We start from the raw sequence: 46,944 nt of genomic DNA, 5'->3' as shown, positions 1-46,944 counted from the left end.
CTCGGTGGGTGGGGGCATGTGCCTTGCATTAGGATTCGTAATTTCCGTCAGTGGAATCGTTCATCCTCAGATGCTCAACTCAGGGCCATCAAGTGACCCGCCAATACTGCACGGGGCTTGGCCCCGTTCCCCCTGGTACTAACAGCTGCTGCAAGCAGCACGACAACGACTATGGCGCCAAGGGCGCGGTTTCCCGGGCCGATGCTGACTGGCATCTGCACCAGTGCCTGATTGCCCAGGGGATGCCAGTGCTTGCCTGGCTGTGTCGGACAGCCTGCCGTGCCGGCGGCTGGTATTTTTGGAAGGACAAGACACATGACAATGATCGATCTGTACCTCAAGGCAGGCAGCAAGTCAGCCATGACGCTGGCCCTCAAGACGGCAGGCTTTATCCAGGACGCCGACAGTGGCGCGCTCTATCATCCTGCTGCCGCGCTCGATGCGTTCGGCACCATTTATGCGCCGACCGGTGAGACCACCATAGTGGAGGGCGAGCAGGTGCCGGTGACGGCCCCCGTCCCAGGCTACCATGCCAACGTGCGTACGACATCGGAGGCACTGGCCAGTGCCCTCGATGCCCTGCGGCTCTACCCCGAGACGCCCGTGCGAGTGTGGGCATGAGTCCAGCGCTTGCCTCCTGGCGCGCCCGGCGTTAGGATTTACCCATCATGGCCCTGCTCTCCCGAGTGGGGCTTTTTCGTTTCTGCCTCTCCGAGATCCCCATGCCCGTACTCGATATCGTCACCATGCGAGGGACTATGCCGCGCGTGGAGCCACACATTTTGTCTGATGAAGTCGCGGTGATTGCCTGTGACTGCCATTTTGACCATGGCGTTATCTCCCCACTGGAGGACGACGCCAGCGCAGGCGTGGAGTTGCCTATCGTGCCCACCACGCTCTTTCACTATGGTCAGCACTGGTTCGCCTGGAACAAAGTGGTGGAGGCCATGCGCTCGCCAATTGCCCAGGACCCATACGGCCGGGTTTACTACACAGACGGTGAATACCCCAAGGTGACTCATGCCCAGATCGCCACTGGCGGAGGCAACAAGCCGACGGCGTGGTACCGGCTTGGTATTCCCGCCCCAGGCGTTCCTGTTGGAGTAGGTGCAATTACGCCGCCATCCGGTGGTGTCGATGACGATCTCATTGATGACGAAACCCGCTTCTATGTGGACACCTTCGTGACTGCGATGGGAGAAGAGGGGCCACCTGGGCCAGCCAGCGGAAAAGTTACCATCACGATCCCTGGATCGTCGGTTGCCTTGGTGCTGACTCAGCCTACATCCCAAAACAGCAATATCACCAAGCGCCGGATTTACCGGTCTGTGTCCGGTGGTGGAATCGCCGATTACCTGCTGGTGGCCGAAATCCCCATTGCTCAAGCATCGTTTGTCGATAACCGGGCGGATGGGGAGCTGGGCGCCGTGCTGGAGACCTACGGCTACACCATGCCGCCCGATGGCTTGCGTGGGCTTTGCCAAATGGCCAACGGCATGTGTGCCGGGTTTGCTGGCAATTCCCTCTATCTGTGCGAGCCGTATCTGCCCTATGCCTGGCCGGAGAAGTACCGGCTGACCACAGAGCACGACATCGTTGCGATCGCCGCTATCGACACCACTTTGGTGATTGGGACCAAGGGATACCCTTATCTGGCGCAGGGGGTGAGTCCTGCCTCGGTGACCACCCAGAAGCTGAGCCAGCTGCCACAGGCCTGCATCAGCGGGCGCTCTATGGTCGCCATGGATGGGGTGGTGCTCTATGCCTCTCCTGATGGGCTGGTAGGCGTTGGCGCCAACGGCGGGCAAGTGGTTACCGAGCAGGTGATCACCCGGAAACAGTGGCGCGCCATGAAACCGGAAACCATGCGGGCATGGCACCACGAAGGCAAGTATGTGGCCCTAACTGATACCCACGCATTCATCTTTGACCCCAAAAGTGGCGATATCCGTGAGCTGACGAACAGGTGGGATGCCGCGGTATCCGATATGGAGAGCGATTCCCTCTTCGTGGCCAAGGGCCGCAGTTTGCAGATTTGGCGCGGCGGCAGTGCCAGCAACGGCCAGTTCGTGTGGCGATCCAAACTCTTCATGACGCCCGAGGGAACATCGTTCAGCTGCTGCAGGGTGTTGGCTCAAGACATTGGCTTGGTCGGGATCAGGCTGTTTGTTGACGGGGAGCTGGTGATGGAGTTGTCCCCTGGCAACCTGGTACCCGGGGCATTCAGGTTGCCCCCTGTGCGCGGCCGGCTCTGGCAGATAGAGGTTTTCGGTACCTCGGTGGTGAGTCGCATCACCCTCGCGAGCAGCATGGCGGAGATGGTGAACTGATGGCCAAGAAACCCGCATACCGCGCTGGCCGGGACCAAGCCGCAACCTCTGAAAACGTAGAGCTGCTGACAGGGCAGCGTGGTGACCGGCTCGACAAGGCTGTTACCTTCCGGGAGTTGACCGCCTTGGGGCTGTCCACTCTGCGCCCAGGGCCAGGCGGCATTTACGTCCCCGGTAAGAACCCTGACCTTTTCCCTCCTGGTCAGATGGAGTTTCCTCATGCCCCGGTCAATGTTATCGCCAATGGCGCATTTCACACTGTCCTGGTGGAGTGGGATTCGCCACTGTACCGGGGGCATGCCCATGCCGAGATTTGGCGGGCGGAGAAAGACAACCAGCCTGATGCCGTGCTGGTAGGCACCACATCAGCAAACCTGTTCTCTGATGCGATTGGGAAGGGGGCGAAGTTCTACTACTGGGTGCGTTTCGTCAACGGCAAGGATGACCATGGCCCATTTCAGGGCGTGAGTGGCGTTGTGGCCGAAACCAGCCGGGATGTGCAGGACATACTGGACGAGCTTCAGGGAAAGATTGAAAAGAGTCATCTCGTGCAGGAGCTGATCAAGCCCATTGAGGCTGTCCCACAGCTACAGCTTGATATCACTCTCCTGAAACCCAAAGTTGATGAAATTGAGGTGATCCGCCCCAAAGTTGATGCCATCGAGAACAAGATCCCCAGTATCGAGCAGGAGCTGGCTGGACTGGATGAGCGGCAGAAGGTTGCTCAGGACTTGCTGGATGATGCACAGCAGCAACTAGGAAACTCGAGCATCGAAATTGGTCTGGTGCAAGATCGCCTCAATGCCAAGCTGGATAAGTACAAAGGCGATTTTGACTCGTTCCGTGACGCGGTGTTTGTTGTCGATCCCGAAAATGGCAGCATCACGATGGATGCAGTCAATGCCGTGCGAGATGAGCTGCACACCTCCATCACCGAAGTTCATCAAGGACTGGATGCCGTAGCCGGCCAGATCACCAGCAAGGCTGACAATGTCACAGTGGATGGCCAGGGCAAGCGCATCACTGAGGCAGAGCAGCGCATCAATGGCCTTGATGCTAGCCTGAGCCAGACCGTTACCAAGGGCGAGTTCACCGAAGAGCAGAAGAAGGTCACCGAGATCGGGCAGGAACTCAACGCCACCAAAGGGGAGTTGAGCCAGAAGGCCACACAGCAAGAGGTGGATGCCCAGGGTGAACGGCTGGCTAACGCCCAAAGCAAGCTGACAGTGCATACCGATGAGCTGAGTTCACAGGCGCAGCGTCTTGATGGATTGACTGCTCAGGTTAAGCAGGGGGATGAAACGCTGCAGGCGAGCATCACCGATCTCGCCCGGGTTACTGCGGAGAGTGATCGGGTTACCGCTCAGCGAGTCAGTGGCCTCGAGGTGAGGGCGGGTGATTCAGAGGCCAAGATCCAGGCGCTCGAGGAGATCATTGAGGATGACGGCGGCATCACTGCCGGTCGCTTTGATTCCATTACAGCAGAGCTTGATCTGCAGCGCGGGCAGGATGATGACAATGCATCTGCCACTATAGAGGGCGCCCTGTCGGGGGATGAACGGGATCGGGAGAGCAGGAAAGCATTTGGCTCCATCCGCACAGAGCAGAAGGTGATCCTGACTGAGCAGCAGGCTCAGGCCCAGCGCATCACGGACATGAATGTGAAGTTTGAAGCGAAGGATGCCACCACCCAAGCTAGGATCTCTACCGTCGAGAAAGTGACCTCAGATGCAGACTCCGCGCTTTCTCAGCGCATCGACAACATTACTGCCGACTACAAGGATGGCGATGCCAAGGCGAACGCCAGTATCAAGGCGCTGGAGCAATCTAGTGCGTCAGCAGATGAGGCATTGTCTTTACGGCAGGATCAGCTGGCCGCCGAGCTATCGACTACCACAGCAGAACTGGCCGCCAGCATCTCTCAGGAGGAGTCGGCCAGGGTCACCGCTGATGAGGCGATATCGAAAAGGGTAACTGAGGTGGTTGCCCAGTTCAGCGGCGAGCTTGAGGAGTCTAATGCGAGGATCGCGGCCGAGGAGCTGGCCAGGACCACCAAGGACGAAGCGCTTGCCCAGCAGATACATACTGTCGATACCGAGTTCAAGGCCGCTGATACTGCGCTGTCTGCATCACTCTCCGAGTCGAGCAAGGCCCTGGCTGATGCCGACAAAGCGCTTGGTGAGCGGATCAGCACCATTGATGTGAAGGTTGGAGAGAACTCGGCCAGCATTACCGAACTGCAGCGTGTGGTGGTCAGCAATGAAGAGTCGCTCAGCCAGCGCCAGGACAAGATGGAATCCGAAGTCGATGTCGGGGCTATCAGTCAGGTTGAGGGCGCACTTGCTGGCGATGAGCGCGATCGGGAAAATAGGAAGGCTCGCGGTGTCATCCTTCAGCAACAGAGCACGCTGGCCAACCAGCAGGAAGCACAGGCCAGAACGGTCGAGCAGCTGACGGCCGAGTTCGGCGCTGCCAATGCAGACATCAAGGCGCAGATCACCAATGAACAGTTGGTTCGGTCCACTGCAGACGAAGCCTTGTCTCAGCGGATCAGTGTTGTTGATGCTGAGTTCAAAGCGGCTGACAAGGTCACCAATTCCGCCATATCTGATGAGGTTAGAGCAAGAAGCGATGCAGACTCTGCGCTATCAGAGCGGGTAACCCGACAGGAAGCGGCCTACAAGGATGCCGATAGTGCTATTTCCGGGCGGATAGATCGAGAGGCACAAGCCAGATCTGATGCAGATGGAGCACTATCGCGGGTGATTGAACAGGTTACCTCTGATTTCAAATCGGCAGATATGCAGCTGACCGGCCAAATAACCAGCGAGTCGGAGGCTCGGGCAACCGCTGATGGGGCTCTCGGCAAGCGCATTGATACGGTCACCGCTAAGGCTGGCGATCTAGATGCAGCCGTGCAGCAGCAGAGCAAGGCTATTTCCACCCTTGAAGGCGGGGCCCAGGCAATGTGGACTGCCAAGGCGCAAGCCGGTGATATTAAGGCTGGCATTGGCATCGTTGCTAAGAATGACGGCACCAGCCAAATCGCTATGTCGGCCAGCCAGGTGTTTGTGTTCAACCCCAATAGCGCAACCCCGATGGCGCCGCTCTTTGCGATCGACAATGGGCAGGTGGTCATCGCTGAAGCCATTATCCGCAAGGCCACCATTCAGATCCTGAAATCAGAGAAGATCACCGCCGATTATGTGAAGGCAGGCGTGAGCTTGTCTGCACCATTTATTAGTGGTGCGGTGATCGACATGGGTAATGGCTACATGTCAGGGGGGGCGGCCGGCTTTGGTAAAGGGGGGCCATACGGCGGCTGGTCGTGGACATGGCACACCATCATCTATGCAGACGGTTCGATTTATACCGATCGCCTCTATGCCGCGAATGGGACATTTACCGGTACCGTCAATGCGAATAGTGGTGTGCTGAACAATGTAACGATCAACGAAAACTGCATTATCAGGGGAACACTGGATGCAGATCGCATAGTTGGGGATGTCACCACGCTGATAAAACCGTCGGGGAATTTCAGCATTGCGGCCTACAAGCGCGCCCGCAACATTGTATGCATCAAGCCAATTGCCGGTAATGCGGTTGTCTCTGGCTCCGGGACCATCGGGATCATCTTGATCTGCAAGATGAACGGGGTGGAGCAGGGCCGATCTATGTACCAAGGGAGCTACCCTGCTGGCATAAACCGGATACCAATGCGGGTATCACTGCAGGAGGCGTTTGTTATCCCGGGGAATATCAATGCAAGCATCACCTTCGAGATTGTCCCATACGGTAGCGTGAGCAACATTTCCGAGCAGTACGTAGAGAGTGGCAGTGTTTGGCTGATGGGCCTGTTCTGATGCTGAGTCCACTCCTACGCATATCAAGGGACACCAGCAACCCCGACCTACCCGTCGAACTGCAAGACGCCATCCGTAACGGGGTGGCGTTTTTGTTTGTGCGCGGCGCAGATGGTTTTGTTCTGAAACCGGTTGTGGAGCAGGGCATTACCGGGGTTCTAGTGTGGATCGGATGGGGTGATGGTGGAGCACCGGAGCGGCACTTGCCTGAGGTGAAGCGGCTGGCTCGCCTGATAGGCGCTCGCTGGCTGCGCTTCCACTCGGCGCGCAAAGGGTGGCTCAAAGTGGCGCCCAAGATGGGGTGGGATCGTCAGCCTGACGATGCTGATGGCCTGTATGTATTTCAGATCAACCTGTGAGGTGGGGTGATGGGTAAGGGTGGTTCAAACGAGATCAAGGAAACCGAGGCCCAGAAGGCTGCGGCAGATGTGGCCACAGAGCAGTGGGACATCTACAAGAATGACCTGCAGCAATATGAGGACATCTTCATGGACAAAGTGGATGACCTCAATGATGAAGAGCAATACGACAAACTTGCCGGGACTGCGGCGCTGGGTACTGCGCAGGCCTTTGGTGAGGCTCGCATTGGTTTGTCGGACAGCCTTGCTGCGGGCGGAGTGGATCCAACCAGCGGAAAGTACCAGGAGGCAATGAGTGCACTGGAAACCGATCAAGCCCTGAGCCAGACCGACACGACCAACCGGGCCCAGTCGAGCCAGCAAGACAAGTTCGTGGCCGGGCTCAAAGATGTGGTGAGCATTGGCGCGGGCCAAAAGGCTGAATCCCTTGCTGGTATGGGGGATGTGGCTAACACCAGCCTGCGCAAGGCCACCAATGATGCCCAGACCTCCTTTCAAAACAAGCAGGCGACCGCCGGCCTGGTCGGTACTTTGGCTGGCGGTGCTACTGCGTATGGCCTTGGGCAGATGAATGCCCCAGTTGCAGCTGGTAACAAGAAGATCGGTCCCACGGCATCTGTGCTGCAGAACAAAGGTTATTAAGGGGTAAGTCATGGGATATGCCGCAGACAAATTTGCCACGATCACCAGGGATAGATACCAGGACTGGAAAAACAGGTTCTACCCAAAGCAACAGGAACTGATGGAACTGGCGACAAATGGCCAGTTGCTACGGGATCAGCTTGGCCGGGTAGACCAGAACAACCAGAACTCTCTGGCCGCTGCCAAGCAAGCCACCGATAACCGGATGGCTCGTATGGGGGTATCCACGAACCAAAGTGCCGACGACAACGGCCAGGGGTTGCGCATGGCCCTGATGACCGCCGGTACTGAAAATGGCCTGCGCGAGCAGGAACAGGCACGCCAGATGGGGATCTTGACCGGCGCCGATGCCGGGCTGCGTGAGGCAATCAAAACCGGTGGGGGTATGTAATGGGGTACGGGATATTGGACATTGGCGCCCAAACGCGCCAACAGGGAATGTCTGGACTGCGTGATGCGGCTAACCGAGAGGAAGAGGTAGAGATGGCCAACAAAAACCTCAAGTCAGCTCGTAAGCAGCAGACGATGAGTGCAGTAGGCACGGGGGCGGCAGTAGGCACGTTGGTTATGCCGGGAATCGGCACTGCCATTGGTGCAGGTGTTGGTTTTCTGGCAGACAGCCTGTTTTAAGGGGGAGTAGGGGATGGGTGTTTCAGGATTGGCAGAGGGCTTTCTGGCTGGGTTCAACACAATGGACCGGTATCAGCGAGGGCAGAAAGAAGACGAACGCAGGGGCCAGGAGATGGGGTTGCGGGATGCCATGTGGCAGAACGAGCAGGACCGCCAGAAGGTTGCGGATCAGCGGTATAAAGAAAGTGTTGATTACGCCAAAGAGCGGGATGGCCTTGGGGATGCCCGTTACGAGAAAGAGTTCGCGCTTAATGAGCGGCAAGCAAAGTCGGCTGAAGCTCGGGCAAATGCGGCTGAACGCCGGGCTTCTGCCGGCGAGGCCCGCCAACAGCAGGAGTATCAGTGGCAGACTGAGCAGCGGGACAAGCAGCTATTCCAACAGGAAAACATGCCAATCATCCAATCTGGTTGGCAAGCGGTTTCAGAAGGAAAGGATCCCGGGCAGCAGTTCTGGTCTGTCGTGCGGGACCAACGGGCCGGCTCATTCAATCCGGAGCGGTACCTCGAGCCGGAATATGCAGAGGCCGGCAAGACCTTTGTCACCTATGCTGGCAACCTGGTGCGCCAGGCTCAGGATGGCAAGCTGGATCCTTCAACCCCTGAAGGGCATACACTCATCAATGATCCGAAGTTCATCAAAGCTGCGGGTACTATCTATCGGGACGAAGTATCCAAAGGGGTTGGGGATATCGACCCGGAGAGCGGGAAGACAATCACTGGCAAGCAACTGAGCAACATCATGGTGAGCCCCGATGGGCGCGGTGTTGTGCTGGGGGTTACGGTTACTTATGACGACGGCAGCACCGATGTTCGCCCCGTTACCGGTAATCGCACCTCATCTCCTGACGATCACCCCAAGGTGATCCCCATCAACGACTTCTTGAAACCGGCCTACCAGCGCGCGGCGCTGGCCAAACACATGATCGGCAATGCTGACCAGTTGCGGACTTCTCTTGGTTTGACGGCTGGACCGGACCAGGCTGGCTACAAGAAGGCGGTTACCGATCTTGAGAATCAACACGGCCAAAACAGGGCGCGGATCTCGTCCAGTAATGCAGAGGACAAGGATATGCAGCTGGAAGCACTGGACGCCCAACTGGAGCAGAGCAAGGCGGCGCTGGCTGACACCTATGGCATGACCAGCCAGCGTGATGAACCGGTTGCCAGCGCACCCATTAAGGAGTGGGCTGGCGGTGATCCTGACCGACTGCAGTTCATCAAAGAGGCGAACCAGCATGGCAAGCTGGGCAGCCTACTGGATAACCCGACCAGGATGAACACCGCCTTTGAGCTGTGGCGCCAGCAGGCAACCAAGCAGAAGGCGGCAGAGCAGGCCACCGTCACTGCGAACCGACTACGTGACACAGAGACCAATGCCTATCAGGCAATGAGTCTGGCGCAGGCCCGCCAGTAGTTGCCATAACTCACTCCCAGCGTTAGCATCTCCCCATAGTCGGTCAGTCTGCATGCTGGCCGCCCCATCCTACAAAGCCCTGATCGGTTCGCCGTTCGGGGCTTTTCTTTTGCCCGAAAGCCGAGGACACCATGGACAAGCCTGGACTGCGTGACGCCCTGCCACAGCCGCAACAATCCGACACCCGTAACGATCAATTTTGGGGCGACCTTGATAGCAGCCTGTCTGCCACCTCTGCCGCCCAGCCCCTCTCCACCGCCGCCCCAGCTCGCAATCTTGATGTGGGGCTTGGCGACCTTGCCCGCGGCGTCGGTGCTGGCGCGCTGGATCTGGTAGGCGGGATCGGTGAGTTGGCCGGTCAAGCCAGCGAATTTGGCAAAGAGAATGCCGGCAAGCAGGGAGGTGACTACCTGGAGCAGTCGCGTGCCAACTTGGCCAGCAAACTCAGTCCCGTGCTGGACTTCGTTGCCGGGGCGGGTGACTTGGCAAAGTCTGGCGCCGAATCACTTGCCGAAGGCATGAGCCCAGATGCCAAAGAGGCCATGAGCCGCCGACTGGTTGATGAAACGCCGGAGGGGCGCCTGACCCTGGGGGATGGCTCGGGGGATATCGATGTCTGGGCTATGAAAATGGCGCAAGGGATTGGATCCCTGCTGCCGACCCTGGCGGCAGGTGGAGTCACTGGTTTGGCTGCTAAAGCCTCAATTGGCCGCGCTGTCACCGCTTCCATGGTCAAACGTGGAGCGACTCAGGAAGTTGCCGAGGCGGTAGCAGCCAAGGCCGTCTCCAAGCTTGCCACCGGCGCAGCCGTCACCACTGGTGCGACCGGGTCGGTTGGCAGTGCGGGGGTGAACGCCAAAGAGTCCGTGCTCACGATGGGCTATGACGAGTTGGCAGCGAGCGACACCTTCCGCCAATCCTTCACCCGCATCGACCAGGATCAGCAAACGGCACACCTCTCCGACGAGGAGAAGCTGGCAATGGCCCGGGAGGAGACGGCCAACGTTGCCAGTCGCGCGACCATGAGCGATGCCAAGACCTGGGGCGCGGCTGCCATGGGGTCCATGATGGGTGACGCCATGCTGTTCAAGATGCTGGCAGGTAAGGCTGCGGCTGGCGGCATGCTGAAAGGGGCTGCCAAAGGGGCGCTTGGCGAGGGGATCGGTGAGACCCTTGAAGAGGGTACTCAGCAATACGCAGTGAACGAGGCGCTGAACGAGGTAGCCGCTGCCGACATCGACCCGATGAAAGGCGTGGTGTCGAGTGCGCTCGAGGGTGGCATGATCGGGATGGGTACCGGCGGAGCGGTGGGGGCGGTTGGTGGATTGCGAAGCGGTAAGCATGCCGATGGCCAGGAGCAGGGCACCAAAGATCCGCTCGCTGACCCCGCATCGGTGATGATGGATGATGCGGCTTCTACTCCAGCTGCGGAGCCCATGCCTGCAGCTGATCTTACTCCGACCACTGAGCATGATCAGATGGTACAGCCTAATCTGGCCGCTGCCGTGGATGGTCTGACGGATCCACTGCAGGCAAGTAGCGAGCAAAACCCACTCGGCCCCAGCCCAAGCCAGTTCGACGAAATGAGGGATGTGCCAGCATACCTACGACAGGACGATACTGCTGACCGGTTCAAGGGGCTGGCCCAGGATAGCGAGGTGCAGCGTGCCCTGGCTGGTGAGTTTGGCCCCTCAGTGCAGGAGCTGGTGACTATCCAGGTCCAGGGGGGTGAGCAGGGTAAGAGCCTCTATGAGCGTGTGCAGGGTGGTGAGCTGGGGACTGACCCCTTTGCTGGCAACAAGAGCGCCCTGCAGGTGGCGGTGGAGGGGCAGCGCCCTACCTTGCCGCTCAAAGATGTGATCTTTGCCGGTGACGCCAATGCCAAGCACAAAGGGGACGGGGTGGCCGCGCCGGGTGACCACGATGATCGCCAGGCCGGACCCGGTCCTCAGTTTCGAGGCAGCGAGCGCACCCGGTGGCAGAGCGGGCAGGAGGGGGATCTGCTCCCGCCCGAAGCGGTTGCGGAGCAAGAAAATATCGCGCTGCCTGGGGCGACCATTGACGGGGATGGGCGCGAGGTTGGCACCGAGCTCCCGCACCGCGATGTGATCTATGGCAGCGATCAGCGACAGCCCGATGCTACGCAGATGAAGGGAGATGTGCCGGTCGGCGCTGAGACTGACAGCATCTTTGGCCCGCTCCAGACCTTGCGCATTACCCGCAAAGGCAAGCCCTTTGCCAGCGAGAAAGAGGCTGCCATGGCCAGCCGCAAGGGCAAGGAGACCCCGGTCCCCCTCAATGGCGGCGGCTTTGGTGTGGCCGAGATCGCCGAGGTGAAGCAGGTGAGGGCCGAACAGCCCACCCCCAGCCAGCCCCAACAACTCGCACCGGCCGTCGATACCGGCTACCGCGATCTTATTCCTTCCAGCGAACAATCCGAGGTGCTCCATGACCAGCCTGCCCCGACACCTGCAATCAGCCGTGAACGACAAGGTGATCAGCCTGGCGCAGGCGAACCAGCTGCAGCGGGCACTGGAACAGCCCCTGCCGGACTCACCGAGCGAACTGGAACCGGAGATCCGACAGATCGCCCTCCTGCTCTACCTGCACCAGATGGACAGCAGCAGAATGACCCAACACTGACAACCCCGGCCACTGATGCCGGGGTTGCTGTTTCTGGGCCCGCAACCTCGACGCCCTGGACAGAGATGGTCGATAACCCTGACAGTACCCTGACCTTGAGGGGGGAGGTGCCCGCCATCAAGCAGTGGGCCAAGGATCACGGGGTGAAGGCTATCCCACGTCGGGATGGCATGTTGGTGGCCAAGCCGTCTGTGGCCAAAGTGCGGGAGCTCGCCATGGCTGTCGCCAGCGAGCCGGTGCAGCAGCTCGAAGCTGCTCGTGCCGACGTAGCGCCGGAGCCCACCGAGGCGCAGAAGGAGGCGGGGAACTACAAGAAGGGCCACCTCAAGCTGCAGGGACTGGAAATCGCGCTTGAGAACCCCAGGGGATCCATCCGTTCCGGTACCGATCGGGATGGCAAGGCGTGGCAGTCAACCATGGTCCATGACTACGGCTACATCAAACGCACCCTAGGGGCGGACGGTGATCACGTTGATGTGTTCATTGGTGATCAGCCCGATAGCGAGATGGTCTATGTGGTGGATCAGGTGGACCCCAGCACCGGCAAGTTTGACGAGCACAAAGTGATGATGGGCTTTGCCGATGAGCAGGCTGCCCGTGCCGGCTATCTGGCGAACTACGAACAGGGTTGGGAAGGGTTGGGCTCCATCAAGGCTATGCCGGTGGAGGAATTCAAACGCTGGGTGAAGAGGGGAGACACTACATCGCCTATTGCCAACCAGCCCACGATTAAATCGGCAAAAACGGTCAGCTTCTCCAAGCAGGCCATGGCCCAAGGGGATAAGCCATCACAGCATCTATCCAAAAAGGAGTCTGAACTGATCACCAAGGATTGGTTCAAACGGTATCAGGGTGCGAATGGTATCGATGTGCAGATCCACACCACCCAAGGCGAGCTTGAGCTGGCTCTGGGGCTCAATGCCAAAGAGGGTCTGATCCGGCGCGCAGCATTCGATGACGATAGCGGCACTCTGCATGTGGCCGCAGATACGATTTCAGACCCCAAGCGGATGCGCGAGATCCTCCGGCATGAAGTGCTGGCCCACTATGGCTTGGCCAACGTGCTTGGCGATGGGGAATACACCAAGTTGATGAGCCGCCTGATCCAGTCCAAGAAAGATCCAAGCATGAAGGCGGTGTGGGACTGGGTAGACACTCACTATGCCGACGAGGACATCGGTACCAAGGCCGAGGAGGTTGTTGCCCATCTTGCAGAGTTGGAGCAGAGCGCCTGGCGCCGTGGCTGGGATAGCGTGGCTGCTTGGGTAACCCGGGCACTGCGTGCCGTAGGTTTTGTGCCGGAGGGCATTACCGCTGCTGAGACTCGAAGCCTTATAGAGGGGCTGGGCAAGAAGATGAAGCGTAAAGGCCCTGATGACGATGGCCCCGATGGCGGCAAGAAGTTCAGTCAGGAGGAGGCACAGCCACCAACCAAGAAGGGCGGCATCAAGATGAGCCAGACGGCCACCGCCGCAGACAAGGCTATGGGAAAGCTCAATCTCGGCGCAAAGCCTGACATCATCGACAAGACCAAGGCCAATCTGGACAAGCTGCGCGCGGTTGACCGTGGCGTGGTGGAGTCCTGGGTTGATCGCTTCATCAAGAAAGCCAACACCGAGGTGCTCGATGCGCTGGCCCCGATCAAATACGCCGAGGATGCCGCAGGCATAACTGACGCGGCAGACTCCGGCTATGTGGCTGCACGCATGGCGACCGGGGCGGCCTCCACTATGCAGGCCACCATGCTTTATGGCCTGCCGGAGTGGAAGGACGGAGTGATCCAGCGTAAGGCCGGCACTGGCGAAAAAGATGCCCTGCTCGGCATCTTCTCGGATCTGGGGAGTGACCTTCACAACTGGCTTGGCTGGATGGCTGGTCACCGGGCGGAGATCCTACTGGCTCAGGGACGCGAGAACCTGCTCGATGCCAATGACATTGCTGCGCTCAAAGCCCAGGGCAAAGGCAAAGAGGCCAAGTTCATGGAGGCCAAGGCCCGCTGGAACCGCCTCAATGCCGCCACCCTTGATCTGGCGCAGGAGGCAGGACTGTTTACCCAGGAGGCGCGGGCTGAGTTTGAAAGCGAGTGGTACATTCCCTTCTTCCGTGAATCTGACGATGGCGATGTTATTGCCCCCTTCAAGCCGAGGGGCATTGCCAACCAGAACGCGGGCATCAAGAAGCTCAAGGGCGGGGAGGCCAACACCAACGATCTGCTCGAGAACATCTTCACCAGCACCAGCAAGCTGATCGACGCCTCCATGAAGAACATGGCGGCCCAGAAGACGGTTTGGAACCTGGCTGACACCGGCATCATCGAGGTAGTTGCCAAACCCAACATGATGGATTGGCGTGCTCTCAAGAATGGGAAAGACCTGATCACCGTGAAGTTGGAGGGGGAGGACTACATGATCCGGGTTGAGGATCCGGACCTCTATCGCGCCATGACCTTCTTCGATCGCCAGCAGTTCGGCGCCATGGTCAACGTGGCCGCCAAAGCCAAGCGCCTGCTGACGGCTGGGGTCACAGCGTCACCCGAGTTCATGCTGCGCAACTTCTTGCGCGACTCCCTCTCCAGCTGGGCAATCAGCAAGGATGGCTTCAAGCCGGTGATTGGCTCTATTCGTGGGGTGAAGAAGACCCTGGCGATGGATGGTAGCACCATCGATGTGATGTTCAGCGGGGCCAGCTTCCTGGGTGGCTACGTCAACGGCAATGACCCTGGGGCTATGGCCGATACCGTGCGCAAGTCGCTGCGGCGCAAGGGGATGACTCCGGAGCAGATTGCTCGTTATGAGAAGTCCATCATCCGCAATGCGGCGCATGCCAAGGGCGTGGTGGCTGACGTGTGGGAGAAGTACAGCAGACTTGGTGAGGCAGTGGAGAATGGCAACCGTGAGGCTGTATATGATGCGGCCATCAAGGCAGGCAAGAGCCACGCCCAGGCGGCATTCGAGTCGAAGGATTTGATGGACTTCTCCATGCTGGGGGCGGCCCGCGCCATTCAGGGGGCGGCCATGATCCTACCGTTCTTCAATGCCCGCCTACAGGGGCTTGGCAAGCTGACGCGGGAACTGCGTGATAATCCGCGCGAAATCGCCAAGCGGGCTGGCATGATCACTGCCATGTCACTCGGACTGCTGGCCGCCAATTGGGACGATGAGCGATATGAGGAGCTGCCGGACTGGGATAAAGACGCCAACTGGCACTTCTTTGTCGGCGATCAGCACTTCCGGATCCCCAAGCCGTTCGAGATTGGGGTGATGTTCGGCACCATCCCGGAGCGCATGGTGCGTGCCCTGGGTGACAAGGACACTGGCGCCCAGTTCGGCAAGGCGGTGGCCAGGGCGATAGGCGACACCTTCGCGCTCAACCCGATCCCCCAGATCGCAAAGCCGGTGGTGGAGACAACGGTAAACTATGACTTCTTCAAGGGTGGCCCTATCGACAGCCCACAGGATCTGGCCGTGCGTGCCGAGGCGCGCTACAACGAACAGACCAGCCTGCTGATGCGGGATCTTGGCGAGATGTCTGGCTTATCACCAAAGCAACTGGAGCACCTTGTGATCGGCTATACCGGCACCATGGGCAGCTATGTAATGGCAGCAGCTGATGGCCTGATCCGTGCGGCCAGACCGGGAGAGTCAGCAGCCTGGCGCGCCGACGAGATCCCACTGGTGAAAGCGGTGTACCGCGGCACCGGGCCGGCCAAGTCTACCCAGCACATGGAAGAGTTTTACCGGATGCTGAGCGAGGTAAACCAGCTCAAGCGTACAGTGGACCAGTACCGCAGCGAGGGGCTGACAGATAAGGCCAGTGAGTTGCTGACGGAACAGGGTGGGATCCTCAAATCACGCCGTAGCCTGAGCCGCACACAGCAGCAAGTTAGGGTGGTGCGCAACAAGATAGAGCTAATCCAGCGTGACAAGATCATGGGGGCTGAGGAGAAGCGCCGGCGCATCGATGAGCTGCTGGCTCGTCGTAATGACCTCGTGTACCAGGCAGTCAGTACCAACCGGCGGAACTGGGAATAGCGGCCCTGCCATGGTCATATTGATGGAAGTAGACTGAGGCCTTTATCTATGGGGCTCAACCATGTGGCTGTTGCTTGCGATCGGATGCATGGTGCTGGCGCTTAAAGCGTTCAGCATCAGTTTCACGTTGGCACTGATACCGTTCGCGATAGGGATCTGGTGTTTCAGTAAATCCAATCGGGAGAGCCTAGAGACTTTCATGGCCTTCGCTTTCATCATTGTCCTGATTGGTTTTGCTGTGAATGTACTCATTAGTATCTGGTGAAATTTGGCTCACAGTTTTGAGAAGGACATGATTCATGAAGGGGGCTTAGGCCCCTTTTTTAATACCCAAAGCGGTCCAAAAATGATAAATTCCCTCACGTCACTGTATATTCATACAGTGATTCACAGCCGAGAGGCTGAGAGAGAACGGGAGACACGGGATGGAATCATCACTAACCGAATTAGAAGACCTTATCGATACCTTGGATCTGACACCTCAGGAGGAAGATAGACTCGCGCGCATTCTTGAGAAACTTCGCGATGAAGCCACTGCGTCATGACGCAGAAGGATTCGGATTAGCCCGCCACTGTGCGGGCTTTTCTATGCGTACAGATGGGATAACCAATGGAAAATTCTGGGGTATTTTTGGGGCAATTTTGGGGCAAATCGAGAGGGAAACTGCGGGGAAATGCGGGAGGAAAGCGAACGGAGATGTTGTGATAATCCTGTAAAAGCCCAGATATGGCGCGGCTTTCGGGGGTTTTAGCTTACATATAAGTGTTGTTGCTGCTTAACAAAGGAGATGTCCCGGTTGGTCTGTCAAATGGCGCGCATTATGGCACAGATCCCCCGAAAGTTTTAGTGAGAACTGTGATCTGGCACCATGACAAGTGAGTGAGATCCCATGAAAAAAGCCGGCACAGGGCCGGCTTGGGATCGACGAGAGCAATTTAGTGGGCGGAGGCACCGGAGGCGCCGAGTCCGGTCTGGGAGCGCACGAACTGCGGGATGAATTTCGCGTGTTCGTCGCTGGCATTCTGGGACTTGTCGGTGACCGAGAAGAACCAGATCCCGGCGAAGGCCAGCAGCATCGAGAAGAGCGCAGGGTACTCGTAGGGGAAGATAGCCTCGGCATGGCCCAGCACCTTCACCCACACGGTCGGGCCCAGGATCATCAGGGTCACGGCGCTGATGAGACCCAGCCAGCCACCGTAGACGGCGCCGCGGGTGGTCAGGCGGGACCAGAACATGGAGAGGAACAGCACCGGGAAGTTGCAGCTTGCCGCGATGGAGAAGGCCAGGCCCACCATGAAGGCGATGTTCTGCTTCTCGAACAGGATCCCCAGACCGATGGCGACCACCCCCAGCACCACAGTGGTGTACTTGGAGACGCGCAGCTCGTCGGTTTCGTTGGCCTTGCCCTGCTTGATCACGCAGGCATAGAGGTCGTGGGAGACCGCGGAGGCGCCCGCCAGGGTGAGGCCGGCGACCACCGCCAAGATGGTGGCGAAGGCCACGGCGCTGATGAAGCCGAGGAACAGGCTGCCCCCCACCGCATCGGCCAGATGGACAGCCGCCATGTTGGTGCCGCCCAGCAGGGCGCCGGTGGCATCCTTGAAGGTCGGGTTGGTGCTGACCAGCAGGATGGCGCCGAAGCCGATGATGAAGGTCAGGATGTAGAAGTAGCCGATGAAGCCGGTGGCGTAGAACACGCTCTTGCGCGCTTCCTTGGCGTCACTCACGGTGAAGAAACGCATCAGGATGTGGGGCAGGCCGGCGGTGCCGAACATCAGTGCCAGCCCGAGGGAGATGGCGGAGATGGGATCGGCCACCAGGCCACCCGGGCTCATGATGGCGGCGCCGTTCGCGTGCACCTTGACGGCCTCGCTGAACAGGGCACCGATGTCGAAGTTGACTGACTTCATCACCATGATGGCCATGAAGGAGGCGCCGGAGAGCAGCATCACCGCCTTGATGATCTGTACCCAGGTGGTGGCCAGCATGCCGCCAAACAGCACGTAGAGCACCATCAGGATGCCGACCAGCACCACGGCGACGTGGTATTGCAGGCCGAACAGCAGTTCGATCAGCTTGCCGGCCCCGACCATCTGGGCGATCAGGTAGAGGGCGACCACCACCAGGGAGCCACTGGCGGAGAGGCTGCGCACCGAGGTCTGCTTGAGGCGGTAGGAGGCCACGTCGGCGAAGGTGTACTTGCCGAGGTTGCGCAGCCGCTCCGCGATCAGGAACAGTATGATGGGCCAGCCCACCAGGAAGCCGATGGAGTAGATGAGGCCATCGTAGCCCGAGGTGTAGACCAGGGCGGAGATGCCGAGGAAGGAGGCGGCGGACATGTAGTCACCGGCGATGGCTAGGCCGTTCTGGAAGCCGGTGATGCGGCCCCCTGCGGCATAGTAGTCGGAGGCCGAGCGGTTGCGCTTGGAGGCCCAGTAGGTGATGAACAGGGTGGCGGCCACGAAGACCACGAACATGACGATGGCCGGGACATTGAGGGGCTGGCGTTGCACCTCGCCGGTCAGCGCATCGGCCGCCAGCAGGGGGGTGGAGACCAGGCCGGTCAACAGCAGCAGAGACTTGCCTTTCATGATTGCACTCCCTTGAGGATCTTCTGGTTCAGCTCGTCAAACTCGCCGTTGGCACGCACCACATAGATGCCGGTCAGCACGAAGGAGGCGAGGATGAGGCCCACGCCGACGGGAATGCCACGGGTGATGGAAGATCCCTCGCTCAGCGGCGTGCCGAGCCAGCCGGGGGCGAAGGCGATGAGCAGGATAAACGCCAGGTAGAGCCCCAGCATCAGGATGGAGAGGGTCCAGGCGAAGCGTTGGCGTTTGCTGACCAACTCCTGGAAGACGGGATCTTGCTGGATCCTCAGATAGCGTTGCTGTTCCATTGCATTTCTCCATGACATGAATGTCGACTGTGAATGAAGGATGTCCCTACCGAGCAGGAGGTCCGCTCATGTAATGGAAATGTGAATTAAATGTTATTGGTGGGCAATTAGACTTTGGGATAAGCCAGGGGGCCGCCCAGGCGCAGGCGCAGGAAGATGAGGGCGGCGGTGACCGCGTCGGCGAGGGCGTCGTGGGCGGGCAGGGGAGGCAGCTCCAGGTGACTGCAGATGGCGCCGAGGTGCAGATCGATGGCGGCATCGGGGTAGCGTCGATAGAGGTGATCGTGATAGAGCCGGCTCACCTCTATGCCGCGCTGGGGCAGGCGCAGCCCCCACTGCTTTTGGCAGGCCAGGTTGAAGATGCGCAGATCGTAGGGGATGTGATAGCCCACCAGCTCGCGCGGGCCAATGAAGGCCAACAGCTGGCGCAGCGCGGCCTCCAGCGGCATGCCCTGCTGCAAATCCTGATGGCGCAGGCCGTGGATCACCACGGATTGTGCGCTCAGGCTGGCGGGTGCCTGCACCCGCAAGGAGAGTGCCTCCCCGGTGAGCAGCCGGTTGCCCTGGATGCGCACCGCGCCGATGGCGACGATTTCCGCCTGTGCGGGATCCAGGCTGGTGGTCTCGAGATCGAGGGCCACCCACTCATCGCGCGGGGCGGGCGCAAAGAGCGGGGCGAACTCCCCGTGACGAAAAGCCCGGCCAATCCACTGGCGTCGACAGCGACTCCACATGCTATTGCCTCAGACGAAAGTGCAAGACGAGCCACTGCTGGAACTTCTTCACCTGATGCAGGGCATGGCGCAGCAGATCCCGCTCGCTATGGCTGAGCGCCTCCACCCGCACCCTGTGGTCGCCCCCCTTGAGCTGGCTGCGCAGCCGCAGCCGAACGAACAGCCGGAACGCCTCCGCCAGATTGGCGCCGTAGTCGCTACTGAGCCGATCGCAGGCCACCAGGGCCTCGATGCGGCCCAGGGTGGAGGTCTCCAGGATCTTGGCCTCCAGCGCCAGCAGACGGATGCCGTGCACCAGCGCAAACAGGCCACCCCGCTTGAGATCCAGCCCCTCCGGCTCCTGGGCCAGCCGGCCAAACAGGGTGAGGGGGGTGTGAAAGGCGACCGCGGCGCGGGCCATCTCCGCCAGCAGGTCGGGCCGATCGGCGAGCTGCTCCCTTAGCCTGCGGGCGATGGGGGGCAGCAGGCTGCGATCACCGGCGATGGGCTGGGCATCGGCCAGGGTGGCGAGCCAGAGCAGCTCGGCTTCGCTGGCCCCCAGGCAGGCGCGTTCGATCTCCTGTTGCCAGTGCGCGGCCTCCTTCACCCAGGCCGGGTTGCTGACCATCACCCGACCCGGGCAGGGGGGATAACCGAGCCGCTCCAGCAGGGCGCCGAAGGCGGCCAGATCGGCCTGCCGATCGGGCCAATGCAGATCATTGGGCAGGATCAGGGCGTTGTCCTGATCGGTCTTCTGGATCTGCTCGCCGCGCCCCTCAGATCCCAGCATCAGCAGGCACACCTTATCCTGCACCTCGGTCGGGATCGCCAGGGCGAAGGCCTTGGCGATCAGCTGTTCGTTGAGGGTGGCGATGAGCCTCATCAGGAAGGCGGTGTGGATCCCCTGACCGAACAGGGAGCGGGTCAGCTGTTGCTGCTCCCGGGCGACGGCTTCCAGGGCGGCTGGGCTGTCTGCCCTGGCGATGCGCAGGGTCAGCACGTGGGAGTGGGCGGAGAAGAGGCCGAGCACCTGGGTCAGGTGCAAGACGCCCGCCACCTCCTGCCGATCCCAGACCACCAGCCGCTTGATGCGGTGACGGGTCATCAGCAGCAGGGCATCGAACAGGTAGCTGCCAAGGGGCAGGCCGATCAGCGGCGCCGGGCTCAGCACCGCGAGCGGCGCCGTCAGCGGCAGCCCTCTCAGGGTCAGGGCATGGAGCAGGGTCTTGCGGGTCGCCAGGCTCAGGCTGCCGTCGGCGGCGGGATAGAGCAGGCAATCGCTACCCTGGCTGGCCATGGCTTCGGTCGCGGCCAGCAGGCTGAGCCGGCTCTCGACGAGGAGCGGTGGCTGCAGGTGGTTGGGCTCAATCCGGGTCAGGATGAACTCCGCCAGATTCTGCTGGCCAAGCTGCTCCCGCCGCGCCTGCTGGTGCTGGCGCTCGGCCAGGGTCGCGGTGAAATAGTGCGCGAGATCCGGGTTGCCGGCGCAGAGCTCCGCGAACACCTCGCGGGGGATCAGCTGGCAGAGGCAGTCCTCCAGGGCGCTGAAGCCATGGCGGCAGCGGCCATCGAACTGGGCACGGACGTCGAACAGGTCGTCGACCCCGTAATCGCCGAACGACTGGTGGGGGCTCGACTCCTCCACCGCCCCCTTGATGATGAGGTAGAGGCCGGGAGGCGTGTCCCCCGGGCTCAGCACCCTCTGGCCCGCCCGAAAATAGCAGACGCTGAGGCTCTGCCCGAGGCGCTGGCGCTCCGCTTCCCCGAGGCAGTCAAACGGCGGGCGGCTGAAGTTGAACAGAATGGTCATGGCGGTTCTCGGCCGGGGGCGTGAGGCCAGTCTGACAAAGGCGCCGGAGCGGGGCCAGCCGACTTTAGTCGCACGGAGGCCCTCGCCTCCCTGTACCCGCCGGTAACAGTCTGGTAACTTGGTGGTATGACCAGTATCGGCTCAGGAGAGGACAGGGGACATGGATAAACCAAGGGTCAAATGGGAGATCCGGGACGGCATCGCCGAGGTGATGCTGGCGCGGGGGGACAAGCTCAATGCGCTGGACAGGGCCATGTTCGGCGCCATCGATGAGGTGCTCGGCCAGTTGCAGCAACACAGGGGGCTGCGGGCGGTGATCCTGCACGGGGAGGGGCGCGCCTTCTGCGCCGGGCTGGATGTGAAATCCATGCTCAAGCAGCCGGTGGCGGCGCTCGACATCCTCAAACGGGAGGCGGACGAGGCGACCAATCTGGCCCAGCGGGTCGCCTATGGCTGGCACCAGTTGCCGGTGCCGGTGATCGCGGTGACCCAGGGGGTCTGTTTCGGTGGCGGCCTGCAGATCGCGCTGGGGGCCGATTTTCGCTTCAGCACCCCGGATTGCCGCTTCTCGGTGATGGAGATCAAGTGGGGCATCATCCCTGACATGAGTGGCAGCGTCACCCTGCGCAACCTGATGGGGGTGGATACCGCCATGGAGCTCGCCATGAGCGGGCGTGAGTGCGATGCCAGCGAGGCCAGGAGCCTGGGGCTGGTGAGTCGGGTCTGCGCGGATCCGCTGGCCGAGGCGCGGGAGTTCGCCAAGACCCTGATCACCAAGTCGCCGGATGCGCTGGCGGGGATCAAGCGGCTCTATACCCAGGCCTGGGCTCGCAGCGATGAGGCGATGCTCAAGGAAGAGACCCGTTTGCAGCGGCAGATCCTGGGGCGGCCCAACCAGTGGCGCGCCACCCTCAACAGCCTGTTGCGCTGGCGGCTGCCGTTCGGGCCGCGGCGCAACGCGCTCTGACCGCGCTCTTCAATAGAAAATGGCAGCCAGGGCTGCCATTTTTTTCGTCTAGTCATGGGGTGATGACTCAGGAGATCTTGCGATCCGGCTCGAACGGATGGCCGTCCTGCTCCTGTTTCAGGTTGTCCTCGGAGCGGTGACCCATCCAGTAGTCGGCGTTCTTGATGCCGAGCCTCTCCGGGTGGAACACGGGATCCAGCCCCTTGGCCTTCTGGGCCTCATAGTCCTTGAGGCAGACGAAGGCGGTCTTCTGCAGCAGCAGGATGGCGCCTATGTTGAGCCAGGCCATCAGGCCGACCCCGATGTCGCCAAGACCCCAGGCCAGATCCGCGGTCTTGACGGTGCCATAGACGGTGGAGGCCATCAGCGTCAGCTTGAGCACGAAGGTCAGCCAGGGACGGTTCACCTTGCGGTTGATGTAGGCGATGTTGGTCTCGGCGATGTAGTAGTAGGCGACTATGGTGGTGAATGCGAAGAAGAACAGCGCGACGGCCACGAACATGCTGCCAAAGCCGGGCATCATGCTCTCCATGGCGGTCTGCACATAGCCAGGGCCTGCGGCGATACCGGCGATGCCGGTGTAGATGGCGGCGCCGTCCGGACCCTGCACGTTGTAGAGCCCGGTAATGAGCAGCATGAAGCCGGTGGCGGAGCAGACGAACAGGGTGTCGATGTAGACGGAGAACGCCTGCACCAGACCCTGCTTGGCCGGGTGGCTCACCGCGGCGGCGGAGGAGGCGTGCGGCCCGGTCCCCTGACCGGCTTCATTGGAATAGACCCCGCGCTTGACCCCCCACATGATGGCCAGGCCCAGGATGGCACCGAAACCGGCCTCCATGCCGAAGGCGCTCTTCCAGATCAGCAGCAGCACACCGGGCAATTGACCGATGTTGAGGGCGATGATGACGCAGGCCACTATGATGTAGCCGAGCGCCATGAAGGGCACCACTGTGCTGGCGAAGCTGGCGATCCGCTTGACGCCGCCGAAGATGATGAAGCCGAGCAGCAGCGCCAGACCGGCGGCGGTGACGTTAGGATCGATCGCGAAGGCGGTCTGCAGGCTGGCCCCGATGGAGTTGGCCTGCACCCCCGGCAGCAACACGCCGCAGGCGAAGATGGTCGAGATGGCGAAGGTCCAGGCGTACCACTTCATGCCGAGCCCTTTCTCGATGTAGAAGGCCGGGCCGCCGCGGTACTCACCGTTGATCTTCTCCTTGTAGACCTGACCCAGGGTGGACTCCACGAAGGCGGAGCTGGCGCCGAGGAAGGCGACCATCCACATCCAGAACAGGGCGCCCGGGCCGCCGAAGGTGATGGCGGTGGCGACCCCGGCGATGTTACCGGTACCGACCCGGCCGGCCAGGGTCATGGCCAGTGCCTGGAAGGAAGAGACACCGGCATCGGTGCTCTTGCCATCGAACATCAACCGCACCATCTCCTTGATATGGCGCAGTTGCAGGAAGCGGCTGCGCAGGGAGAAGTAGAGGCCTACCCCCAGACACAGATAGATGAGCGCGGGGCTCCAGATCACCCCATTGATGGCATTGACGATCTCATTCATGTACAACAACTCCTTTGTTGCGCTGTCTTGGCGAGGTCTGTGCCTCGCTCCCTAAAATATTGAAATCTGTGGTGACCAAGAGGGTCACTCAGGTTAGTGCAGTACTTTCGACTGGTAAGTCTGCGGCTTTTAACATATCGATTTGTGCAGGGGCTTCCTAGTGAAATATGTTGTCGGTTTGTTAATTTGTGAATTGGCAATAACAAATGACAGAATGGGCTGGACAAGATTCGGAAATGCCCCGTGTCGATCACTTTGCGGGTCGCCGGTTGATAGAAAGCAAATGTGAGGCCAGGAATGAAAATGGAAGACAATGGTGGCATGGTCCGCCTCGCCGAGCAGGGGGATGGGGCCGCCATGGCCCGCCTGTTCGAGCAGCTGGGCTACCCGACCGGGGCGCTCGAGATAGTGGATCGCCTGCGGCAGCGGGATCCGGCCCGCGAGGTGCTGCTGGCCTGCTTCGATGCCGAGGTGGTGGGGGTCCTGGTGTGGCATGTCCTGCAACCCTTGCACCTTGCACCCGCCTGGGGCCTGATCTCGGCGCTGGTTATCGATGAGAGTGCAAGAGGGAAGGGGGTAGGCGCCCTGCTGCTGGCGGCGGCAGAGGCGCGGGCGCAGGCGCAAGGCTGTGGCCAGCTGGAGCTCTCCAGCAGCCTGAAGCGGGAGGGGGCCCATCGCTTCTACCTGGCGCAGGGCTATCTTGAGCGCCCGAAGCGGTTCGTGAAGTTGTTCTGAGGTGGCAAGAGGAGTCCGTGTGTTCTGGTCCCGATTATGGAAGTGGTTTTATCCTTCATCCCCCCGGCAGGAGAATGCCCCCGGGGCGCTGGAGTGGCGGCAGGCCCTGGCGGCCGTGCCCATACTGCAAGGTTTCTCCGAGGACGACGAGGCGAGGCTGACGAAGTTGGCCCAGCAGTTTCTGGCCCGCAAGACGCTGACCCAGATCGGGGTCGAGCTCACGTCCCGCCAGCAGGCGGTGCTGGCCCTGCAGGCGGCGCTGCCTATCCTGCACCTTGGGCTGGACTGGTATCGCGGCTTTCACGAGGTGATCATCATCCCCGAGCCCGTCACCCGCCGCCAGGAGGTGCAGGATGAGTTCGGCCTGGTCAGCGAATGGGAAGAGGAGAATGCCGGGGAATCCTGGCCCCAGGGGCCGCTGGTGCTGGCCTGGAGCGAGCTGCAGCAGGACGGGGACTGGGACGGTTTCAACCTGGTGATCCACGAACTGAGCCACAAGCTCGACATGCTGGGGGGGAATGCCGATGGGGCGCCGCCGCTGCCGAGCGGGATGGATCCGCGCCGGTGGACCCAGGCCATGCAGCGTGCGTTCGATGAGCTGAGTGCCCAGCTGGCCCGCCACGAGCCGACCGCCATCGATCCCTATGCCGCCGAGCATCCTGCCGAGTTCTTCGCGGTGTGCTGCGAGAGCTTCTTCACCGATCCGCTGGGGCTGCGGGGGGCCTATCCCGCCGTGTACGAGCAGTTCGTGCTGTTCTTCGGCCAGCAGCCGGCGGCCCGCTTCCCGGCCACCCGCTTGCTGGCGGGAGAGTAGGGTCCCCGCAGCGGGTCAAGCTGCGAGGCAAGCCGCCTGATAAACAAAAGGCACCCCAGGGGGTGCCTTTTTTTGCATCGGCGCGGGCGCCAGATGATCGCGGATTATGCGGCGGCCTTGAGCTGCACGGTGGCGGCTTTCTTGTGATCGCCGATGGGCAGCACGGTGCGGCCATACTGCTCGTTGATCACGGTGGCCATGGCCAGGTAGATGGCGCTGGCGCCGCAGATGATGCCTTCGAAACCGGCGATGGTGCCGATCAGGGCGCTGCCGGTGAAGTCACGGGCGGCCAGCAGGAAGAACAGCACGGTCAGGGAGGCGAACACGAACTGCTTCACGCGCGGGTAGTTGATGGTGCCGACCAGCATGAACAGGGTGAACATGCCCCACATCAGCAGATACCAGCCCATGAAGGCGTGGGGGGTGGCTTCGGCCAGACCCATGCCCGGCATCATCAGCAGGAACACCAGGCTCCACCAGAAGGTGCCGTAGGAGATGAAGGCGGTGACACCGAAGGTGTTGCCACGCTTGTACTCCATGATACCGGCGATGATCTGGGCCAGGCCGCCATAGCACAGGCCCATGGCCAGGATCATGGCGCTGATGGGGAAGAAACCTGCGTTATGGATGTTCAGCAGAATGGTGGTCATACCGAAACCCATCAGACCCAGAGGGGCAGGGTTGGCCAATTTTTCGCTCACGTGGTGTTCTCCAGCAATAGAGGTAGGGGTTGATAAAAGACGCGCGATTTTAGGCAGGCTCTGGACCCCGGGCAAGGGGAGAAATGCAGAAATAGTAAAAAAACGACACGAAAAATTACCCAGGCCATGATTCGTGCGATCCAGGTAGAAAACAGGTAAATGAATAGGGGCGGTGAGGTTGATTTTTTGTGTGAATTACCAGGATCTGAAACTGAATGACGGCACCCGAGATGGCGTCTGGCCGTCTCATCGCCTCCGGCAAGTCGGTATTTAACCTCCTTTCGATTGAAAATCAGTCTCATATGCCATCAGACAAGAGATCTTTAACACTATTTGAAACGGGACGCTGCGGCATAGTGCCAGCACCGGCACTATCCGGGAGGGTGTCAACGACGGCCACCATCATGGCTGGTGGCTGGGGTGCCAAGCGAAGCGATATGGCCGAGCAAGGCGATATTAGCGGAATGGAGGCGGGCGGGGATGGCGGAAGAGGGGAGCAAAGGCTCCCCTCGCCGGCTCAGTTATCCAGCGTCAGCACCACCTTGGCGTCCTTGTCCGCCTCCTTCACCTGGCTGTCGAGCACGAACAGCCGCTCAGGCGCTATGCCCTGGGTATCCACCAGGAACTCCTTGGTGTTCTGGGCGCGGCGCATGGCGAGGTTGCGCAAGGACTTGGCGGTGATCAGCTGCTGGTCCCGCAGCAGGATCACGGCCTGGGCACGCAGGGCCGGGCTCGCCTCATCCAGGGTCAGCCGACTGGCCAGGCTGCCGAGATCCTCCTTGAAGCGCGCCTCATAGGCCTCACCCAGCGCGGCCTGCAGGGCGGGGTCCTGCTCCAGCACGCCGAGATCGACCGGGGCGCCGGTGAGCTTGGCCAGCACGCGCTCCAGTTTCTGGCGTTGCAGTATGGGGCGCTCCTCGTTGAAGTTGACCTTGCCGCGGATGTTCATGCTGAGCTTGGGGCGCTCCTTCAGCGCCTGGGCCAGGGTGCCGAGCTTGGTCTGCTGGCTCGGGGTGAGGCTCGGATCCCCCAGCAGGAAGGGCAGCTCATCGAGATCTTTGGTGCCGCCGGTCAGGGAGGCCAGCAGGGAGAAGGGGGAGGTGATGGCCTTGCCGAGGGTGTTGCCGAGCACGTCCCAGAAGATGTTGCCCAGGCTGAAATCCGGCTGATCCAGGTTGCCGTTCACCTTGAGGTTCATCTTGATGACGCCGCTGGCGTCGCTCAGCAGGGCGATGGCGAGCCCGAGCGGCAGATCCTTGGCCTGCTCGCTCTTGACCTTCTCCCCCAGCTGCAGCTTCTTGATGGTGATGTCGTTGTCCCCCTCCAGCCGGTTGCCCTGCAACTTGTAGTTGAGCTTCATGGAGAGCTGGCCCTTGTCGATGGCGTAGCCCGCATAGGTGCTGGAGTAGGGGGTGAAGGTGGTGAGCTCCAGGTTGTTGAAGGCCACGGCGATGTCGAGCACGGGATCGTCGATCAGCAGGTTGGTGCCGCCGCGGATGGTGACGGGGGCGTATCTGTCCACCTTGCCGTTGAAGGCGAGATCGGAGCGTTGGCCGGGAATGTTGCTGATGTGGCGGCTCTGACCGGCGAGCGAGGCGATGTCCACCACGAACTCCGGGCTCAGGCTGCGATCGGCGAAGCGCAGGTTGCCCTGCTCGGTGCGCACCTGATCGATGGTGATGCGGGGGGCAGGTCCGCCGGCCGGCTTGGCGCTGGCCGGCTGTGGCAGCAGCAGCTGTTGCACGTTGGTGATCCCCTCCTCGTTGATCTCGATGCGGGCGAAGGGCTGGCGCAGCAGAATATCGGCGATCCTTATCTGCTGGCTGATGCCGTCATAGCGCAGGCCGCTCAGTTGCAGGCGCTCTATCTGCAGCAGGCGCTGGTTGTCGGCCCGATCCAGCACCTGCAGCTTGTCGATGTCGAAGCCGCCGGTGACCTCCAGTCGGCGCATTGCCCCCTGCGCATCGGTCGCGATGGCCAGCTTGGTGTGGCTGCTGAGCAGACCATCCTGCACCTTGACCCTCAGCAGATCCTGCAGATAGGGCTGGGCCCAGCCGAGCGGCAACCCCTGCTGCTTGATCTCGCCGTCAAGCGCGAAGGGGGCGAGGCTGAGGGCACCGTCGAAGTTCAGCTGGCTCTGGCCGTTGAGGGTGCTGGCGAGGGTCAGCGTCGTGGGTTGGCCAGTGGCGCTGCCCAAGGTGCCCAGATTGAGGTTCAGCCCGGAGAGCGAGCGCGCCAGCGCCTTGCCGCTGCTCGACTCGGTCAGCTTGAGCTCGCCCTGGCTGATGCGGGTCTGCTTGAGCTGCCAGCGCCAGGGCTTGCCCGGCTGCTGTGGCTTGGCCGTCGCCTTGGCGGCGGGTGGCGGGACGAGCAGCTCGGCCAGATCCAGCCGCTGTCTGTCATCGAGCACGGCCATCACGGCCGGGGCCTTGAGCGCGATGGCGTCGACATCGAGGGACTGCTTGCTGCCATCGAGCCGGATCCCGGTCAGGGCCAGCTGGTTGAAGCGGGCGAATTCGGCCCCCTTGGGCCGCTTGAGCTGCCAGTTGTTCAAGATCAGCTTGCCCTTCGACAGCCGCCAATCCAGCCCCTGCTTGCTCTGGCTCAGCCGGTAGTCCAGCTCGGCGCTGGCGTCCCCCTTGGCCAGATTGACCTTGAGATAGGGGGCCCAGAGTGGCGCGAAGGGTGAGAGCGGCAGCTTGCCGAGGCTGAGTCGCCCCTTGCCGGCCCCGGTCAGGAGATCGAACTCCCCCTCGGCCTTGAGCGGGCTCTTCTGATTGAGGGTCGCACTCAGCCGGTAGCGATTGGCAGATGCCTGGGCCGTGGAGAAGTCGGGCAGCTCCAGCGCCACTGCCTGCAGATTGAGCGGCGGCACCCAGCCCGGGCTGCTCTGTTTGCGGCTATCCCGATACTGGATCTGGCCCTGCTCCAGGGCCAGCCGGTTGATGCGCACCAGCACAGGCTCGGCGGCGGCGGGGGCCTGAGCCGGATCGGCAGCCAGCACCCCGGCCAGCGCCTCGGTCAGATTGAAGCGCGGCTCGCGCTGGCCCTTGCCATCGGCGAGGCGGACCAGATCCAGGGTCGGCTTGGTCAGGATGGCGTCGGCCAGGATGATGGATTTTTGCTGCCAGCTCGCGCGCGGCAGGGGGATTAACTGGAGCCGCTCGAACGTCAGCAGGGGTTGCTGCTGCTCGTCGAGCAGGGCGGAGGGGCCGATGCTGAGGGAGGGATGGCGTAGATTGACCTCGATCTCCCCCAGGGTCAGCCGCAGACCATAGTGCTTGGCCAGCCAGCCGGGCAGGTGGCGCTGGGTGAGGTTGGGGGCTTGCCATAGCAGGATGAAGAGGGAGATAAGCAAGGCGGCGCAGAGATAGAGGGTATAGCGCAACAGACGAGCGGGCAGCGGCTTGAGCATGGTGGTCTCCGTTTGATGCGCACATGGTAGCAATTAATCGCCGGGGAAGCATGGGTTGCCGGATGCGCTACGCCGTACTCTGTCCAGCGCGTCTCGGCCCGCCATCGGGGGGCGCCCTGCCATAGCGCGAGATGGCTGCGCCTCTGGTGAAGCGGAGTCGGGTTGGAGAGGAGAGGGCCGCCGGGTTCTGGCATAGTCCCAGGCCGCTCGGCCACCCGGCTGGGGATGGGCCTGCCGGCGCCATCGGCCGGTGGCGCGGCACCGGCGTTCCCGGTGCAGCGTGGGGCGCGAGGGCTCAGCTCCGGTTAATCTGCGCTGGTTTTCAAGCCGTCGAGTGAATTGACGCAGCGCTGCTCGGCGGCGTCCAGCTCGGCCATCACCATCTGGATGTCTTCCAGTTGCTGGCGCAGGGAGTGACGCCGCGCCTCGATGAGCTGGATCATGGAGTGCAGCTGCATCCGGCTCGAGCGGTCGGTGTCATACATGTCGAACAGCTCGCGGATCTCCGCCAGGCTGAAGCCGAGCCGCTTGCCACGCAGGGTCAACTTCAGGCGGATCTTGTCCTTGTGGCTGTAGATGCGGGTCTGCCCCTCCCGGGACGGGGTGATCAGCCCCTCATCCTCGTAGTAGCGGATGGTGCGCGGAGTGATGTCAAACTCCTGCGCCAGCTCCGAGATGCTGTAGGTGACCTCCTTGCCGGAGAAGGGGCTGGCTTTCATGGTGCGCTCCTGTGGATGTTTAATCCCCGAACCAACATCGGGATGCCGCAAGTGATCGCCTTGCCGGAGAAATGACCAGCATTCATGGCGTGCGCCTTGGGCATCTCAAATCCCCAAACAAGCACCGAGATGCCGCGAGTGATCTCCCTGTCGGAGACGCGATTAAGGACCATGGCACTCTCCCTGTGCGATCTCATGCTGTGCCGCCAGCTGCAGGGCCCTGGCATGGAGCGCCCGACCGACCCGGGAGCCGTTGCCGTGGCCGAGACGCTCGCTCACCCATTGGCCGGTGGCGGCAAGCTTGTCCAGATCCACCCCCGTGCTCATGCCGAGGCCGTGCAGCAGATAGACCACCTCCTCCGAGGCCAGGTTGCCGGAGGCCCCCGGCGCATAGGGACAGCCGCCGAGGCCGGCCACCGAGCAGTCTATGGTGCGGATACCGCGTTCCAGCGCCGGCAGCAGGTTGGCCAGCCCCTGGCCGTAGGTGTCGTGGAAATGCACCGCGAGCCGCCCCGCCGGTACCTCGTGCAGCACCGCATCCAGCATGGGCGCCACCGTGCCCGGGGTGCCGACGCCGATGGTGTCACCCAGGGAGATCTCGTGACAGCCGAGATCCAGCAGCCGCTCGGCCAGGGCGGCGACCCGCTTCGGGCGGGTCGGGCCGTCGAACGGGCAGGCGATGACGGTGGAGAGGTAGCCCCGCACCTTGATGCCGAGGCGGCGCGCCTCCGTCACCAGGGGGGCGAAGCGGATCAGGGACTCCTCCACGCCGATGCCGATGTTGGCGCGGGTGAAGCCGTCGGAGCAGGCGGTGAAGAGGCCGATCTCGTCGACCCGGGCGGCAATGGCGGCCTGCAACCCCTGCAGGTTGGGCACCAGGGCGCCGTAGCGAGTCGGGCCCTTGCGCGGCAGGGCCTCAAACAGTGCGGCGGAGTCCGCCATCTGCGGCACCTTTCGGGGGGAGACGAAGGCGCCCACCTCGATCCGCTGCAGGCCGCTGTCGGCGAGGCGGGCGATCAGCTCAAGCCGCTGGTCGAGCGGCAGGATGCGAGCCTCGTTTTGCAACCCATCCCGCGGGCCCATCTCCACCAGGCTCACCCGATCGACCGGTATCCCATGTTCTCTGCTCATGACGCGCTCTCTTGTTTGTTTTCGCCAGCGTCCGTATCAGCGTCGGCAAAATGCACCAGCACAGTGCCCTGGCTCACCTGATCTCCTTGCTGGCAGAGCAGGGCCGCGATCACCCCGTCACACTCCGCTTTCAAGACATGTTCCATCTTCATCGCCTCCAGCACCAGCAGGGGCTGGTTCTTCTGGACGGACTGACCGGCCTCGACCAGCAGCGCCACCACTATGCCGTGCATTGGCGCGACGGCGCCGCTGCCCTTGTGGTGATCATGATGCGCCTGACGCTGCTGATCATCGGCCTCAAAATGGATGCGCTGCTCGCCGAGGCGCAGCAGAAAGGCCCCGGCCGTACCGTGCTGCACGGGGTAGCGCAACCAGCGCCCTGCCTGCTGCAGGCGGATATGATCCTGACCCAGCTCATAAGGGAGCCGGCTCCCTTGCCAGTCGATCACGCCCTCAGTGCCGGTCAGGCTCAGCACCCGACGTTCCTCGCCGATACGCACCGCCGCCGTCCAATGCTGGCGATGGCCGAGTCGAAAACCGTTCGCCCGCTGCCAGGGCGCCATACCGGCCACGCGGCTGGCGAGCCAGAGGGCGGCCAGCGGCCAGGCGAGCGCGGGAATGGCCTGCGGCTCGGTGGGGATGGGCCACTGGGTGTGATGGCGCATGGCCAGCACGTCGGGCTCCTGGCACAGGCGCTGCAACAGCGGACCGTTGTGCACCAGCGGGCCGAGCGCCAGGGTGCCGATCGCCTCGGCCAGACGGGCAAAGGCCTCGGCGCGGCTCTGGCCGTGGGCGATGAGCTTGGCGATCATGGGATCGTAATAGGGGCTGACGGCATCGCCGGCGGCGACCCCGGTGTCTATCCTGATCCCCTCAGGCCAATGCAGGTAATTGATGGGACCGCTGGCGGGCAGGAATCCGGCTCCTACGTCCTCGGCGTAGAGGCGCGCCTCCACCGCGTGGCCGCACAGCTTCACCTCATCCTGGGTCAACGGCAGGGGCTGACCCTCGGCGACAGCCAGCTGCCAGGCCACCAGATCCTGGCCGGTGACGCACTCGGTGACCGGGTGCTCCACCTGCAGGCGGGTGTTCATCTCCATGAAGAAGAACTCCCCCTCGCACAGCAGAAATTCGATGGTGCCGGCCCCGACATAGTCGATGGCCCTGGCGGCGGCGACCGCCGCCTCACCCATGGCCTGGCGCAACTGGGGAAGGATGTCGGGGGCCGGGGCCTCCTCGATCACCTTCTGGTGGCGGCGCTGCAGCGAGCAGTCCCTGTCCCCCAGATAGATGGCGTTGCCCAGGCTGTCGGCGAAGATCTGCACCTCCACGTGGCGGGCTTTGGGCAGGTAGCGCTCCAGCAGCACGTTGTCATCGCCGAAGGCGGCCAGGGCCTCGCGCTTCACCGCCGCCAGCGCCTCGTCGAACTCGTCTATCTGCTCGACCCGGCGCATCCCCTTGCCGCCGCCGCCGCTGGCGGCCTTGATCAGCAGCGGGAAGCCGGTCTGGCTCGCCTGATCACGCAACAGCGCAGGGCGCTGATCCTGGCCGTGATAGCCGGGCAGCACGGGCACCCCGGCCGCCAGCATCAGCGCCTTGGCACCGGATTTGTCCCCCATGGCGAGGATGGCGGCGCCGCTCGGGCCGATAAATCGCACTCCCTGGGCCTCACAGGCGCTGGCGAAGTCGCTGTTTTCCGACAGGAAGCCATAGCCGGGGTGAACGGCATCGGCGCCCGCCTCGCGGGCGATGCGCAGCACCTTGGCGGCATCGAGATAGCTCTCCCGCGCAGGCGCAGGCCCCAGGTGCCAGGCCTCGTCGGCCTCGCGCACATGCATGGCACCCTGGTCGGCATCTGAGTAGAGGGCGATGGTATGAATGCCGAGGCGGCGCGCTGTCTTGATGATGCGCACCGCGATCTCGCCGCGATTGGCGATAAGAAGGCGTCGAATGGGCTTTCTGTTTGTCATGCTTCATCCTTGAAACGGGGGCGCCAGCCGGGGGGGCGCTTGTCGAAGAAGGCCTGCATCCCCTCCTGAGCCTCGAGTCCGACCCGCACTCGGGCGATGGTCTCGACGGTTTTCTCTTCATGAGGGGCAACCCCCTGCTCATCGATGGCGGCCAGCAGCCGCTTGGTCTCCTTCATCGCCTCCGGGCCGTTGCGGCACAGCCGCAGCGCGAGGGCGCGGCCCTCCGCCAGCAGCTGCGCCGGTTTGGCCAGCTGGTGCGCCACATGGAGGCGACAGGCGGTGATGGCATCGAACGGTTCGGCGCTCAGCATGTAGCGGCGCGCCTGGCGCATGCCCATGGCGCGCACCACATAGGGGCTGATCACCGCCGGCACCAGCCCCAGGCTCACCTCGGAGAGGCAGAAGCGGGCATCGTCGCTGGCCAGCACTATGTCACAGGCACAGACGAGGCCAAGGGCTCCGCCATAGGCGGCCCCCTGCACCAGGGCGAGGGTGGGGAAGGGCAGGGTGTCCAGGGTCTGCATCAGCCGCGCCAGCACCCTCGCATCCTCGCGGTTGTGCTCGAAGTCGGCGTGGGCGAGGCTGCGCATCCAGTCGAGATCGGCGCCGGCGCAGAAGTGCTTGCCCTCTGCCCGCAGCAGCAGGACACGTGGCCGCTCGGCGAGGGGGTTGTCATGGTGGTGGACCAGCTCGTCGAGGCAGTCGAGCAGCCCCAGCATCAGCTCCGCATCGAAGGCGTTGTGGCGGGCGGGGCGAGCCAGGACGAGCTCCGCCAGCGGGCCATGGCGTTCCAGCCGAAAACCGGCCTGGGGCAGATTGTCAAAGAGGGGGTCGGACATGCTGAACTCCTTACATCCGGAAGATGCCGTATTGTTCTGGGCCAAGTTCGGCGCCCTGGCAGGCCGCCAGCGCCAGCGCCAGCACGGTGCGGCTCTGGGCGGGATCGATGACGCCGTCATCCCACAACCTTGCGCTGGCGTAGTAGGGGTGACCCTGTTGTTCATACTGGGCGATCACCGGCGCGCGTATGGCCTCGGCCTCTTGCTCGCTCACGCTTTTGCCCTCGGCCGCCAGCTTATCGCGGCGCACCTGCACCAGCACCCCGGCCGCCTGCTCGCCTCCCATCACAGAGATGCGGCTGTTGGGCCAGCTGAACAGGAAGTCGGGCTCATAGGCGCGGCCGCACATGCCGTAGTTGCCGGCGCCGAAGCTGCCGCCGACGATCAGGGTCAGCTTGGGCACCCGGCTGCAGGCCACGGCGGTGACCAGCTTGGCGCCGTGCTTGGCGATGCCCTCTCTCTCCGCCGCACTGCCCACCATGAAGCCGGTGATGTTCTGCAGGAACAGCAGGGGAATAGCACGCTTATTGCAGAGCTGGATGAAGTGGGCACCCTTCTGGGCGCTGTCGCTGTGCAGCACGCCGTTGTTGGCGAGGATCCCCACCGGCATACCGCAGATGCGGGCAAAACCAGTGATGAGCGTGGTGCCGAACAGCGCCTTGAATTCGTCAAACTCGGAGCCATCCACCAGGCGGGCGATGAGCTCCCGGGCGTCATAGGGGCGCTTGAGGCTGGTGCCCACCAGGCCGTAGAGCTCCTCTATGGGATAAAGGGGTTCGTCGTAGGTTGGGGCGGGTGGCGCGCCCAGGTTGTTCACCCCCAGGTTGCGAACCAACGTACGGGCGATGGCCAGGGCATGGGCATCGTCCTCGGCCAGGTGATCCGCCACCCCGGAGTGGGCGCAATGCACCAGGGCGCCCCCCAGGGCCTCGGCGCTGATCTCCTCGCCGGTGGCGGCTCTGACCAGCGGCGGCCCCGCCAGGAAGATGGTGGCCTGCTCCCTGACCATGATGGATTCGTCGGCCATGGCGGGCACATAGGCGCCGCCCGCGGTGCAGAGCCCCATCACCACGGCGAGCTGGGGGATGTTTTGGGCCGACATGCGGGCCTGGTTGTAGAAGATGCGGCCGAAGTGATCCCGATCGGGAAACACCTCGTCCTGCATGGGCAGGAAGGCACCGCCCGAATCCACCAGATAGAGGCAGGGCAGCCGCAACCGCTCGGCGATGGCCTGGGCGCGCAGGTGTTTCTTCACGGTGAGCGGGTAGTAGGTGCCGCCCTTGACGGTGGCATCGTTCACCACCAGCAGGCAGAGCCGGCCCGCGATCTGGCCCAATCCCGTGATGATGCCGGCGGCGGGCACCGGCTCCTCATACACCTGCCAGGCAGCCAGGGCCGAGAGCTCGAGGAAGGGGGAGCCGGGATCGAGCAGCCGATCGATGCGCTCGCGGGGCAGCAGCTTGCCGCGGGCCTGATGGCGGGCCTGATTGGCCGCGCCGCCCCCCAGGGCAATCTCGTCGAAGCGGGCGTTGAGATCGGCCACCAGGGCCTGCATGGCCTCCCGGTTGGCAGCAAACTCGGCGCTCGCCGTGTCGAGGAGGGAGTGAATTTGACTCATGTGTTCTCTCCCATCAACTCGCGGCCGATCAGCCAGCGGCGGATCTCCGAGGTGCCGGCGCCAATCTCGTACAGCTTGGCGTCCCGCAGCAGCCGGCCGGTGGGGTATTCGTTGATGTAGCCGTTGCCGCCCAGCAGCTGGATGGCGTCCAGCGCCATCTGGGTGGCGTTCTCGGCGGCCAGCAGGATGGCGGCGGCGCAATCCTTGCGGCTGGTGTGGCCGAGATCGCAATCGCTCGCCACCGAATAGACCAAGGCGCGGCTGCTGGCGAGGCGGGTATACATGTCCGCCAGCTTGCCCTGCACCAGCTGGAATTCGCCGATGGCCTGGCCAAACTGCTTGCGCTCGCGCACATAGGGCAACACCACGTCCAGGCAGGCCTGCATGATGCCAAGGGGCCCCGCCGCCAGCACGATGCGCTCGTAGTCCAGGCCGCTCATCAGCACCCGGGCCCCGCCGTGCAGGGCGCCGAGCAGGTTCTGTTTCGGGATCCTGCACTCCTCGAACACCAGCTCGCAGGTGCTGGAGCCGCGCATGCCGAGCTTGTCGAGCTTCTGGGCCGTGGTAAAGCCAGGCGTGCCCGCCTCGACGATGAAGGCCGATATTCCTTTGGCGCCGGCCTTGGCATCGGTCTTGGCATAGATGACGAAGGTGTCGGCGTCCGGGCCGTTGGTGATCCACATCTTGGTGCCGTTGAGCACGAAGTGATCACCGTTGGCCTCTGCCGTCAGGCGCATGCTGACCACGTCGGAGCCGGCTCCCGGCTCGCTCATGGCCAGCGCCCCCACGTGCTTGCCGCTGACGAGATCAGGCAAGTAACGCGCCTTCTGATCGGGGGTGCCGTGGCGGTGGATCTGGTTGATGCAGAGGTTGGAGTGGGCGCCGTAGGAGAGGCCGACCGAGGCGCTGGCACGGCTCACCTGCTCCATCACCAGCACGTGGGCGAGGTAGCCGAGGCCGACCCCGTCATACTCCTCCGCCACCGTGATGCCGTGCAGCCCGAGCTCGCCCATCAGGGGCCAGAGGTCGCGCGGGAAGGCGTTGCTGCGGTCAATCTCGCTGGCGCGGGGCGCTATCACCTTCTGGCAGAAGGCCTCGACCTGTTCGGTCAGGGCGCGGAGGGTCTCATCCATCAGGGCATGCATCCTTGCTCTCCTTTATATCAAGCGGCTGGTACTCACCGGCAGTGCCGCCAATGGCAACAAACTGGTCAGTCCATTTATGGGTTAAGTTTACGTTAGCGTAAACGTAAATTGATTGTTAGTCTAAGGTAAATTCGTTGAGCGGTGGCGGCAAGCGGTGCATCCCCCTCGAACGGTCGAACGCAAGGAGTGAACAGCATGATCAGCAAGTGCAGATCTTGGCCTAGCGGCAAGAGGGGGGCAGCATGAGTCACCATCACACCCAGTACGGCGATGTGCCGCTCTATATAGGCGGTCAGGCCCATGCCTCCGAGAGTCAGGTGTGGATCGAGGTGACCAACCCGGCGGATCAGAGTCTGCTGGCGCGCCTGCCCATGGCCACCCCGGCCGAGGTCGAGCTGGCGGTGCGCAGCGCCCACGACGCCTACCTGCTGTGGCGGGAGGTGCCGGCGCCGGAGCGGGCCAGGGTCATGTTCAACTATCAGCATCTGCTCAAGACCCATCACGACGAGCTGGCCGAGTTGCTGGCCGAGGAGACCGGCAAGAACCTGGCGGATGCCAAGGGGGATGTCTGGCGTGGCATCGAGGTGGTGGAGCAGGCCTGCGCCATCGCCAGCCAGACCATGGGGGAGACCATGGGCAACGTGGCGCGCCGGGTCGACGGTCACTCCTGGGTGCAGTCGCTCGGGGTCTGCGTCGGCATCACCCCGTTCAACTTCCCCGCCATGATACCGCTGTGGATGTTTCCGCTGGCGGTCGCCTGTGGCAACGGCTTCGTGCTCAAGCCCTCGGAGCAGGATCCGCTCACCCCCATGCGGCTGGCCGAGCTGTTCACCGAGGCGGGGGCCCCCAAGGGCATCCTCTCGGTGGTGCACGGCGGCGCCGAGCAGGTGGATGCGCTGATCACCCATCCGGATGTGAAGGCGGTCAGCTTCGTCGGCTCTGCCCGGGTCGGGGCCCACGTCTATCGCACCGCCACCGATCACCTCAAGCGCGCCCAATGCTTCGTCGGCGCCAAGAATCACATGGTGATCATGCCCGATGCCAACAAGGGGCAGGTGCTGAGCAACCTGGTGGGGGCCGGGGTCGGCGCTGCCGGCCAGCGCTGCATGGCCATCAGCGTGGCGGTGTTCGTGGGCGGTGCCCGGGAGTGGATCCCGGAGCTGGCCGCCGAATTTGCCAAAGTCAGGCCCGGGATCTGGCACGATCCGCAGGCGGCCTATGGCCCGCTCATCAGCCCGGAGGCCAAGGTGCGGGTGGAGAACCTGATCGAGGTGGGGATCAGTGAGGGGGCCGAGTGCCTGCTCGACGGCCGCTTCTGCGACGTGGCTGGTTATCCGGTGGGCAACTGGGTGGGGCCGACTCTGTTTCGCGGCGTGACCCCCGAGATGCGCATCTATAAAGAGGAGATCTTCGGCCCCGTGCTCGCCTGCCTGGAGGTTGCGGATCTGGACGAGGCGCTCACCCTCATCAACAACAACCCCTATGGCAACGGCACCTCCATCTTCACCGGCTGCGGCGCCGCGGCCCGCAAGTTCCGCCACGAGGTGGCGGTGGGCCAGGTGGGGATCAACGTGCCCATTCCGGTGCCGTTGCCGTTCTTCTCCTTCACCGGCTGGCGCGGCTCCTTCTACGGGGACTTGCACGCCTACGGCAAGCAGGCGGTGCGCTTCTACACCGAGACCAAGACGGTGACCGAGCGCTGGTTCGACGAGGACATTCCGCACGGCCCCAATATGACCATCAGCCTGCGCTAAGCGGCGATCAGTGGTACTGAGCTGACGCCGATCGAGGAAAGAGCTCGGCAGGATCGGAACCAGATCATAGGCAGGCACCGATCGACAGCTGGCAGCGACAGATAAACCAAGGACAACGAGGAAGCGAACGAGATGGATTTTACCCTGACCGAGGATCAGCAGGCCTACATGGAGGCCGCCACCGCCTTTGCCAATGAGGCGCTCAAACCCCATGCCGCGCGCTGGGACAGGGAGCACGAGTTTCCCATTGCCACCATCAAGCAGGCGGCCGCGCTCGGCTTTTGCGGCCTCTATACCCCGGAGCAGTACGGCGGGCTCGCGCTGCCAAGGCTGGATGCCAGCCTCATCTTCGAGCGCCTGGCCATGGGCTGCACCTCCACCACCGCCTACCTCACCATCCACAACATGGTGAGCTGGATGTTGGGCAGCTGGTTGCCCAGCGAGGTGGCCGAGCAGTGGGTGCCGAGGCTCGTCAGCGGCGAGTTGCTGGGCTCTTACTGCCTCACCGAGCCGGGGGCGGGATCGGACGCCGCGGCCCTCAAGACCCGCGCGGTGCGGGACGGCGATGACTACCTCATCGACGGCAACAAGGTGTTCATCTCGGGGGCGGGCAGCACCGAGGTGCTGGTGGTGATGGCCCGCACCGGCGGCGAGGGGGCCAAGGGGGTCTCAGCCTTTATGGTGCCCGCCGACACGGCGGGGATCCACTACGGCAAGGCGGAGGAGAAGATGGGCTGGAACAGCCAGCCGACCCGGGAGGTGGCCTTCAACGGGGTGCGCATCCCCGCCCGTTATCGCCTCGGGCAGGAGGGGGAAGGGTTCAGGTTCGCCATGCAGGCCCTCGACGGTGGCCGCATCAACATCGCCAGCTGCTCGGTGGGCACAGCCCAGCAGGCGCTGGACGATGCGCTGGCCCATGTGCAGCAGCGCCAGCAGTTTGGCCGCCCCATCGCCGAATTCCAGAGCGTGCAGTTTCGCCTCGCCGACATGGCTACCGAGCTGGCCGCCGCCCGGCTGCTGGTACGCCAGGCAGCCGACAAGCTGGACCACGGCAGCCCGGACAAGAGCGCCTGGTGCGCCATGGCCAAGCGCTTTGCCACCGATGTGGGTTATCGCGTCTGTGACGAAGCCCTGCAACTCTTTGGCGGCTATGGTTATATCCGCGAGTACCCGCTCGAGCGCTACCTGCGCGACACCCGGGTACACCGCATTCTGGAAGGCACCAACGAAGTGATGCGGCTGATCATCGCCCGTCGCCTGCTGGCGGATCCCGGTCTGTCGCTGGAGTAACGGACTCCTGCGCCATCTCTGGAAGACGCCAGGCAGGAAGTGATGCGGCCGATCATCGCCCGCCGCCTGATGGTGGACCCCGGTCAGTCGCTGGAATAACGGCTGCCAACGTTATCTTTGTGAGCCAGCCAGAGTTCGGCTCCATTCAACCCTGTCATCATGGCGGGCAGGATTATTCACAAGGACAATGCAATGACAAGGATCAGGCTCGAATATCACGGTCACGTGGCCTACATCACCCTGGATCATCCGCCCGCCAACACCTGGACCCTCGCCAGCCTGCAGGCCTTCCTGCAGATGATGGTGGAGCTCGACAGCCGCCCCGATGTGGTGGCGCTGGTGATCCGCGGGGCGGGGGACAAGTTCTTCTGCGCCGGGGCCGATCTCAACATGTTTGCCGACGGCAACCCGGTACACGCCCGTGCGGTGGCCGAGGCCTTTGGTCGCGCCTTCGAGGCGCTGGCGCGTTTCCACGGTGTCAGCATCGCCGCCATCAATGGCTATGCCATGGGCGGCGGGCTGGAGGTGGCACTGGCCTGTGACATTCGCATCGCCGAGCAGCAGGCCAAGCTGGGGCTGCCTGAGGCCTCGGTGGGGCTCTTGCCCTGTGCCGGCGGCACCCAGCGTCTCACCGAGCTGGTAGGGCCGGGCTGGGCCAAACGCATGATCCTCTGTGGCGAGAAGGTGAGCGCCACCCTGGCCTACGAGATGGGGTTGGTGGAGGAGGTCGTGACCGAGGGCCATGCCTGGGGGGCGGCGCAGCAGATGGCGCAGATGGTCGAGCGCCAGAGCCCGAGCGCCCTGCGTGCCTGCAAGCAGCTGATCAATCAGGGCCGCAGCGGCCCGCGCGACGCGGCCTTGCCGCTGGAGCGCAGCCTGTTCCTCTCGCTGTTCAGCGATGCCAATCAACGTGAGGGGGTGGCCGCCTTCCTGGAGAAGCGAGCGCCGCGCTGGCACTACGGGATGGGCATAGACCCCTCATCAAAACCGGATGGAGCCGTTCATGAGTAATAAATCCCCCTGTTTCAGGTTGTTTTCCCCATCGTTATCCCGCGAACCGGGGAGGCGCCACCGATGACTGAGCCGGTAAAGGCAAGCCTCCATCCCAGCCGGGATGGCCATCGGATCGGCGTGCTGACCCTCGACAGCCCCGCCTCCCTCAACGCCCTGAGCCTGCCGATGATCCAGGCCCTGCAACGGGAGCTCGATCGGTGGGAGCAGGATCCGACCGTGGTCTGCGTGCTGCTGCAGGGGGCCGGGGAGAAGGCGTTCTGCGCCGGGGGCGACATTCGTTCTTTTTATTACCGCCGGCAGGAGAGCGAGCAGGCGCTGTTTGGCTATGCCCGCGACTTCTTCGAGCAGGAATACAGGCTCGATCACCACATTCACCGCTATGCCAAGCCACTCATCTGCGTGGTGGATGGCATCTGCATGGGGGGGGGCATAGGGCTGTTTGCCGGCGCCGGGTTCAGGGTGGTGACCGAGAAGAGCCTGTTTGCCATGCCGGAGGTGACCATAGGCCTCTATCCGGATGTGGGGGCCAGCTGGTTCCTGAGCCGGATGCCGGGGCGACTCGGGCTCTGGCTCGGCCTCACCGGGGCGCGCTTCAACGGCGCGGACGCCATCGGGCTGGGGCTGGCGGATCACGCCATCGCCAGCGGTGCGCGCGGCGAGCTGCTGCCGCGTCTCGCCGCCTTGCCCTGGTCTGCGGATGCGGACGGCCGACGTGATCAGATCGATAGCCTGCTGGGCAGCCTGTGTGCCAGTTCGTCCTTGCCGGCCCCGGTGATCCTGCCCCGGCAGGCCAGGATCGATGGGCTGATGGCCGGCCGCACCCTGCAAGGGGTGCTGGACAGGTTGTTCGATGCCGAGCTGGATGAGGCGAGCCTGGTGGCGGCGCGGGAGACCTGCCGCGGCGGCAGCCCCATCAGCCGCGCCATCCTCTGGCGCCAGTACTGGCAGGCCCGCCGCCAGTCCCTGACCGAGGTGTTCGCCGATGAGCTGGCGCTGTCGGTCAACTGCGTGCTGAAGGGGGACTTCGTGGAAGGGGTGCGGGCGCTGCTCATCGACAAGGACAGGTCCCCCCGCTGGCAGGCGCCCCAACCGGGCAGCGACTGGCTTGACGCTTTCTATCGCTGGCCCGAAGGGAAGAATCCCCTGACCCCTTAACCGCGAGTCGACAAGACAAGAGCGCCGGAAAGGCCCGGCCAGATAACGAACGAAGCAAGGAGCAAAGGATGACAAGGATCGGATTTATCGGGCTAGGCAATATGGGGGGCCCCATGGCCGCCAACCTGGCCAGGGCCGGCCACGCCGTGCAGGTGTTTGATCTGGTGGCGGAGAACCTGCAGAAGGCGATCGCCGCCGGTTGCATCGCCACCGGCGATGCCCGCGAGGCGGTGGGTGGCTGTGAGGTGGTCATCAGCATGTTGCCGGCCGGCGAGCATGTGTGCTCGCTCTGGCTGGCAGAGGGGGGCGGCCAGGATCTGCTGGGGGCGCTGCCGGCGGGGGCCCAGGTGATCGACTGCTCCACCATAGACGTGGCCTCGGCCCGGCGGGTGGGGGAGGCGGCCAGGGCGCGCGGCATCCGTTTCATCGATGCCCCCGTCTCGGGTGGCGTTGCCGGGGCGGCGGCGGGGACCCTGACCTTTATCGTCGGCGGCGAGCAGGCCGACTTCGAGGCGGCCAGGCCCATTCTGGCCCAGATGGGGCAGAACCTGTTCCATGCCGGGGCGCTGGGGGCGGGCCAGATCGCCAAGATGTGCAACAACATGCTGCTCGCCATCCACATGGCGGGCACCGCCGAGGCGCTGGCACTCGGGGTGAAGGAGGGGCTGGACCCGGCCGTGCTCTCCACCATCATGGGCAAGAGCTCGGGCAACAACTGGAGCCTGGAGCGCTACAACCCCTGGCCCGGGGTGATGGAGAACGTGCCTGCCGCCCGAGGCTACCAGGGGGGCTTTATGACCCGGTTGATGGTAAAAGATCTGGGGCTGGCGATGGCGCTGGCCGAGCATGCCCACAGCGCCGTGCCCCTGGGGGCGCTGGCCCGTAACCTGTTCAACCTGCACGCAAGTCAGGGTCAGGGGGCCAAGGATTTTTCCAGCATCCTGGAGCTGTATCTCGATAAGGCACCCGGTGACAAATAAGCGCCAGGGGCTCTGGCCCCCCACAGCCATTTCAACCTGCATGCGAGCCAGGGTCAGGGATCGCGGGATTTCTCCTGCATCCTGGCGCTGTATCTCGATAAGGCACCAAGTGACAAATAAGCGCTAGGGGGCTCTGGCCTCCACCGCCGTTTCAACCTGCACGTGAACCAGAGGGGGGCAAGAATTTTTCCAGCATCGTCGAACCCTATCTGGATAAATCGCTGATCAGTCCCAGGCCGGTTGATTCGAGGCGACACCGCCCTCGGCCCGTTCACCCAACCATTTATGGCCAGTCAGCTGGCAAGGAGTCTCCATGGATATCAAGCAGAAGGTTATCGCCATCACGGGGGCGGGGCGAGGACTGGGCCGCGCCATCGCCCTCAGCCTGGCCGCTCAGGGGGCTGTGCTGGCCCTCATCGACGTCAATCGCGCCGATCTGGAGGTCACCGAGGCCGAGCTGCGCAGCCGGGATGGCCGCTGCGCCCTGTTCGTCTGCAACGTGGCGAGCGAGCCCGAGGTGGAGGCGACCTTCGCCGCCATCAAGGAGCAATTTGGCGTCTTGCACGGCCTTATCAATTGCGCCGGGATCCTGCGGGACGGCATGCTGATCAAGGTGAAGGAGGGGGAGCTGGTGGAGAGGATGAGCCTGGCCCAGTGGCAGGCGGTCATCGACGTCAACCTGACCGGCACCTTCCTCTGTGGCCGCGAGGGGGCGGCGCTGATGGCCAAGGGCGGGCAGGGGGGGGTCATGATCAACATCTCCTCCATCGCCCGCGCCGGCAACATAGGCCAGAGCAACTATGCCGCCAGCAAGGCGGGGGTGGCCTCGCTGGTGGTGACCTGGGCGCGGGAGCTGTCCCGCCACGGGATCCGGGTGATGGGCATAGCCCCCGGCGTCTTTGCCACCGACATGACGGCGGCGATGAAACCGGAGGCGATGGCCCGGATGCAGCAGGCCATCCCGGTCGGTACCCTGGGGCAGGCCGCGCAGCTGGCCCAGACGGTGCAATTCATTCTCGCCAATGACTATCTGTCCGGACGGATAATCGATCTCGACGGTGGCCTGCGGCTCTGACGCGGGTCGCCGACCAGGACCTCGCCCCTTGCCTTCGGCACAGGGGCGTTTTTATTGGCTGTCTGCGCCGCCGGCCTTGCCTGGCGGGGCCTCGGGCGCCTGCATGTCCATGCAGCGCTGATCTGGAAAAGGCGGGGCGAGGTCATGGAAAAATGAGAAATATCAATGGGTCTTTCTGAATTTGAACCAGCTCACAGGCCTCAGGGGTCAGTGCTGTAGAATTGCGCGCGGTCAAGGTGGCGCATGATTGGCACCGCGAGGGATTGCGGTCGGAATAGTCATGCAATATAGTTGCCGCCTTTTTCACGGGGCTCGGACTCTTCGCCCCTCCCATGTCGCGCGCAGTATGAATACGGACGCTCTGCAGCCGCCTAATCAAACAGGATTGAGATGGACAAGAAACTAGGGCTTGGCGCCCTCATCTCGCTGGTGATCGGCTCCATGGTCGGCGCCGGGGTCTTCAGTCTGCCACAAAATATCGCCGCTCATGCCAGCGCCGGGGCCGTCGCCCTGGGTTGGGCCATCACCGGTCTTGGCATGATCTGCCTCGCGCTGGTCTACCAGAATCTCTCCATGCGCCGCCCGGATCTCGACGGCGGTATCTTCAGTTATGCCAAGGCGGGCTTCGGCGACTTCGTCGGCTTCAACGCCGCCTGGGGTTACTGGCTCTGCCAACTGCTGGCCAACGTCTCCTACGCCATAGTGGTGTTCAGCGCGCTGAGCTACTTCTTCGATACCCCCGACAACGTCATCTTCGGTGACGGCAACACGCCGGTGGCCATCACGCTCGCCTCCCTGCTCATCTGGTCGGTACATGCCCTGGTGCTGCGCGGGATCCAGGTCGCCGCCCTGGTGAACATAGTCACCACCATCGCCAAGATGGTGCCGCTCATCGTGTTCTGTGTCGCCGTCCTGCTCGCCTTCAACATGGAGACCTTCACCCTGGACATCTGGGGACAGGGCAACATGGAGCTGGGATCCGTGATGGATCAGGTCAAGTCCACCATGAAGGTGACGCTCTGGGTCTTCATCGGCATCGAGGGGGCCGTGGTGGTCTCCGCCCGCGCCCGTCATCGCAAGGACGTGGGCCGTGCCACTGTGCTGGCGCTGCTCGGCGCCCTGGCGCTCTATGTGATGGTGACCCTGTTCTCCCTTGGCGTGATGAGCCAGCCGCAACTGGCCGCCCTCAAGAACCCCTCCACCGCCATGATCCTGGAGGCCGTGGTCGGCCCCTGGGGCGCCTGGCTCATCAACATCGGCCTGGTGATCTCGGTGATCGGCGCCCTGCTGAGCTGGACAGTGCTGGCGGCGGAAGTGCCCTACATCGCCGGCAAGACCGGGGTCTTCCCGGCCTGGTTTGCCAAGGAGAACAAGAACGGCTCGCCCAAGGTGTCGCTCTGGTGCTCCACCTGTCTGGTGCAGATCTTCCTCATCATCATCTATTTCCAGAGCAGCACCTACCTGGCGCTGGTCAACATCGCCACCTCGGCGGCCCTGGTGCCTTATGTCTTCTCCGGCGCCTATGGGCTCAAGCTGGCGCTGAGCGGGGAGACCTATCAGGGCCAGCCGCACCAGCGCAAGCGTGACCTGCTGCTGGCGCTGGTGGCCACCGTCTACGGCTGCTGGCTGGTCTATGCCGCCGGGGTGGAATACCTGCTGCTGGTGGCGCTGCTCTACAGCCCGGGCATCTTCATCTACTGGAAGGCGCGCCAGCATCATGGGCTGCGCAGCCTCAACCGGCTGGAGCAGGGGATGACGGCGGCCCTGCTCGGTTGCGCCGTGCTGGCCTTCTACAAGGTGATGGACGGTACCATTCCCCTGCATTAATCGGCACAATGAAGAGATGGCCTCCTGGCCATCTTTTTTTTCAGGTGTCGACTGGCAGAAACGGACGGTGACGCCGCTTGGGAAGGACATTCTATGCTGTTTATGGGTTATCTGCTGTTGGGGGCCTTCGCGGGCATATTGGCGGGGCTGTTCGGGATAGGGGGGGGGCTCATCATAGTGCCTGTGCTGGTCTTCACCTACCATGCCCAGGGGGTCTCCCCCGATATCATCACCCATCTCGCGCTCGGCACCTCGCTGCCCACCATGATCTTCACCGGCTTCAGCTCGCTGCGGGTGCATAAACAGGCGGGCGCCGTCGACTGGCTGATCATCCGTCGGCTGGCGGTCGGCATGCTGGTCGGTGCCTGGCTCGGTGGCATGACGGCCAACCTGCTCAGCGCCAGCACCCTCAACGTCATCATAGGTTGCTTCGCCTGGACCATGGCCGTGCAGATGGGGCTCAACCTCAGACCCAAGGCGGAACGCCATCTGCCTGGTCCGGTCGGCACCGGCATCGCCGGCACCGTCATCGGCTGGATGTCGGCGCTGTTTGGCATCGGCGGGGGCTCCCTGACCGTGCCTTACCTCAGCTGGAACAGCGTGCCGATGCGCAACGCTGTCGCGGCCTCCGCCGCCTGCAGCATCCCCATCGCGCTGGCGGGCAGCCTCAGCTATCTCTACGCCGGCTGGGGCCATGCCGGCTTGCCCGAGTGGAGCCTGGGCTTCATCTATTTGCCAGCCTTGCTCGGCATCATCCTCACCAGCACCCTGTTTGCCCGCATCGGCGCCCGGCTGGCACACCGTCTTCCCCCTCAGCGACTCAAGCAGGCATTCGCCATGCTGATGTTGGTGATAGGGGCGAAATTTATGCTATTTAGCTGATTTATTGGCTAATTGCC

At 62.9% G+C, this 46,944-nt stretch carries 34 protein-coding genes; 20 read left to right on the top strand and 14 right to left on the bottom strand.

The annotated features are described in order from the left end of the window. Window positions 1-315: 315 nt before the first annotated feature. From KW821_RS16480 to KW821_RS16440, 9 genes are all read left to right on the top strand, one after another. Window positions 316-621 carry a hypothetical protein gene (locus KW821_RS16480; RefSeq protein ID WP_218292206.1) on the top strand — a complete coding sequence of 102 codons (306 nt, stop codon included), beginning with the start codon at window positions 316-318 and terminating at the stop codon, window positions 619-621. 47 nt (window positions 622-668) lie between these two features. Then, on the top strand, window positions 669-2,330 hold the full coding sequence (locus KW821_RS16475) for a hypothetical protein (RefSeq protein ID WP_218292205.1): 1,662 nt from the start codon (window positions 669-671) through the stop codon (window positions 2,328-2,330). Continuing rightward, complete coding sequence (locus tag KW821_RS16470; protein ID WP_218292204.1) at window positions 2,330-6,193, top strand: DUF1983 domain-containing protein; 3,864 nt, start codon at window positions 2,330-2,332, stop codon at window positions 6,191-6,193. The genes KW821_RS16475 and KW821_RS16470 overlap by 1 nt, the downstream gene beginning before the upstream one ends. Further along, complete coding sequence (locus KW821_RS16465) at window positions 6,193-6,552, top strand: hypothetical protein (RefSeq protein ID WP_033129915.1); 360 nt, start codon at window positions 6,193-6,195, stop codon at window positions 6,550-6,552. Before KW821_RS16470 ends, KW821_RS16465 begins: the two co-directional genes overlap by 1 nt. Before the next feature lie 9 nt (window positions 6,553-6,561). Further along, window positions 6,562-7,194: a hypothetical protein gene (locus tag KW821_RS16460; RefSeq protein ID WP_218292203.1), complete on the top strand. Its 633-nt coding sequence runs from the start codon at window positions 6,562-6,564 to the stop codon at window positions 7,192-7,194. A 10-nt stretch (window positions 7,195-7,204) separates the two neighbouring features. Next, complete coding sequence (locus KW821_RS16455) at window positions 7,205-7,585, top strand: hypothetical protein (RefSeq protein WP_218292202.1); 381 nt, start codon at window positions 7,205-7,207, stop codon at window positions 7,583-7,585. A 92-nt stretch (window positions 7,586-7,677) separates the two neighbouring features. Beyond that, window positions 7,678-7,824: a hypothetical protein gene (locus KW821_RS21740; protein ID WP_256353525.1), complete on the top strand. Its 147-nt coding sequence runs from the start codon at window positions 7,678-7,680 to the stop codon at window positions 7,822-7,824. A 13-nt stretch (window positions 7,825-7,837) separates the two neighbouring features. Continuing rightward, entirely contained in the window at window positions 7,838-9,238 is a 1,401-nt protein-coding gene (locus KW821_RS16445) for a hypothetical protein (protein ID WP_218292200.1), read from the top strand. A gap of 131 nt (window positions 9,239-9,369) precedes the next feature. Beyond that, window positions 9,370-15,912: an LPD38 domain-containing protein gene (locus KW821_RS16440; protein ID WP_218292199.1), complete on the top strand. Its 6,543-nt coding sequence runs from the start codon at window positions 9,370-9,372 to the stop codon at window positions 15,910-15,912. A gap of 936 nt (window positions 15,913-16,848) precedes the next feature. Here KW821_RS16440 and KW821_RS16435 read toward each other — a convergent pair. The 4 genes from KW821_RS16435 to KW821_RS16420 all read right to left on the bottom strand — a co-directional run bounded on the left by KW821_RS16435 (window position 16,849) and on the right by KW821_RS16420 (window position 21,335). Next, window positions 16,849-18,504 (bottom strand): cation acetate symporter, encoded by a 1,656-nt coding sequence (locus tag KW821_RS16435; protein WP_218292198.1) that lies wholly within the window; start codon window positions 18,502-18,504, stop codon window positions 16,849-16,851. Continuing rightward, complete coding sequence (locus KW821_RS16430; protein WP_042653674.1) at window positions 18,501-18,812, bottom strand: DUF485 domain-containing protein; 312 nt, start codon at window positions 18,810-18,812, stop codon at window positions 18,501-18,503. The genes KW821_RS16435 and KW821_RS16430 overlap by 4 nt, the downstream gene beginning before the upstream one ends. A 107-nt stretch (window positions 18,813-18,919) precedes the next feature. Further along, window positions 18,920-19,546: a 3'-5' exonuclease gene (locus KW821_RS16425; RefSeq protein ID WP_218292197.1), complete on the bottom strand. Its 627-nt coding sequence runs from the start codon at window positions 19,544-19,546 to the stop codon at window positions 18,920-18,922. Between the two features lies 1 nt (window position 19,547). Next, window positions 19,548-21,335, bottom strand: a complete 1,788-nt coding sequence (locus KW821_RS16420) for a putative nucleotidyltransferase substrate binding domain-containing protein (protein WP_218292196.1) — start codon at window positions 21,333-21,335, stop codon at window positions 19,548-19,550. Window positions 21,336-21,495: 160 nt separating this feature from the next. Between KW821_RS16420 and KW821_RS16415 the strand changes: the two genes are divergently transcribed. Beyond that, the gene (locus KW821_RS16415) at window positions 21,496-22,302 is read left to right on the top strand and encodes a crotonase/enoyl-CoA hydratase family protein (RefSeq protein ID WP_218292195.1); all 807 of its coding nucleotides are present in this window, start codon (window positions 21,496-21,498) and stop codon (window positions 22,300-22,302) included. A gap of 67 nt (window positions 22,303-22,369) precedes the next feature. Here KW821_RS16415 and KW821_RS16410 read toward each other — a convergent pair whose 3' ends face one another. Continuing rightward, entirely contained in the window at window positions 22,370-23,863 is a 1,494-nt protein-coding gene (locus KW821_RS16410) for a sodium:alanine symporter family protein (protein ID WP_218292194.1), read from the bottom strand. A gap of 321 nt (window positions 23,864-24,184) precedes the next feature. Between KW821_RS16410 and KW821_RS16405 the strand changes: the two genes are divergently transcribed. Further along, complete coding sequence (locus KW821_RS16405) at window positions 24,185-24,598, top strand: GNAT family N-acetyltransferase (protein WP_218292213.1); 414 nt, start codon at window positions 24,185-24,187, stop codon at window positions 24,596-24,598. Between the two features lie 19 nt (window positions 24,599-24,617). Beyond that, a complete protein-coding gene (locus tag KW821_RS16400; RefSeq protein WP_218292193.1) occupies window positions 24,618-25,412 on the top strand; it encodes a zinc-dependent peptidase in 795 nt (264 codons plus the stop codon). 104 nt (window positions 25,413-25,516) lie between these two features. Here KW821_RS16400 and KW821_RS16395 read toward each other — a convergent pair whose 3' ends face one another. The 9 genes from KW821_RS16395 to KW821_RS16355 all read right to left on the bottom strand — a co-directional run bounded on the left by KW821_RS16395 (window position 25,517) and on the right by KW821_RS16355 (window position 36,950). Then, window positions 25,517-26,113 carry a GPR1/FUN34/YaaH family transporter gene (locus tag KW821_RS16395; protein ID WP_042653681.1) on the bottom strand — a complete coding sequence of 199 codons (597 nt, stop codon included), beginning with the start codon at window positions 26,111-26,113 and terminating at the stop codon, window positions 25,517-25,519. Window positions 26,114-26,630: 517 nt separating this feature from the next. After that, the gene (locus KW821_RS16390) at window positions 26,631-29,528 is read right to left on the bottom strand and encodes a DUF748 domain-containing protein (RefSeq protein WP_218292192.1); all 2,898 of its coding nucleotides are present in this window, start codon (window positions 29,526-29,528) and stop codon (window positions 26,631-26,633) included. A 305-nt stretch (window positions 29,529-29,833) separates the two neighbouring features. After that, on the bottom strand, window positions 29,834-30,247 hold the full coding sequence (locus tag KW821_RS16385; protein WP_042653683.1) for a MerR family DNA-binding transcriptional regulator: 414 nt from the start codon (window positions 30,245-30,247) through the stop codon (window positions 29,834-29,836). Next, window positions 30,244-30,420: a hypothetical protein gene (locus KW821_RS16380; RefSeq protein WP_218292191.1), complete on the bottom strand. Its 177-nt coding sequence runs from the start codon at window positions 30,418-30,420 to the stop codon at window positions 30,244-30,246. The genes KW821_RS16385 and KW821_RS16380 overlap by 4 nt, the downstream gene beginning before the upstream one ends. After that, a complete protein-coding gene (locus KW821_RS16375; RefSeq protein WP_218292190.1) occupies window positions 30,410-31,378 on the bottom strand; it encodes a hydroxymethylglutaryl-CoA lyase in 969 nt (322 codons plus the stop codon). Before KW821_RS16375 ends, KW821_RS16380 begins: the two co-directional genes overlap by 11 nt. Then, window positions 31,375-33,348 carry a biotin carboxylase N-terminal domain-containing protein gene (locus KW821_RS16370; RefSeq protein ID WP_218292189.1) on the bottom strand — a complete coding sequence of 658 codons (1,974 nt, stop codon included), beginning with the start codon at window positions 33,346-33,348 and terminating at the stop codon, window positions 31,375-31,377. The genes KW821_RS16375 and KW821_RS16370 overlap by 4 nt, the downstream gene beginning before the upstream one ends. Continuing rightward, window positions 33,345-34,187, bottom strand: coding sequence for an enoyl-CoA hydratase-related protein (locus KW821_RS16365; RefSeq protein WP_218292188.1), 843 nt, complete (start codon window positions 34,185-34,187; stop codon window positions 33,345-33,347). Before KW821_RS16365 ends, KW821_RS16370 begins: the two co-directional genes overlap by 4 nt. Before the next feature lie 10 nt (window positions 34,188-34,197). Continuing rightward, on the bottom strand, window positions 34,198-35,805 hold the full coding sequence (locus KW821_RS16360; protein WP_218292187.1) for a carboxyl transferase domain-containing protein: 1,608 nt from the start codon (window positions 35,803-35,805) through the stop codon (window positions 34,198-34,200). Then, window positions 35,802-36,950 (bottom strand): isovaleryl-CoA dehydrogenase, encoded by a 1,149-nt coding sequence (locus KW821_RS16355; protein ID WP_218292186.1) that lies wholly within the window; start codon window positions 36,948-36,950, stop codon window positions 35,802-35,804. Before KW821_RS16355 ends, KW821_RS16360 begins: the two co-directional genes overlap by 4 nt. Before the next feature lie 242 nt (window positions 36,951-37,192). Here KW821_RS16355 and KW821_RS16350 point away from each other — a divergent pair, with 242 nt between their 5' ends. The 8 genes from KW821_RS16350 to KW821_RS16315 all read left to right on the top strand — a co-directional run bounded on the left by KW821_RS16350 (window position 37,193) and on the right by KW821_RS16315 (window position 46,927). Then, entirely contained in the window at window positions 37,193-38,704 is a 1,512-nt protein-coding gene (locus KW821_RS16350) for a CoA-acylating methylmalonate-semialdehyde dehydrogenase (protein ID WP_218292185.1), read from the top strand. 132 nt (window positions 38,705-38,836) lie between these two features. Next, window positions 38,837-39,994 (top strand): acyl-CoA dehydrogenase family protein, encoded by a 1,158-nt coding sequence (locus KW821_RS16345; RefSeq protein WP_218292184.1) that lies wholly within the window; start codon window positions 38,837-38,839, stop codon window positions 39,992-39,994. Window positions 39,995-40,186: 192 nt separating this feature from the next. Further along, the gene (locus tag KW821_RS16340; RefSeq protein ID WP_218292183.1) at window positions 40,187-41,005 is read left to right on the top strand and encodes an enoyl-CoA hydratase; all 819 of its coding nucleotides are present in this window, start codon (window positions 40,187-40,189) and stop codon (window positions 41,003-41,005) included. 63 nt (window positions 41,006-41,068) lie between these two features. Then, the gene (locus KW821_RS16335) at window positions 41,069-42,163 is read left to right on the top strand and encodes an enoyl-CoA hydratase/isomerase family protein (RefSeq protein ID WP_218292182.1); all 1,095 of its coding nucleotides are present in this window, start codon (window positions 41,069-41,071) and stop codon (window positions 42,161-42,163) included. 68 nt (window positions 42,164-42,231) lie between these two features. Then, window positions 42,232-43,143, top strand: coding sequence for a 3-hydroxyisobutyrate dehydrogenase (gene mmsB / locus KW821_RS16330; protein WP_218292181.1), 912 nt, complete (start codon window positions 42,232-42,234; stop codon window positions 43,141-43,143). A gap of 313 nt (window positions 43,144-43,456) precedes the next feature. Continuing rightward, entirely contained in the window at window positions 43,457-44,218 is a 762-nt protein-coding gene (locus KW821_RS16325) for an SDR family oxidoreductase (RefSeq protein ID WP_218292180.1), read from the top strand. Window positions 44,219-44,608: 390 nt separating this feature from the next. Next, window positions 44,609-46,045, top strand: a complete 1,437-nt coding sequence (gene arcD, locus KW821_RS16320; protein WP_042653695.1) for an arginine-ornithine antiporter — start codon at window positions 44,609-44,611, stop codon at window positions 46,043-46,045. A 93-nt stretch (window positions 46,046-46,138) separates the two neighbouring features. Beyond that, window positions 46,139-46,927: a sulfite exporter TauE/SafE family protein gene (locus KW821_RS16315; RefSeq protein WP_042653696.1), complete on the top strand. Its 789-nt coding sequence runs from the start codon at window positions 46,139-46,141 to the stop codon at window positions 46,925-46,927. Window positions 46,928-46,944 lie beyond the last annotated feature (17 nt).

It is taken from the genome of Aeromonas sp. sif2416, assembly GCF_019218665.1.
Taxonomy (GTDB): Bacteria; Pseudomonadota; Gammaproteobacteria; order Enterobacterales; family Aeromonadaceae; genus Aeromonas; species Aeromonas encheleia.
This window is presented reverse-complemented; position numbering and strand designations above follow the sequence as displayed.

Bases quoted from the DNA above. Each gene is read 5' to 3' on its own strand.
- KW821_RS16370 (WP_218292189.1), bottom strand. From the start codon at position 33,348: ATGACAAACAGAAAGCCCATTCGACGCCTTCTTATCGCCAATCGCGGC.
- KW821_RS16380 (WP_218292191.1), bottom strand. From the start codon at position 30,420: ATGGTCCTTAATCGCGTCTCCGACAGGGAGATCACTCGCGGCATCTCG.
- KW821_RS16315 (WP_042653696.1), top strand. From the start codon at position 46,139: ATGCTGTTTATGGGTTATCTGCTGTTGGGGGCCTTCGCGGGCATATTG.
- KW821_RS16415 (WP_218292195.1), top strand. From the start codon at position 21,496: ATGGATAAACCAAGGGTCAAATGGGAGATCCGGGACGGCATCGCCGAG.
- KW821_RS16410 (WP_218292194.1), bottom strand. From the start codon at position 23,863: ATGAATGAGATCGTCAATGCCATCAATGGGGTGATCTGGAGCCCCGCG.
- KW821_RS16375 (WP_218292190.1), bottom strand. From the start codon at position 31,378: ATGAGCAGAGAACATGGGATACCGGTCGATCGGGTGAGCCTGGTGGAG.
- KW821_RS16455 (WP_218292202.1), top strand. From the start codon at position 7,205: ATGGGATATGCCGCAGACAAATTTGCCACGATCACCAGGGATAGATAC.
- KW821_RS16350 (WP_218292185.1), top strand. From the start codon at position 37,193: ATGAGTCACCATCACACCCAGTACGGCGATGTGCCGCTCTATATAGGC.
- KW821_RS16360 (WP_218292187.1), bottom strand. From the start codon at position 35,805: ATGAGTCAAATTCACTCCCTCCTCGACACGGCGAGCGCCGAGTTTGCT.
- mmsB (WP_218292181.1), top strand. From the start codon at position 42,232: ATGACAAGGATCGGATTTATCGGGCTAGGCAATATGGGGGGCCCCATG.
- KW821_RS16430 (WP_042653674.1), bottom strand. From the start codon at position 18,812: ATGGAACAGCAACGCTATCTGAGGATCCAGCAAGATCCCGTCTTCCAG.
- KW821_RS16365 (WP_218292188.1), bottom strand. From the start codon at position 34,187: ATGTCCGACCCCCTCTTTGACAATCTGCCCCAGGCCGGTTTTCGGCTG.
- KW821_RS16440 (WP_218292199.1), top strand. From the start codon at position 9,370: ATGGACAAGCCTGGACTGCGTGACGCCCTGCCACAGCCGCAACAATCC.
- KW821_RS16385 (WP_042653683.1), bottom strand. From the start codon at position 30,247: ATGAAAGCCAGCCCCTTCTCCGGCAAGGAGGTCACCTACAGCATCTCG.
- KW821_RS16355 (WP_218292186.1), bottom strand. From the start codon at position 36,950: ATGCATGCCCTGATGGATGAGACCCTCCGCGCCCTGACCGAACAGGTC.
- KW821_RS16345 (WP_218292184.1), top strand. From the start codon at position 38,837: ATGGATTTTACCCTGACCGAGGATCAGCAGGCCTACATGGAGGCCGCC.
- KW821_RS16390 (WP_218292192.1), bottom strand. From the start codon at position 29,528: ATGCTCAAGCCGCTGCCCGCTCGTCTGTTGCGCTATACCCTCTATCTC.
- KW821_RS16460 (WP_218292203.1), top strand. From the start codon at position 6,562: ATGGGTAAGGGTGGTTCAAACGAGATCAAGGAAACCGAGGCCCAGAAG.
- KW821_RS16335 (WP_218292182.1), top strand. From the start codon at position 41,069: ATGACTGAGCCGGTAAAGGCAAGCCTCCATCCCAGCCGGGATGGCCAT.
- KW821_RS16420 (WP_218292196.1), bottom strand. From the start codon at position 21,335: ATGACCATTCTGTTCAACTTCAGCCGCCCGCCGTTTGACTGCCTCGGG.
- KW821_RS16340 (WP_218292183.1), top strand. From the start codon at position 40,187: ATGACAAGGATCAGGCTCGAATATCACGGTCACGTGGCCTACATCACC.
- KW821_RS16425 (WP_218292197.1), bottom strand. From the start codon at position 19,546: ATGTGGAGTCGCTGTCGACGCCAGTGGATTGGCCGGGCTTTTCGTCAC.
- KW821_RS16465 (WP_033129915.1), top strand. From the start codon at position 6,193: ATGCTGAGTCCACTCCTACGCATATCAAGGGACACCAGCAACCCCGAC.
- arcD (WP_042653695.1), top strand. From the start codon at position 44,609: ATGGACAAGAAACTAGGGCTTGGCGCCCTCATCTCGCTGGTGATCGGC.
- KW821_RS16470 (WP_218292204.1), top strand. From the start codon at position 2,330: ATGGCCAAGAAACCCGCATACCGCGCTGGCCGGGACCAAGCCGCAACC.
- KW821_RS16445 (WP_218292200.1), top strand. From the start codon at position 7,838: ATGGGTGTTTCAGGATTGGCAGAGGGCTTTCTGGCTGGGTTCAACACA.
- KW821_RS16325 (WP_218292180.1), top strand. From the start codon at position 43,457: ATGGATATCAAGCAGAAGGTTATCGCCATCACGGGGGCGGGGCGAGGA.
- KW821_RS16475 (WP_218292205.1), top strand. From the start codon at position 669: ATGGCCCTGCTCTCCCGAGTGGGGCTTTTTCGTTTCTGCCTCTCCGAG.
- KW821_RS16435 (WP_218292198.1), bottom strand. From the start codon at position 18,504: ATGAAAGGCAAGTCTCTGCTGCTGTTGACCGGCCTGGTCTCCACCCCC.
- KW821_RS21740 (WP_256353525.1), top strand. From the start codon at position 7,678: ATGGCCAACAAAAACCTCAAGTCAGCTCGTAAGCAGCAGACGATGAGT.
- KW821_RS16480 (WP_218292206.1), top strand. From the start codon at position 316: ATGACAATGATCGATCTGTACCTCAAGGCAGGCAGCAAGTCAGCCATG.
- KW821_RS16405 (WP_218292213.1), top strand. From the start codon at position 24,185: ATGGTCCGCCTCGCCGAGCAGGGGGATGGGGCCGCCATGGCCCGCCTG.